Annotated in this window: 45 protein-coding genes and 4 pseudogenes (1 of these 49 running past the window's edge); 27 read left to right on the plus strand and 22 right to left on the minus strand. The window is 67.4% G+C overall.

Annotated features, from left to right (window positions below; all coding sequences use genetic code 11):
- From FOY91_RS21550 to FOY91_RS04790, 3 genes and pseudogenes are all read left to right on the plus strand, one after another.
- Positions 1–272: pseudogene (locus FOY91_RS21550) on the plus strand (hypothetical protein); the annotation flags it as partial.
- A gap of 198 nt (positions 273–470) precedes the next feature.
- The gene (locus tag FOY91_RS04785) at positions 471–1,925 is read left to right on the plus strand and encodes a beta strand repeat-containing protein (protein WP_145148686.1); all 1,455 of its coding nucleotides are present in this window, start codon (positions 471–473) and stop codon (positions 1,923–1,925) included.
- Between the two features lie 104 nt (positions 1,926–2,029).
- Positions 2,030–2,611: a hypothetical protein gene (locus tag FOY91_RS04790; protein WP_145148688.1), complete on the plus strand. Its 582-nt coding sequence runs from the start codon at positions 2,030–2,032 to the stop codon at positions 2,609–2,611.
- Between the two features lie 188 nt (positions 2,612–2,799).
- Here FOY91_RS04790 and FOY91_RS04795 read toward each other — a convergent pair whose 3' ends face one another.
- The 4 genes from FOY91_RS04795 to FOY91_RS04810 form a co-directional block, all read right to left on the minus strand.
- The gene (locus tag FOY91_RS04795) at positions 2,800–3,921 is read right to left on the minus strand and encodes a PepSY-associated TM helix domain-containing protein (protein WP_145148690.1); all 1,122 of its coding nucleotides are present in this window, start codon (positions 3,919–3,921) and stop codon (positions 2,800–2,802) included.
- Between the two features lie 2 nt (positions 3,922–3,923).
- Entirely contained in the window at positions 3,924–6,140 is a 2,217-nt protein-coding gene (locus FOY91_RS04800; protein ID WP_145148692.1) for a TonB-dependent receptor, read from the minus strand.
- An 84-nt stretch (positions 6,141–6,224) separates the two neighbouring features.
- Complete coding sequence (locus tag FOY91_RS04805) at positions 6,225–6,635, minus strand: DUF2946 family protein (protein WP_145148694.1); 411 nt, start codon at positions 6,633–6,635, stop codon at positions 6,225–6,227.
- Positions 6,636–6,709: 74 nt separating this feature from the next.
- Positions 6,710–7,300 (minus strand): cysteine hydrolase family protein, encoded by a 591-nt coding sequence (locus FOY91_RS04810; protein WP_145148696.1) that lies wholly within the window; start codon positions 7,298–7,300, stop codon positions 6,710–6,712.
- Between the two features lie 85 nt (positions 7,301–7,385).
- Between FOY91_RS04810 and FOY91_RS04815 the strand changes: the two genes are divergently transcribed.
- The 13 genes from FOY91_RS04815 (at position 7,386) to FOY91_RS04875 (ending at position 21,657) form a co-directional block, all read left to right on the plus strand.
- Positions 7,386–8,111, plus strand: coding sequence for an NUDIX hydrolase (locus tag FOY91_RS04815; RefSeq protein ID WP_145148698.1), 726 nt, complete (start codon positions 7,386–7,388; stop codon positions 8,109–8,111).
- A 24-nt stretch (positions 8,112–8,135) separates the two neighbouring features.
- Positions 8,136–9,119, plus strand: coding sequence for an SPFH domain-containing protein (locus tag FOY91_RS04820; RefSeq protein ID WP_145148700.1), 984 nt, complete (start codon positions 8,136–8,138; stop codon positions 9,117–9,119).
- A gap of 8 nt (positions 9,120–9,127) precedes the next feature.
- Complete coding sequence (locus tag FOY91_RS04825) at positions 9,128–10,021, plus strand: NAD(+)/NADH kinase (protein WP_145148702.1); 894 nt, start codon at positions 9,128–9,130, stop codon at positions 10,019–10,021.
- Between the two features lie 12 nt (positions 10,022–10,033).
- Positions 10,034–11,338 (plus strand): nicotinate phosphoribosyltransferase, encoded by a 1,305-nt coding sequence (pncB, locus tag FOY91_RS04830; protein ID WP_145148704.1) that lies wholly within the window; start codon positions 10,034–10,036, stop codon positions 11,336–11,338.
- 35 nt (positions 11,339–11,373) lie between these two features.
- The gene (locus FOY91_RS04835; RefSeq protein WP_145148706.1) at positions 11,374–11,739 is read left to right on the plus strand and encodes a hypothetical protein; all 366 of its coding nucleotides are present in this window, start codon (positions 11,374–11,376) and stop codon (positions 11,737–11,739) included.
- A 26-nt stretch (positions 11,740–11,765) separates the two neighbouring features.
- Positions 11,766–12,104, plus strand: a complete 339-nt coding sequence (locus FOY91_RS04840; RefSeq protein WP_145148708.1) for a hypothetical protein — start codon at positions 11,766–11,768, stop codon at positions 12,102–12,104.
- A 715-nt stretch (positions 12,105–12,819) separates the two neighbouring features.
- Positions 12,820–13,698, plus strand: a complete 879-nt coding sequence (locus FOY91_RS04845; protein ID WP_145148779.1) for a TorF family putative porin — start codon at positions 12,820–12,822, stop codon at positions 13,696–13,698.
- A 112-nt stretch (positions 13,699–13,810) separates the two neighbouring features.
- Entirely contained in the window at positions 13,811–13,900 is a 90-nt protein-coding gene (gene kdpF / locus FOY91_RS04850) for a K(+)-transporting ATPase subunit F (protein WP_037531783.1), read from the plus strand.
- A gap of 13 nt (positions 13,901–13,913) precedes the next feature.
- Positions 13,914–15,617 carry a potassium-transporting ATPase subunit KdpA gene (gene kdpA / locus FOY91_RS04855; RefSeq protein WP_145148710.1) on the plus strand — a complete coding sequence of 568 codons (1,704 nt, stop codon included), beginning with the start codon at positions 13,914–13,916 and terminating at the stop codon, positions 15,615–15,617.
- Positions 15,618–15,630: 13 nt separating this feature from the next.
- Positions 15,631–17,682, plus strand: coding sequence for a potassium-transporting ATPase subunit KdpB (gene kdpB, locus FOY91_RS04860; protein WP_145148712.1), 2,052 nt, complete (start codon positions 15,631–15,633; stop codon positions 17,680–17,682).
- A gap of 12 nt (positions 17,683–17,694) precedes the next feature.
- On the plus strand, positions 17,695–18,294 hold the full coding sequence (kdpC, locus tag FOY91_RS04865) for a potassium-transporting ATPase subunit KdpC (RefSeq protein ID WP_145148714.1): 600 nt from the start codon (positions 17,695–17,697) through the stop codon (positions 18,292–18,294).
- Positions 18,294–20,969: a sensor histidine kinase gene (locus FOY91_RS04870; RefSeq protein ID WP_145148716.1), complete on the plus strand. Its 2,676-nt coding sequence runs from the start codon at positions 18,294–18,296 to the stop codon at positions 20,967–20,969. Before kdpC ends, FOY91_RS04870 begins: the two co-directional genes overlap by 1 nt.
- 1 nt (position 20,970) lies before the next feature.
- The gene (locus FOY91_RS04875; protein WP_145148718.1) at positions 20,971–21,657 is read left to right on the plus strand and encodes a response regulator transcription factor; all 687 of its coding nucleotides are present in this window, start codon (positions 20,971–20,973) and stop codon (positions 21,655–21,657) included.
- 148 nt (positions 21,658–21,805) lie between these two features.
- Here FOY91_RS04875 and FOY91_RS04880 read toward each other — a convergent pair whose 3' ends face one another.
- From FOY91_RS04880 to FOY91_RS04895, 4 genes are read right to left on the minus strand one after another with little or no spacing between them, the layout of a single operon-like run.
- Complete coding sequence (locus FOY91_RS04880; protein WP_145148720.1) at positions 21,806–22,015, minus strand: hypothetical protein; 210 nt, start codon at positions 22,013–22,015, stop codon at positions 21,806–21,808.
- Positions 22,012–22,443: a hypothetical protein gene (locus FOY91_RS04885; RefSeq protein WP_145148722.1), complete on the minus strand. Its 432-nt coding sequence runs from the start codon at positions 22,441–22,443 to the stop codon at positions 22,012–22,014. The genes FOY91_RS04880 and FOY91_RS04885 overlap by 4 nt, the downstream gene beginning before the upstream one ends.
- A 24-nt stretch (positions 22,444–22,467) precedes the next feature.
- The gene (locus FOY91_RS04890) at positions 22,468–22,650 is read right to left on the minus strand and encodes a YbdD/YjiX family protein (protein ID WP_145148724.1); all 183 of its coding nucleotides are present in this window, start codon (positions 22,648–22,650) and stop codon (positions 22,468–22,470) included.
- On the minus strand, positions 22,647–24,701 hold the full coding sequence (locus FOY91_RS04895; protein WP_145148726.1) for a carbon starvation CstA family protein: 2,055 nt from the start codon (positions 24,699–24,701) through the stop codon (positions 22,647–22,649). Before FOY91_RS04895 ends, FOY91_RS04890 begins: the two co-directional genes overlap by 4 nt.
- Positions 24,702–24,928: 227 nt before the next feature.
- Between FOY91_RS04895 and FOY91_RS22265 the strand changes: the two are divergent.
- A pseudogene (locus FOY91_RS22265) lies at positions 24,929–25,091 on the plus strand (IS3 family transposase); the annotation flags it as partial.
- 262 nt (positions 25,092–25,353) lie between these two features.
- Here the strand turns inward: FOY91_RS22265 and FOY91_RS04900 are convergent.
- The 3 genes and pseudogenes from FOY91_RS04900 to FOY91_RS22765 form a co-directional block, all read right to left on the minus strand.
- The gene (locus tag FOY91_RS04900) at positions 25,354–25,701 is read right to left on the minus strand and encodes a hypothetical protein (RefSeq protein WP_145148728.1); all 348 of its coding nucleotides are present in this window, start codon (positions 25,699–25,701) and stop codon (positions 25,354–25,356) included.
- Between the two features lie 162 nt (positions 25,702–25,863).
- A complete protein-coding gene (locus tag FOY91_RS04905; RefSeq protein ID WP_162527134.1) occupies positions 25,864–27,063 on the minus strand; it encodes a family 16 glycosylhydrolase in 1,200 nt (399 codons plus the stop codon).
- A gap of 317 nt (positions 27,064–27,380) precedes the next feature.
- Positions 27,381–27,852 (minus strand): annotated as a pseudogene (locus FOY91_RS22765) (transposase family protein); the annotation flags it as partial.
- A 49-nt stretch (positions 27,853–27,901) separates the two neighbouring features.
- On the opposite strand from FOY91_RS22765, the gene FOY91_RS04915 reads away from it, so the two are divergent.
- Entirely contained in the window at positions 27,902–28,258 is a 357-nt protein-coding gene (locus tag FOY91_RS04915; protein ID WP_162527135.1) for a recombinase family protein, read from the plus strand.
- Positions 28,259–28,286: 28 nt separating this feature from the next.
- Positions 28,287–28,628 (plus strand): annotated as a pseudogene (locus tag FOY91_RS22770) (recombinase family protein); the annotation flags it as partial.
- Positions 28,629–28,662: 34 nt separating this feature from the next.
- Here FOY91_RS22770 and FOY91_RS04925 read toward each other — a convergent pair.
- Entirely contained in the window at positions 28,663–30,411 is a 1,749-nt protein-coding gene (locus FOY91_RS04925) for a MobA/MobL family protein (RefSeq protein WP_145148738.1), read from the minus strand.
- Positions 30,412–32,705: 2,294 nt separating this feature from the next.
- Here FOY91_RS04925 and FOY91_RS04930 point away from each other — a divergent pair.
- Complete coding sequence (locus tag FOY91_RS04930; protein WP_238995256.1) at positions 32,706–33,590, plus strand: SAM-dependent methyltransferase; 885 nt, start codon at positions 32,706–32,708, stop codon at positions 33,588–33,590.
- Positions 33,587–33,988: a hypothetical protein gene (locus tag FOY91_RS04935; RefSeq protein WP_145148740.1), complete on the plus strand. Its 402-nt coding sequence runs from the start codon at positions 33,587–33,589 to the stop codon at positions 33,986–33,988. Before FOY91_RS04930 ends, FOY91_RS04935 begins: the two co-directional genes overlap by 4 nt.
- A gap of 279 nt (positions 33,989–34,267) precedes the next feature.
- Here the strand turns inward: FOY91_RS04935 and FOY91_RS04940 are convergent, their stop codons facing one another.
- Together FOY91_RS04940 and FOY91_RS04945 are read right to left on the minus strand one after the other, a co-directional pair.
- On the minus strand, positions 34,268–35,149 hold the full coding sequence (locus FOY91_RS04940) for an LLM class F420-dependent oxidoreductase (RefSeq protein ID WP_145148743.1): 882 nt from the start codon (positions 35,147–35,149) through the stop codon (positions 34,268–34,270).
- Between the two features lie 283 nt (positions 35,150–35,432).
- Positions 35,433–36,296, minus strand: coding sequence for a coniferyl-alcohol dehydrogenase (locus FOY91_RS04945; RefSeq protein ID WP_145148745.1), 864 nt, complete (start codon positions 36,294–36,296; stop codon positions 35,433–35,435).
- 75 nt (positions 36,297–36,371) lie between these two features.
- Between FOY91_RS04945 and FOY91_RS04950 the strand changes: the two genes are divergently transcribed.
- From FOY91_RS04950 to FOY91_RS04965, 4 genes are all read left to right on the plus strand, one after another.
- On the plus strand, positions 36,372–37,610 hold the full coding sequence (locus tag FOY91_RS04950) for an MFS transporter (RefSeq protein ID WP_162527136.1): 1,239 nt from the start codon (positions 36,372–36,374) through the stop codon (positions 37,608–37,610).
- Between the two features lie 175 nt (positions 37,611–37,785).
- Entirely contained in the window at positions 37,786–39,027 is a 1,242-nt protein-coding gene (locus FOY91_RS04955; RefSeq protein ID WP_145148749.1) for a cytochrome P450, read from the plus strand.
- A 29-nt stretch (positions 39,028–39,056) separates the two neighbouring features.
- The gene (locus tag FOY91_RS04960; RefSeq protein WP_145148751.1) at positions 39,057–39,431 is read left to right on the plus strand and encodes a VOC family protein; all 375 of its coding nucleotides are present in this window, start codon (positions 39,057–39,059) and stop codon (positions 39,429–39,431) included.
- 32 nt (positions 39,432–39,463) lie between these two features.
- A complete protein-coding gene (locus FOY91_RS04965; RefSeq protein WP_162527137.1) occupies positions 39,464–40,219 on the plus strand; it encodes a tyrosine-protein phosphatase in 756 nt (251 codons plus the stop codon).
- Positions 40,220–40,329: 110 nt separating this feature from the next.
- On the opposite strand, the gene FOY91_RS04970 is transcribed toward FOY91_RS04965, so the two are convergent.
- Positions 40,330–42,657 (minus strand): TonB-dependent receptor, encoded by a 2,328-nt coding sequence (locus FOY91_RS04970; RefSeq protein WP_145148755.1) that lies wholly within the window; start codon positions 42,655–42,657, stop codon positions 40,330–40,332.
- A gap of 246 nt (positions 42,658–42,903) precedes the next feature.
- On the opposite strand from FOY91_RS04970, the gene FOY91_RS21555 reads away from it, so the two are divergent.
- On the plus strand, positions 42,904–44,934 hold the full coding sequence (locus FOY91_RS21555) for an alpha/beta hydrolase domain-containing protein (protein WP_162527138.1): 2,031 nt from the start codon (positions 42,904–42,906) through the stop codon (positions 44,932–44,934).
- A gap of 54 nt (positions 44,935–44,988) precedes the next feature.
- Here FOY91_RS21555 and FOY91_RS04980 read toward each other — a convergent pair whose 3' ends face one another.
- The 3 genes from FOY91_RS04980 to FOY91_RS04990 form a co-directional block, all read right to left on the minus strand.
- Positions 44,989–46,413, minus strand: coding sequence for a carbohydrate porin (locus FOY91_RS04980; RefSeq protein WP_145148757.1), 1,425 nt, complete (start codon positions 46,411–46,413; stop codon positions 44,989–44,991).
- A 548-nt stretch (positions 46,414–46,961) separates the two neighbouring features.
- Positions 46,962–49,130 (minus strand): molybdopterin-containing oxidoreductase family protein, encoded by a 2,169-nt coding sequence (locus FOY91_RS04985; protein ID WP_162527139.1) that lies wholly within the window; start codon positions 49,128–49,130, stop codon positions 46,962–46,964.
- Positions 49,131–49,165: 35 nt separating this feature from the next.
- Positions 49,166–50,293: an LLM class flavin-dependent oxidoreductase gene (locus FOY91_RS04990; RefSeq protein ID WP_145148761.1), complete on the minus strand. Its 1,128-nt coding sequence runs from the start codon at positions 50,291–50,293 to the stop codon at positions 49,166–49,168.
- Positions 50,294–50,466: 173 nt separating this feature from the next.
- On the opposite strand from FOY91_RS04990, the gene FOY91_RS04995 reads away from it, so the two are divergent.
- Complete coding sequence (locus FOY91_RS04995) at positions 50,467–51,387, plus strand: alpha/beta hydrolase fold domain-containing protein (protein WP_162527140.1); 921 nt, start codon at positions 50,467–50,469, stop codon at positions 51,385–51,387.
- A 33-nt stretch (positions 51,388–51,420) separates the two neighbouring features.
- On the opposite strand, the gene FOY91_RS05000 is transcribed toward FOY91_RS04995, so the two are convergent.
- From FOY91_RS05000 to FOY91_RS05015, 4 genes are all read right to left on the minus strand, one after another.
- Positions 51,421–53,100: an AMP-binding protein gene (locus FOY91_RS05000; protein ID WP_145148765.1), complete on the minus strand. Its 1,680-nt coding sequence runs from the start codon at positions 53,098–53,100 to the stop codon at positions 51,421–51,423.
- Between the two features lie 37 nt (positions 53,101–53,137).
- Positions 53,138–54,076: an SDR family NAD(P)-dependent oxidoreductase gene (locus FOY91_RS05005; protein WP_162527141.1), complete on the minus strand. Its 939-nt coding sequence runs from the start codon at positions 54,074–54,076 to the stop codon at positions 53,138–53,140.
- 37 nt (positions 54,077–54,113) lie between these two features.
- A complete protein-coding gene (locus FOY91_RS05010; RefSeq protein ID WP_275265934.1) occupies positions 54,114–55,949 on the minus strand; it encodes an N-acyl-D-amino-acid deacylase family protein in 1,836 nt (611 codons plus the stop codon).
- Positions 55,950–56,132: 183 nt separating this feature from the next.
- Positions 56,133–57,671 carry the 3' portion of a TonB-dependent receptor gene (locus FOY91_RS05015; RefSeq protein WP_145148771.1) on the minus strand. 987 nt of this gene lie beyond the right edge of the window, so only the last 1,539 of its 2,526 coding nucleotides appear in the window; the start codon falls outside the window, past its right edge; its stop codon occupies positions 56,133–56,135.

The following is a 57,671-nucleotide window of genomic DNA, read 5'->3' on the forward strand; positions in this document are numbered from 1 at the left end:
CCATCGCCCTGCAGCAGGCGATCGAGAAGGCGGTGTACGGCCTCGTGATGGAGGGCGTGGAGCTCAAGCTGTGGGATTTCGCCGACAGCGCGGCGGGCGCGCCCTTCCTGCTCAAATACCGCGACGAACGCGACGGCAAATACCCGCAGGAGCGGATCGCGGCCGCGCTGAAACGGTCGCAACTGGCCCCGAAGGTGCGCCAGGTTCGCAAGGACGACGAGGAACGCACCAGCGACCGCGCGCCCCTCCCGGCACGGCGGAGCGGGGGCTGACGAGATCAGGCGGCCCTTCGCAGAGGCCGCCGCATCATTCCGTCGGGAAGCGTTGCCGCGCTCCCCGACAGAACCCACGCCTCCGCAGAGAGGCGCAGCACGGGGCGGGTCGCCCCGAACGACGAGCAGGACGTGACCGAACCACTCTTGCCTGGAAACCGTCCGTAAACGGCACAGGCGATCACAGAGGACCAAGCCATGAAACGCACTATTCTCGCATCGGTTTCTTTCGCCGCAATGATTCTGTCGGCCGGCCCGGCGATGGCCGCCGGCAGCAATTCGACGGTGAACCAGAACGGCACGCTCCAGGCCGCCGTCATCCGTCAGGAAACCGCGACGAACGCCAAATCCACCGTCACCCAGTCGGGGACGGACAACGCGTTCAACATCCTGCAGGAAGGCACGGGCAACACCTCCACGGCGACGCAGGCGGGCGCCGACGTGAGGCCAGGCAACGTCAACTCCAACGCGCCGAAGACCTCGGGTGGGTACATCGCCAATAACGAGCAGAAGAGCAATTTCGGCAATGTGATCCAGCGCGGCACCGGCGGCACGTCCACGCTGAACCAGACCAACAACAATCGCGCGCTGATCGAGCAGACGTCCACCAGCACGGATGCGGTGTCGGATGTGACGCAGAACCAGCCCGCCGTCGGCGACTCGTTCAATCCCCGCGACTATCAGAACTCCGCCGACGTGACCCAGGCGGGCAACGGCCGCGTGACGGTCAATCAGAACGGCAATCCGGCCGGGGCCGCCAACGGCAACACGGCCTTCGCGACGCAGGATGCCAGCACCCTCGGCGCCACCTCGGAAATCACGCAATATGGCCGCAACCTCGCCACGACCCGGCAGAGCGGCGCGAGCAGCTATTCGTCGGTCGCCCAGGGGAGGGCCGGCCTTTCATCGGGCGACAACGTCGCCGACGTCACGCAGGACGGCGACAGCGACTCGTTCATCACCCAGTCGGACGGCGACAACAGCAGCGCGTTCGTGAACCAGAGCGGCGGGTCGTTCAATCTCTCGGTCGTCAACCAGAGCAAGGGGACCGGTGCGATCCTCAGCACCGTCGACGTACGTCAGATCGGGTCGGACAACCGGTCGGGTGCCACCCAGACCGGCCAGGGCGCCAACGCCACCGTGCGCCAGACGCAGACGCTCGGCGCCAGCAACGGCGATCGTTCCAACCTGTCGTCGATCGAGCAGGTGGCGTTCTCCACCGCCACCGTGACCCAGACCGGCGACGAGAACGACAGCTACCTCACGCAGTCCTCGTCCAACGGCGCGACCGGATCGACCGCCACCGTCACGCAGGACGGCCAGCGCAATGCGTCGGGGATCAACCAGTCCGCGTCGGGCACGTCGAATACGGCGACCGTTGCCCAGACCGGCACCGATCAGGGATCGAGCCTGACCCAGAACTCGACGGACTCGGCGGCGACGATCACCCAGAGCGCGTCGTTCAACCAGTCGTTCGCGGTACAGAGCGGCACGCAGCAGACGCTGTTCGTCTCGCAGACCGGGAGCGACAACATGTCCGGTGTCGATCAGTCCGGCAGCAACAACTATGCCTCGGTCAGCCAGACGACCAACAACAATGTCAACAGCCTGACGCAGGGCGGTTCGTTCAACACCGCGTTCGTCACGCAATAAGTGAAACGGAGGCCGGCGGTTCCCAGCGAACCGCCGGCCTTGTCCGGGGCGTCCGCGCGCGGCCATGCCCCCCCCCCACACACACGGGACCAAGGATGAACCGCATGCGTACCTGCCTTGTCCTGCTTGCCGTCGCGTTCGGTGGATCGGCATCGGCCGCCGTTCCCGGCAGCACCGCTTATGTCGCGCAGATCGGCGACGGGCAGATCGCCACGATCACCCGGCCCGGGGCGCGTGGCACATATGCCGACATCCGCCAGCAGGGCACCCGCAACGAGGGCCGGATCTCCCAGACCGGCGACGGCGCCATGCGGGCGCTGGTCAGCCAGACGGGCGACACCAACATCGTCGCCGCCCGCCAGAGCGGCGCGGGCGCCAACGACCTCATGCTCTTCCAGAATGGCGCCGCCAACGCGGCCGCGGTCGAGCAATCGGCCAGCGCGGCGACCAACTATGCAGCGCTGATCCAGACCGGCGCGAACAACGTGATGACGCTGGCGCAGAGCGGCAGCGACAATCGCGCCACGCTGAGCCAGACCGGCGACGGCAACGCCATGACCGCGACGCAATATGGCGCCGGCAACCGGCTCGACTGGGCGCAGATCGGCTCCGGCCTCGCGGATCTCGGCATCATCCAGAACGGCGGGCAGGCGATGACGATCACGCAGGTGGGGGCGGGAAGGTAATCCGCGCGGCGGTCCAGATCGCCCCCCGCACGCAGGCCCGCAGGTCATCCGGTGCAGATCCCGCCGTCGCGGCGCGATGCCAAGCCGCCCGCCCTTTCCACCCCGCCGCAGGGCCGCATCGCGGTGATGGCGCGGGTGGCGGGCCGGGACCGCTGCGATACCGTCGGCGGGACCGAGGCCCGCCGCGCTCAGCCAGCCCCCGCCATCCGACGACGCCGCCACCAATGAAGAACGCCGGTCGCGAACAGCAGCGCGGGAACGAAGCCGAGCACGACCGCCAATATGCGCGTCGCCATCCCGCCGATCGTGCCGTCGTGCAGGGTGCGTATCCAGCGCGCCACCGCCGCTCCGGGGCCGGCCTGTCGAACGTCGTGCACCGCCAGCACCCGGCCCGAGGACCGATCGATGAAGACATAGCTGGCGGGAAAGCGCCGGTGGGGATCGCCGGGCACCTGAACCCGCACCCGGATCGCCCCCTCGCGTGCCATCGGCACATCGACGAACACGATCCGGCCCTCCGGCAAGGCCCGCTGCGCTACGACCAGCGCGCGGGCGATCGTGATCCGCCCGGCACCGTCGTCCACCGACTTCGGAGCCGGTACGGGCGCCGGCGCCAGCAGGGCCTGCGTGACGGCGGGCAGCGCCAGCAGCCCGCCGGTCGCGACCAGCACGAACAACAGCAGCATGCTCCACAGGCCGGACAGCTTGTGCAGGTCGCGCAGGCGGCGGAGAGGCGCCGCGTCCCGCTTGAAGGCGAGCGCCTTGCGCCAGCGCCCGCGCGGCCACCACGCCGCCATGCCACTGACGAGCAGCACCAGCATCGCCATGCCCGACCAGCCGACCACCTGACCGCCGACCTCGCCGGCGAGCAGTTGCATGTGCAGCTGGTAGAGCCAGCTCATGAGATAGCCGCCCCACGGCTCGGCCCGGATGATGCGCGTGCCGTCGGCCGAGAACCACACCATCTCGCGGTCGCCGTGATGCCCTGGCGCCGGGTAATAGCGCGCCGGGATGGCACCGCCCTCGCCCGTGATCTCGAACGTCCACCTGCCGTCCGGATCATGCCAGCGGGTGCGCCCGGTCGCCAGTGCGCGATCCCGCGCGGGTGCGGTCAGGCCGGGCGCGAGGTCGCCCTGCCCTGCCCGGATCGCAGGGTGCAGCGCGGCGTCGATACCGGTGTAGAACACCAGCGCCGACCCGGTAAGGCCGAACACCGCGAACAGCAGCCCCAGGCTCAGCCCCAGCCAGAGATGGACGCGCCGCACCAGGATGCGCGCACGCGATGCCGACGATCGGCGATGCCCGGCCATCGTCAGAACCGCGTCGCCAGCGCGATCTCGAACGATCGCGGCGCGCCGATATAGACGTTGGTGGTCGGATAGCCGGAATATTCGCCGTAGAAGGCGTCCGTCAGGTTACGGCCGCGCAGCGTCACGGTTGCCTGTGGTGCGATCGGGAGCGACAGGCTGGCATCCAGCACGACATGGCCGGCGACCCGGATGGTGTTGGCGGTGTCCGTATGGAAGGCGCTGGCGTGGCGGAGGAACCCGCCCAGCGTCACGGTGTCGGCGATGGTGTAGAGCGCCGAGGCGTTGACCGTGGTCGAGGGGATGTTGATCGGGCGGTTGCCGCGCCGGTCGATCCGTGTGCCCCCCACCACCTCGAACAGCTCGTCATATTGCGCGTCGGTATAGGAGACGCCGCCCGACAGGCGCAGCGCCTTTACCGGCGACACGACCGCCGACAGCTCGACACCCTGCGATGACTGGCGACCACCCTGTACCGTCAGCGCCAGGTTGTTCGGGTCGCGGGTCAGGATGTCCTTCTGCTCGATCCGGTAGGCAGCGCCGGTCACGCTCGCTCGTCCGCCCCACCCGCTCGCCTTGAACCCGGCCTCGTAGGCGCGGCCCTTGGTCAAACGGAAGCGGCTGTTGGCGATCGAGGCCAGCAGGATCGAGGACACCGGCGATACGGCGGTCGTATACTGGGCATAGAGCGTCAGGCCACCGGCCGCGTCCCAGGTCGTTCCCGCCCGCCACGATATCGGATCGAAGGTCGGGCTGTTGCGATCGACCGCGCCGGTCGCGTTCTGGATCGTCGCCCGGTCGAGCGCCATGTGATCCCGGCGCACCCCGCCCACCAGCAGCCATCTGGGCGTCAGGTTCAGCGCGTCCTCCGCGAATACGGAAGTCTGCCTCAGCCTGGAATCGAAGGTGACGTTGGTCGTGGTGAAGATCGCGGTGGTGGTCGGCACCGGGACGGCCGCCGGGTTGCGCACGTCCACCGCTGGCAGGGCCGTGACCGGCGCCTGTTGCCGCAGACTGGTGAAATCGGTGTCGTTATGCTCGACGCCGAGGCTCAAGCGGTTGCGAAGGCCGGCGATATGGCTGTCGTTGCCGATCACGCCGCGCGCGTTCCAGAACTGGTGATCGTGGCGGAAGTCCTGATAGCTCTGGCGGAAGCTGCCGTTCGGAAACGCCGGCGTCGGCGCGACGAAGGTCTGGCTGTCCGCCAGCAGGAACGCGCGCCTGGCGGCATAGCCGGTCAGGTCGAGCGCGAAGGTCCACCCGTTGCCGATCGCCCAGTCGAGCCGCGAACGCACCGTCGTCTCGTCGGCGCCGGAATAGGCCCCCCGGGGATTGTAGTTGCGGCGCCTCAGCGCGCGATCGGCGACCAGGCCGTTCGCGCTCGTCACAGCGTCGGTCGAGCGCAGCGCATATCGGCCGGGGATCAGGGGCAGACCCTGATAGGTGGCATCGTAGCGATCCTCGAAATGATCGATCGCGACGAGCAGCGACAGGCGATCGCTCGGCCGCCACAGCGCGCTCGCGGTCAGCCCGGTCGAGAAAGTGTCGTTGTCGTCGACATCGTAGAGGCTGTCCGACCGCTGGTAACTGGCGTCGGCCCGCACCGCGATCGTGGACGATACCGGCAGGTTGACCCCGCCGGCCGCGAACACCGTGTCGAAGCTGCCGGCCGACAGCAACGTGTCGAGGTGGCGTTCGCCCAGCACCAGTTTGCGCGTCACCTTGTTGATGACGCCGGCCAGCGCGCCCTCGCCGTAGAGCACCGAAGCCGGTCCTTTCAGCACCTCGACCCGGTCATAGTGCCAGTTGTTGCCGTCGCGCTGGACGACGGTGGAGGCGGACACCCGCACCCCGTCCTGCAGGATGGACACGGTGTTGCCGGCGAAGCCCCGCAGGCTGACGACGGCCGGGTTGCCCGGCACGTTGCCGGCGATGGCGCCCACCACGTCGTTGAACGTCTCGCGCGCGGTGCGCAGGCCGCGGACCTGCATTTCGTCCTGCGTCAGGACCTCGACGCTTGCAGGAGTCTCGCGGATCGTCAGGCCGAGGCGGCTGCCCGCCTGCGCCTGATCGTTCAGCCTGAGCGGATCGCGCTGGCCGGTGACGACGATCGTCGCCTCGGCGCGCTCCTCGGTGGCGATGTCGCGGGTTCGGGCGCCGGCGGGAACGGCCGGCAGCAGGGCGGACGCGGCAGCGCCCGCCAGCAGACAGGTTCGGATCATGGGAATACCTTCGACCGGCCCGACGCCGAGGGGCGCGGGCCGCGGTTCACGGACGCCGCCCGGTGGGCGACGCGGGATGACGGGTCAGAGGTAGGCGGGTGGTCCGCGCAACGGCGGCCGCAGATAGGCACGCCGCGACGGCGCCGGCGGATGGATGGCGGCCACGCCGACGGCCAGCACGAAGGCGATCAGCGCCGCCAGCTGGATCGGATCGATCGCCCCCAGCAACGCCGCCGACAGGCCGGCGAAGGCGCAGGGCATTTCTGCCTTGCCGTGATCCTTCGACTGGCCGTGGTCGGTCATGTCGCCGTGCATCCCCGGCATGTCCATGGTCATGGTGCGGGGTGCGGTGCCCGAACAGATGGTGATGGTGAGGCGACCGTGATCGTTGTCGATCATGTAGCCGGTCGGCACCAGCAGCTTAAGCAGCAGCGTCACCGCGCAGAACAACACGGCCAGTCGGCGTTGCGCCAGAAGATGCCGGATGGCCTGCACGCCCGCCGCCTACCGGCGCCGGCGGAAGCTGTCACCTGGACATTTCGCCCCGCCGACACCGGCGCCCGGCGGGGTCAGACGATCGCGACGGGCGCTGCCGCCCATTCCTCCGCCGCGACGGCATCGATCTGCCGGACGATCCCCCGGGTGAGCGCCGCCGGGACGACGACCCGGAAGCCGCGATCGATCAGCCCCTCCACCGCCCAGCGGACGCAGAAATCGGCGGCGACGCCCACCACCACGATCTCGTCCACACCCTGCGCCCGCAGGCGATCGAAGAAGCGGTCGCGCGGCACCGCAGCGGCCGCCGGATCGCGGGCGTCGCGGATCGTCACGTCGGCTTCCTCCCACATCGCGAACACGCCCTTCTCGAGGGTGTGGAGCGCGATCGCCGGATCGACCGCGGCGACGTCGAGCACGGTCTGCCAGCCGGCACTTCCCCGCACGCAATGCGGTGCGAACTGCCGGGCTTCGGCCGAGCGCGCGTAGCGATCCGGCTCGTGCGTATCGAAGGTCAGGAGTACGCCTGCCGTCTCGTCGGGGTCGAGCGATGCCAGCATGATGTTCATCGGCGCGACGAGATCCTCCGCACCGGCGACGTAAAGCGCGCCCTCCGGCAGCATGAAGTCCCGCTGTGCGTCCACCACGATCACGAACCTGCCCATCGCCTCTGCTCCCTCGCCATCCTGGCTGTTGACATATGTCCGATACGCACATAAGTAAAGCGCAGGTTGAATATATGGGTGCCCCATGAGCGAAGCCGAGTTCCTCGAAACCTACGATCCCGCGCGATACGAACGCCCGTCCGTCGCGGTCGACCTGGTTCTGATGAGCGTCGTCGAGGGGGCGACGGCTGCCCTGCTCCTGCGCCGCGACGACCATCCGCATCTCGGGGCCTGGGCGCTGCCCGGCGGGTTCGTCGGCATCGACGAGAGCCTCGACAACGCCGCGCGCCGGCTGCTCGCGAGCAAGGCGCGGATGGACCACGCCTATGTCGAGCAGCTCTATACGTTCGGCGCGGTCGATCGCGATCCCCGCGCGCGGATCATCAGCGTCGCCTATTTCGCGCTGCTGCCCCCGCTGCGCTTCGCCGCCGCGCTGCGGGCGTCACCCGAACTGGCGCTGGCCGGGCTGGCAGTGTCGTGGCCGGGCGAAACCGGCGGGCCGGTGGAGGCGCGCACGGCCGACGGCGAGGCGCTGCCGCTGGCGTTCGATCATGCCGACATGCTCGGGCTGGCGGTGCTACGCCTGCGCGGCAAGCTCGATTATTCCGACGTCGCCTTCGCCCTGCTGCCCGATCGCTTCACGCTGCGCGCGTTGCAGGACGTGCACGAGGCCATCCTGGGGACGCGCCTCAACAAGCCCGCCTTCCGTCGCCGCATGCTGGACGGCGGACGGTTGCAGGCGACCGGCGAGCGCGAGACCGGCGCGTCCTTCCGCCCCGCCGAACTCTACCGCCGCCGCGCGGACGACTGACCAGAACAGGGAAAGGACGGCATCATGGCTTCCATCAAGAACCTCGGCTTCGTCGCGCAGCTTCGCAGCGACGCCAGCAACCACGTCATCCGCTACCGCAGCGGCAAGGTCCGGCAGAGCGGCCGGGGCCTCGTCTTCTGGTTCCGCCCGGAGACGGCGAGCATCGCCGAGCTGCCGATGGACGACCGCGAGATGGCGGTGTTCGTGAAGGGCCGCAGCCAGGATTTCCAGGCGGTCGCGGTCCAGGGCACGCTGACGTGGCACGTCGTCGATCCGGAACGGCTGGCCCAGCGCGTCGACTTCAGCCTCGGCCTCGTGACCGGCGCCTACCAGAGCGAACCGATCCAGCGGATCGAGACGCGACTGGCCGGCCTCGTCAACCAGGCGGCGCTGCAATATCTGGCGCAGGCGCCGGTGCGCGCGCTGCTCGATGCCGGGCCGGAGCCGCTGCGCCACCAGCTCGACGCCGCGCTCGCCGCCGATCCGACGCTGGGCGAGATCGGCATCGCCGTCACCGCCGTCCGGCTGACCAACCTCGCGCCGTCGAGCGAACTGGAACGCGCGTTGCAGACCCCGACGTTCGAGGCGCTGCAACAGAAGGCGGACCAGGCCACCTTCGAGCGCCGCGCGCTGGCGGTGGAGAAGGAACGCGCGATCGCCGAGAACGAGCTTGGCAACCGGACCGAGCTTGCCCGGCGCGAGATGCTGCTCATCACGCAGGAGGCGGAGAACGCCCGCAGCCGTGCGACCGGCCATGCCGAGGCCCAGCAGGTGGAGGCGGCGGCCGAGGCGGAACGCATCCGCACCGTCGAAAGCGCGAAGGCGGAGGCGGAGCAGGCGCGGATGGGGATCTACCGCGACCTGCCGCCGGCGGTGATGCTGGGTCTCGCCGCGCGCGAGCTGGCCGGCAAGCTGGACACGATCGAACACCTCAACGTGACGCCCGACCTGCTGGCCACCGTGCTCGGCGAGTTCCGCCGCGGCACGCCGCCGCTGCCGCCGCGCTGAGCCGCGCCATGGCGACCCTCACCCCGCGCGCGGTGTTCGTGACCCGCGAGACGGATTACGACCTGCTGCTCGCCCGCCACGCCACGCGCGGACAGGCGCAGTTCTTTCTGGAATCGCGCGGCCAGGACATCCGCGCGCTGGAGGACCGCCACCGCCGGCTGCACGCCACGCTTCATGCCGGCCGCGCCGCCGTGCCGGCAGACTGGCGGCAGGCGGCGGTGACACGCGCCGATCTCGACCGCTTCCTGTTCGGGCCGGAGGACGTGATCGTCGTCGTCGGGCAGGACGGGCTGGTCGCCAACGTCGCCAAATATCTCGACGGCCAGCCGGTGCTGGGGCTGAACCCCGCGCCCGACCTGTATGACGGCGTGCTGGTGCGCGTACCGCTCGCGCATCTCGCCGGGCTGCTCCCCGCGAGCGTCGCGGGCGCCGCGGCGACGGAGCGGCGGACGATGGTGGAGGCCCGGCTCGACAGCGGCGAGCGACTGCTGGCGCTCAACGAGGTGTTCGTCGGCCACCACAGCCACCAGTCGGCGCGCTACCGCATCGCCTGCGGCGACGTGGCCGAGGATCATTCGTCGAGCGGCCTGATCGTCGCATCCGGCACGGGCGCCACCGGCTGGGCGCGCTCGATCATGGCGGCGACGCACGCGCCGCTGCCGCTCGGTGCCGAAGAGCGCGCCGTGGCCTTCTTCGTGCGTGAGCCGTTCCCCAGCGTCGCCACCGGCACCAGCCTGTGCGCCGGCAAGCTGGCCGATGCCTCGCTTGCGGTCACGTCGCGGATGAACGACGGCGGCGTGATCTTCGCCGACGGGATCGAACAGGATTTCCTCGCCTTCGACTGGGGCCGCGGCGTCACGCTCGGCCCCGCCGCCCGGACGCTCCACCTGATTACCGGCTGAGAAAGACAGCATATGGCCACCACCGACATCGCGACGCGCACCTACGATCATGGCTTCCGCCTCGATCCGATCGTGCGCAGCCTGCTCGACACCGATTTCTACAAGCTGTTGATGCTGCAGATGATCCGGCACCTGTACCCGGACGTGCAGGCGACGTTCTCGCTGATCAACCGGACGAGGACGGTGCGGCTGGCCGATACGATCGACGAGGGCGAGCTGCGCGCCCAGCTCGACCATGCCCGCACCGTGCGTTTCACCAGGAAGGAGCTGATCTGGCTCGCCGGCAACAGCTTTGCCGGACAGGACCGGATCTTCGCGCCGGATTTCATCGCCTGGCTCGCCGATTTCCGCCTGCCCGACTATGAGCTGCGGGCGGTCGACGGCCAGTTCGAGCTGCGCTTCGAGGGGCCGTGGACGCATACGACGATGTGGGAGATCCCGGCGCTCGCCATCGTCAACGAGCTTCGCGCGCGCACCGCGATGAAGGGCATGGGCCGCTTCGCGCTCGACATCCTGTACGCACGCGCCAAGGCGAGGCTCTGGTCCAAGGTGGAGCGGCTGCGCGCGCTGCCGGACCTCGCGCTTTCCGATTTCGGCACGCGGCGGCGGCACGGCTTCCTGTGGCAGCGCTGGTGCGTGGAGGCGTTGAAGGAGGGGCTGGGCGACCGCTTCATCGGCACCTCCAACGTGCTGCTGGCGATGGACAACGACCTCGAGGCGATCGGCACCAACGCGCACGAACTGCCGATGGTGCTCGCCGCCCTCGCCGACAGCGACGCGGCGGTGGCCACCGCGCCCTATCGCGTGCTGGAGGACTGGCGGCGGCACTATGCCGGCAACCTGCTGGTCGTGCTGCCCGATGCCTTCGGCACCACCGCCTTCCTGGCGAACGCGCCCGACTGGGTGGCGGACTGGACCGGCTTCCGCCCGGACAGCGCGCCGCCGATCGCCGGCGGCGAGGAGATCATCGCTTGGTGGCGGGCGCACGGCCGCGATCCGCGCACGAAGCTGCTGATCTTCTCGGACGGGATGGACGTCGACACGATCGAGCAGACTTATCGCCATTTCGCCGGCCGGGTACGGATGAGCTTCGGCTGGGGCACCAACCTGACGAACGACTTCCGTGGCTGCGCACCCGATGGCGCCAGCGGGCTGGAACCGATCTCGCTCGTCGCCAAGGTGACGAGTGCCAACGGCCGCCCCGCGGTCAAGCTGTCGGACAATCCCGCCAAGGCCACCGGCGATCCGGCGGAGATCGCCCGCTACCTCCGGATCTTTGGCGCGGCCGGCCGGGTGACGGCAGATGTTTCGGTCTAGGGTCGCCCGGCGCGGGCAGTGCGGGAGTGGAGAGCATGACGGACGGTGCGTCGAAAGCGTGGGATGGCGACCTCGTCCGCAAATGGCTGGAAAGCCGTTGCGCGGCGGCCCGGCTCGACCAGACGGCGGCGGACAGACGGGGGTACGAGGCCCGCGACGACTACGACAAGGCGGCCGCCGAGGAATGGGTCTGCCGGACCCTGAAGACGACCGCGCGCATGGACGAACAATCCGCGTTCGCCGGCCAGATCAAGGAACTGCTCGCGCGGGACGAGTATCGCGCGACCGGCATCCATGACGACGTGCGCTTCGACCGGCACGTCCGGGCCGCCCTCAGAAAAATCGCCAGGATGGCAAAGGCGAATGATGGGTTCGCGAACATGTTACGCTATCAGGGCTGACGCTTTCAGGAAGATCAGACAGTCGCATGGCCCGAAAACATTCCAGGTACGATCCCGACGCAGGCCTGCAGCGGGAGGACGAGACGCCGCCGGTCGCGGTAGCCTGCTGGCTCTGCACCCGACCGACCGGCAAGACGATCGTCTGGCATCACCCCGTGCCCAAGAGCCGGGGCGGGCGCGATGTCGTCCCCATGCATTCCATCTGCCAGCAGACGCTGGTCGCCAATTTCACCAATTCCGAATTGCAGCGGCACGGGATGGACGTGGAGATGCTGCTGGCCAACCCCAACGTGCGCAAGTTCGTCGACTGGGTGGCGAAAAAGGATCCCGACTTCACCGCGACCATCACGAAGAAGCAACGCTGACCGCGCCTCGGTCCGGACGCGCCGGACGCCCCCCCGGATGATCGGCGGCGACATCCACGCCTTCGTCGTCAGCTGAGGTCCGCCGCGGGTGAGCAAGGGTGGCGATCACCAGCTGGTGAAATGCTTGGGACCGAGCATTCCCCACCGTGCCTCGTCCTGCGAGATGAAGGTCCTCTCGCCATGCGCTGATGCCCACCAAATTCGTAGCGAGCGGAAAACCCGCATCGCCTACCCATATCTCGCAGCCGGATCCATGATCTGCGAGCTTCACAGGTCCTGCCGTTCCGGACGGCAAAGTCTCGTGCCCGGCCAAGGCCAGCCACAGCGCGACTGCCGCCAGATACATCGCCCTGACCTGCTATAGCCTGAACGTCTTTGTCTCGTTGTGCAGGCTCAACCTATCGATAAGCCCTCTCCAATCCCCTAAAGATACCTCCACCCTGAATTTTGCCCTATACAAGGCATTAGATACTTCCCGATCGAAACGGCCCGCTTCGCGAACTAATCGCAGCTATTAACAAGGCCTCGACGTAGCGAAGACGAGTTTTTCATGTCGTATCGCCAAATCGGCTTTCCGGCAGCGAAAAATGCGCCAGCTATATGCGCGCTATATGCCTTTTCCCGGAATCGATCTCGAATTGCTACGCCGGATGCGCCTAATCGCACATCCCTGAAGGCATCGTCGTGTGACGAGCGCCGCTCAAGGGGTGCAACAATGAGGTTCCGTCATGCGGCCGTGGTCGTCGCAATCCTGGCTTTCCCGATCACCGCGCACGCGCAGTCGACACCGGCCGAAAAGGCCGAAGCTGCCAGCGATACCACCCCGCCATCAACGCTGACCGTCAGCGGTTCCGCTTCGATCGCCTCCGACTACCGGTTTCGTGGTGTATCGCAATCCGATCAGGAGATGGCGGTGCAGGGCGGCATGACCATCGCGCACGAGAGCGGCCTCTACGTCGGCACATGGGCATCGAACCTTGCCGGATGGGGTACGTTCGGCGGTGCCAATATGGAGCTCGACCTGATTGGCGGGTACAAGGCGAAGTTCGCCGGTAACGCGACGCTCGATGTCGGCCTCACCTGGTACATGTACCCGGGCGGCGCCGATAAGACCGACTTTGCCGAGCCGTATGTGAAACTGACCGGCACGGCGGGTCCGGCGACGCTGACCGCAGGTGCTGCCTATGCCCCCAGGCAGCAGGCGATCGGCAAATGGTACGACACCGGTCAGGACGCTGCGAACGGCCTCTATAACAATCCCGGCGCCAAGGACGACAATCTGTATCTCTGGGGCGATGGCGCGCTGGCGCTTGCCGGCACGCCGATCACCACCAAGGCCCATGTCGGGCACAGTTGGGGGCAGGACGGGCTGGGGCCGAATGCGACCGCCATCGCGCCGACCGGCGCCTATTGGGATTGGTCGCTGGGGGCCGATGCCACCTGCGGGAACCTGACGTTCAACGTCAGCTACATCGACACCGACATCGCGAACCGGGAGGCGGATTACCTCCGCCCCAGCTTCAGCAAAGGTCAGGACGGCACCGGCAGTATCGCCGGCAGCACCGTCGTGGTTTCGCTGACGGCCGCCTTCTGACCTTTGGAAAGGACACCCGATGCAGGACTTGCTCTGGATCGCAATCATGGTCGGACTGGTGGCGCTCACGCTCGCCTATGCCCGCCTGTGCGACAACGCCTGAGGTGATGCGATGACCCTCGACCTCTGGCTGGCGGCGCTCACCGCGCTTGGCCTCCTCGTCTACCTGGTGGCGGTTCTCATCCGCCCCGAACGCTTTTGACGGAGGCGGACCGATGACACTCCAGGGCTGGTTCCTGATACTGGGCTTCGTTGCCCTGTTGCTCGCGCTGACCAAGCCGGTCGGCATATGGCTTTTCACGCTGTACGAAGGACGGCGCACGCCGCTTCACGTCGTGCTCGGCCCGGTCGAGCGCGGCTTCTACAAGCTTGCCGGGATCGATCCGACGGTCGAACAGGGCTGGCGGCGCTATGCGCTGCACATGTTGCTGTTCAACGCGACTCTGATGGCATTCACCTATGCGGTGCTGCGTCTGCAGGGCGTTCTCCCGGGCAATCCGCAGGGATTGGCCGGACTTTCGCCGAACCTCGCGTTCAACACCGCGATCAGCTTCACCACCAACACCAACTGGCAGAGCTATGGGGGTGAGAGCACCATGTCGAACCTCAGCCAGATGCTGGGGCTGACGATCCACAACTTCCTGTCCGCGGCAACCGGCATCGCCCTCGCCTTCGCGTTGTTCAGGGGCTTCGCGCGGCGAGAATCCAAGGCGATCGGCAATTTCTGGGCCGACGTAACGCGCGTCACGCTCTACGTCCTGCTGCCGATCTCGATCGTCTACGCGCTGTTCCTGATCGCCAGCGGCGTGCCGCAGACGATGGCCGGCGTGGTCGAGGTCCAGACGCTGGAGGGCGCGAAACAGTCGCTGCTGCTCGGCCCGGTCGCCAGCCAGGAGGCGATCAAGATGCTCGGCACCAACGGTGGCGGCTTCTTCAACGCGAACTCCGCACACCCGTTCGAGAACCCGACCGCGCTGACCAACCTCATGCAGATGCTGTCGATCTTCCTGATCGGCTTCGGGCTGACGTGGACGTTCGGCAAGGCGGTCGGCAACCCCCGGCAGGGCTGGGCGATCCTGTCGGCGATGGTGATCCTGTTTCTCGCCGGCGTGACCATCACCTATGCCCAAGAGGCCGCGGGCAGCCCGGTGCTGCACCATCTCGGCGTCACAGGCGGCAACATGGAGGGCAAGGAGGTCCGCTTCGGGATCGCCGCATCCGCACTGTTCTCGGTCGTCACCACCGCTGCGTCGTGCGGCGCCGTCAACAGCATGCACGACAGCTTCACCGCGCTTGGCGGGCTGGTTCCGCTGTTCAACATGCAACTGGGCGAGGTCGTCATCGGCGGCGTCGGCGCCGGGATCTACGGCTTCCTGCTGTTCGCGATCCTTGCAGTGTTCGTCGCCGGGCTGATGGTCGGTCGCACGCCGGAATATGTCGGCAAGAAGATCGAGGCGCGCGAGGTGAAGCTGGCGGTGCTCGCGATCGCAGTGCTGCCGTTGATGATCCTGGGGCTGACGGCGCTGTCATCCGTGCTGGCGCAGGGGCTGGCCGGGCCGCTCAACAGGGGGCCGCACGGGTTCAGCGAGATCCTCTACGCCTTCACCAGCGCGGTCGGCAACAACGGCTCCGCGTTCGCGGGCCTCACCGCCAACACGCCCTATTACAACGGGTTGCTCGGCGTCGCGATGTGGGTCGGGCGCTTCTTCATCATCGTGCCGATGCTGGCGATCGCGGGTGGCCTGGCGGCAAAGAAATACACGCCGGAGAGCGCCGGGTCCTTCCCGACCACGGGCGGGCTGTGGATCGGACTGCTGGTCGGTATCGTGCTGATCCTCGGCGGTCTGACCTTCCTGCCGAGCCTCGCGCTCGGCCCCATCGCCGATCATCTCGCGATGATCAGCGGCAAACTGTCCTGAAGGGGCGCCTGACATGGCCCAGACAACACAATCACGCTCCCGGACCAGGAGCCTGTTCACGGCCGACCTCGTCGTGCCCGCGATCAAGGCGTCGTTTCTGAAGCTCGACCCCAGGGAACTCGTTCGCAACCCGGTCATGTTCGTCACCGCCGCGGTCGCGGCGCTGATGACCGTCCTGCTCGTGATCGGGCAGGACGATCTGTCCGTCGGCTTCAAGCTCCAGCTCGTCGTCTGGCTGTGGCTGACCGTATTGTTCGGCACCTTCGCCGAAGCCCTCGCCGAGAGGCGCGGCAAGGCGCAGGCGGCCAGCCTGCGCGCGACTAAGGCGGAACTGACCGCCAAGCGGCTGAACGGCGACGGACGTCAGTTCGACAACGTCCCCGCAAGCCAGCTCAAGGTGGGCGACATCGTGCTGGTCGAGACCAACGACCTGATCCCGTCGGACGGCGATGTCGTCTCGGGTGTCGCCTCGGTCAACGAGGCGGCGATCACCGGCGAGAGCGCGCCCGTGATCCGCGAGGCGGGGGGTGACCGCTCGGCGGTTACGGCCGGTACACGCGTCATCTCCGACGAGATTCGCGTCAAGGTCACCGTCGAACCCGGCAAGGGCTTCCTCGACCGCATGATCGCGCTGGTCGAAGGGGCCGAGCGTCAGAAGACCCCCAACGAGATCGCGTTGACCCTGCTGCTCGTCGGCCTGACGATCATCTTCCTCATCGCGGTCGGCACCATTCCGGGCTTCGCCTCCTATGCCGGCGGGTCGATCCCGGTGGCGATCCTGGCGGCACTGCTCATCACGCTGATCCCCACGACGATCGCGGCGTTGCTGTCGGCGATCGGAATCGCCGGCATGGACCGTCTGGTCCGCTTCAACGTGCTCGCCAAGTCGGGCCGCGCGGTCGAGGCAGCGGGTGACATCGACGTCTTGCTGCTCGACAAGACCGGCACGATCACGATCGGCGATCGTCAGGCGAGCGAATTCCGGGCGGTTTCCGGGACCAGCCCTCGGGAACTCGCCGACGCCGCCCTGATGGCAAGCCTTGCTGACGAAACGCCGGAAGGCCGCTCGATCGTGCTTCTCGCGCGCGAAAGATTCCACGTCGCGACCGCGGGACTCCCGGCCGACGCCGAGATCATTCCGTTTACGGCGCAAACGCGCATTTCGGGTGTGAAGGTCGGTGGATCGCTGATCCAGAAGGGCGCGGTGGATTCGATCCTGCGTGCGAATGCCGGATCGGGCGAGACGGCAGCAGCGACCGAACTGCGCCGCATCACCGACGAGATCGCACGTGCAGGCGGTACTCCGCTCGCGGTCGCGCTGGACGGGCGTCTGCTGGGCGCCATCTTCCTCAAGGACGTGGTCAAGGCGGGGATTCGAGAGCGGTTCGGCGAGCTCCGCGCCATGGGCATCCGCACGGTGATGATCACCGGCGACAATCCGCTCACCGCCGCGGCGATCGCGGCGGAGGCCGGGGTGGACGATTTCCTCGCCCAGGCGACGCCGGAGGACAAGCTGGAACTGATCCGCAAGGAGCAGACCGGCGGGCGACTCGTGGCGATGTGCGGCGACGGCACCAACGACGCGCCGGCGCTCGCGCAGGCCGATGTCGGCGTCGCCATGAACACCGGGACCCAGGCCGCACGTGAAGCCGGCAACATGGTGGATCTCGACAGCGATCCGACCAAGCTGATCGAGGTAGTCGGCCTCGGCAAGCAGTTGCTGATGACGCGTGGGGCGCTGACCACTTTCTCGGTGGCGAACGACGTGGCGAAATATTTCGCCATCATCCCGGCGATGTTCGTCGTGCTCTATCCGGGCCTCGGCGTGCTCAACGTGATGCGGCTGGGCAGCCCTGAAAGCGCGATCCTGTCGGCGATCATCTTCAACGCCGTCATCATCCCCTGCCTGGTGCCGCTGGCGCTCCGCGGCGTCGCCTACAAACCGATGGCAGCCGGACCGCTGCTCGCCCGCAACCTCGCGGTCTACGGCCTCGGTGGCCTGGTCGCACCGTTCATCGGCATCAAGATCATCGACCTCGTGGTCGGTGGCCTCGGTCTCGCGTAAGGAAAGACAGACATGGGCAAGGATTTCTCTTCCGCGCTGCGGCCTGCGATCGTCATGACGATCCTGTTCACGGTCCTTCTCGGGCTCGTCTACCCGCTTGCCATGACCGGCATCGGCCAGGCGATCTTCCCCTCTCAGGCGAACGGCAGTCTTGTGCGCGATGCCCGTGGCACCGTTGTCGGCTCCACCGTGGTCGGCCAGGCGTTCACGGCAGACCGCTACTTCCAGACCCGGCCTTCGGCAGCGGGCAAGGGCTATGATGGCCTGGCGTCGTCGGGCTCGAACCTCGGTCCGGCCGCCCGGGCCTTGGTCGACCGCTTGAAGCCCGATATTGCAAGGCGCCGTGCCGAGGGTGTCTCCGGTCCCATCCCGGCCGATCTGGTCACCGCCAGCGGTTCTGGGCTTGATCCCGATCTGTCCCCCGCCGCTGCATTGGCGCAAACGTCGCGTATCGCGCGCGTTCGCGGCGTGCCGGACGAGCGCGTTCGCAAGCTGGTCGTCGATGCGACCGACGCGTCCATCCTGGGTGAGCCGCACGTCAACGTGCTGGCGCTCAACCGTGCGCTCGACGCCCTGCCCGGCACCGGCCCCTCCGGCGCACGCCTGCGCTGATGCATGTGTCGGGCGATGGACGACCTGACCCGGACGCCCTCCTGCGCGCCGCCGCGCAGGAAGGCAGGGGGCGCTTCAAGGTTTTCCTCGGCGCGGCGCCCGGAGTCGGCAAGACCTTCGAGATGCTGTCCGAGGGCGCAGCGCGCAAACGGGACGGCGTCGACGTCGTCGTCGGCGTAGTCGAAACCCACGGGCGTGCGGAAACCGAGGCACTCACCCGTGGTCACGAGATCATGTCCAGGCGGGCGATCGCCTACGAGGGGCGAACGCTTCGGGAAATGGATCTGGATGCGATCCTTGAGCGCGCGCCTCGCCTCGTCCTCGTCGATGAACTCGCGCATACCAACGCGCCCGGCAGCCGGCATCCCAAACGCTATCAGGATGTCGAGGAACTGCTGTCCGCCGGGATCGACGTCTATTCCACCGTCAACATCCAGCACGTCGAGAGCCTGAACGACGTGGTCGCCAGCTTCACGCGCGTCCGGGTCCGCGAGACAGTGCCGGACAGCGTGCTGGAGATGGCCGAGATCGAGGTCGTCGATATCCCGCCGGACGAACTGATCGAGCGCTTGCGCGCCGGGAAAGTCTACCTCCCCCACGAGGCGACCCGGGCGCTGTCGCACTTCTTCTCCAAATCCAATCTGTCCGCCTTGCGCGAACTGGCGCTGCGTCGCGCGGCGCAGGCGGTCGATGCGCGGATGCTCGACGACGTGCGTGCACTCGGACTTGGCGGCACCTGGGCGGGCACGGACCGGATCGTCGTCGCGATCAACGAACTGCCCGGGGCGGACGCGCTGGTTCGTGCGGCCAAGCGGGTCGCGGACGGACTGCGTGGTCCGTGGACCGCGGTCTTTATCGAAACCCCGCGTGCCGCGCATTTCTCCGACATGCAGCACCAGCGTGTCGCCGCAGCCATGACGCTCGCAACCCAGCTTGGCGCAGCGGTCGCGACGGTTCCTGCGACCGACGTGGTGGAAGGCATCCAGAACTTTCTGGTCGACGCGCGCGCGACCCAGTTGGTCATGGGCAAATCGCGCCGCTCGCGGTGGTTCGAATTCCTCCACGGCTCGGTCGTCGATCGCCTGATCCGCGATACGCCGGGTGTCACCGTCCACGTTCTGCCGGTCTATACGGAGCAGGCCGACCGCGAGCGTGGGCGGCGCCGGCCGGCCCATTGGGGCACGCCTGCCGGCTACGCGATCACCACGGCGCTCGTCGCGGGCGTCACCGTCATCGCCAGTGCGCTGTTTCACGTGCTCAACCTAGGCAATGTCGGCCTGCTGTACCTCCTGCCGGTGATGGCGGCCGCAAGCCTTTACGGCCTGCGCACCGGACTTTTCGCGGGCATCGCTTCCAGCCTCGCCTACAATTTCTTCTTTCTGCCACCGGTCGGGACGCTGAGCATCAGCAATCCCGAGAACGTGATCTCGGTCGTCGTCCTGCTGGGGATCGCCGTTGCCACCAGCCAGTTGACCTCGCGTGTCCGTGCACAGGCCGATCTCGCCGCGGCCAGTGCGCGGACCAATGCGACACTGGCGGGCTTCCTCCGCCAGATTGCCGGCGTCAACGATATCGACGTGGCAGCGCAGATGATCTGCGACGACGTCCGCGGCTTGCTCGACGTGCAGGTGGTTCTGCTCGTACCCGGCGTCGGAACGAGCCTCGAGATCCTTGCTGCGAGCGATGCTTCCTATCATCTCGGGACGATGGACACGGCTGCCGCCACATGGGCGCTGGACACCGGCATGGCGGCCGGAAAAGGCTCGGGCACGCTTGCGGCTTCGGAATGGCTGTTCCAGCCGCTGAAGGCCGGGGGCCGTGTGCTGGGCGTGCTTGGCGTGGCCAAGGATTCGACAGCCAACCCGGTCCGCGCCGATCAGCTTCCCCTGCTCAGCAGCCTGCTCGATCAATCGGCGCTCGTGCTCGAACGCTTGCGGCTCGAAGTCGAGATGCGCGATGTCGAGACGGTGCGAACCCGCGATCGCCTGCGCGCCGCGCTCCTGTCGTCGGTCAGCCACGATCTCCGGACCCCGCTCACCGCCGTCATCGCGGCCGCTGCTCAGTTGCATCACGGTGCCCCCCCCGAACTGATCGGCACGATCGAAAGCGAGGCCGCCCGCCTCAACCGTTTCGTCGCCAACCTGCTCGACATGGCCCGGGTGGAGGCAGGGGCGCTGAAGCTGAAGATCGAGGCGACCGACCTCGAAGAAGCGGTGACGGGTGCGGCCCATGATGCGCGGCGCGCGCTGGAAGGCCATGCTCTACGGCTCGACGTTCCACCCGGGCTTCCCCTGGTCCGGGCCGATCCCCAACTCCTTCACCACTGCCTCCTCAACCTGCTCGACAATGCCGGCCGCTATGGGGATCCGGGAACCGAGATTGTCATCGAAGGTCGCAATCGCTTCGGTGAGCTTCGCCTGGCGGTCATGGATCACGGGCCGGGCTTGCCGACCGGCCGCGAGAAGGAAGTATTCGAGACGTTCCGCCGCCTCGAGGGCTCCGATCGGGCCATCGGTGGCACGGGCCTTGGTCTTGCGATCGTCAAGGCGTTCGCCGAAGCGATGGGAATGGCGGTCGAGGCGGCGAACCGGGACGACGGTGTCGGTGCCACCTTCACGCTGGTCTTCCCCTCCGGCCTGATCGTCCGCGATCCCGCACCAGAAGGTCTGACCTGAAATGCCCGCCAAAGTTCTCGTGGTGGACGATGAACCCGCCATTCGCCGTCTGCTGCGCAACACCCTCATCCGGGCCGGCTATACCGTGATCGAGGCCGGGGACGGCCGGCAGGCCCTTCATCAGGCTGCGACCGAGCATCCCACCGCGGTTCTGCTCGATCTCGGCCTGCCGGATCGCGACGGGTTGACGCTTATTCCATTGCTTCGGACACATGGTGACGCCGTCATCCTGGTGGTGTCCGCGCGCGATGCGGTGGATGAGAAGGTGACCGCACTCGATCTCGGCGCGGACGATTTCGTCAGCAAGCCGTTCGATACCGACGAGTTGCTCGCGCGGCTGCGGGTGGCGCTTCGCCATCACGGATCGTCGGAGACCACGAAGAAGATCGTGCGGCACGGCGACATCAGCATCGATCTCGATCGTCGGGTCGTCTGCCGTGGTGACGAGGAACTGCACCTGACCCGGAAGGAACATGATGTGCTCGCCGTCCTCGCCAGGCATATCGGCCGGGTCGTCACGCACGAACGCGTGCTCGCCGCAGCCTGGGGCGGCGAGGAGGAGCCGCGCGTCGAATATCTCCGGATCGTCATCCGCAATCTGCGTCAGAAGCTCGAGCACCCGGGACCGGTTGGAAGCGTGATCGCCAACGAACTCGGCGTCGGCTATCGCCTTCGCTCCGACGCATGACGGATGTCATCCCGTCGGCAGAATCATGACCGTGCTGGCCCAGAACCGGACCTTCACAGGCTTCCTGCTCTCCTCACGTTTGGACATTCATCCACGGGCGTCGCCGCTTCGGCAGTGCGGGCCAGTTAGCGGGGAGCGCCATCACAGGCTATCGCGCACCGAAACCCTCAGCTGGCGGATCGACCGGATGGATATGCCGATCCTCCCCGCTCCCGGCCAGTTCGCCTTGCATCCGGGACGCGTCGAAACAGGTGATATCGGCGTCGCGCGTGTTGAGCGGGTTCGGCACGTCCGCGCCGATCCTGATCCGCCCGGCTGTACGATGGGTGCCCAGATTGACGAGCGTGGTGGGATTCAAGCGTACGCTCCCCCCTCGATCAGCGGCGCTGCACCGAAAGGGCGAACCCGCAGCGAGCCGCTGATGCCGTGGCCGGGAGCGAGCACGGCCCCGGCCGAAAGTACCTCGTCGACCGAATTGGGGATCCGCGCCTGGCCTGGCGCCACATCGTGGAGGCGCGCATGGGTGACGGCGCCGGATGCATCGAGCGTCAGCCAGTCGGTCGGGCGCCAGAACAGGGTCGCCTCCGCACCACAGCGGCGGGCGGCGTCGTTCGGTTCGGTCGTGCCGCCGTCGCCGACGAAGAGGAGTTCGGAGCCGAGGCCCGGATGACAGCCGACCAGCGATACGGTGAATTGGCGGAACCAAACGGGCGCGCCCGGTTCGTAGCCGCGCGCCTTACAGGGCGTTACCTCCCATAGCCGCGCGTCACGGTCTTGCACGATCACCAGGGCGGCAGCGGTTGCAGCCCGTCAACAGCAATGGCCGCCGCCCTTCGCGCCGTAGCGGGCTTCCTGCCGATCGCGGAAGAACTGCGTGCGATCCATGACGGGGCGATCCGGATGGTGGCTGTCCATGTGGGCGCGGTAGGCGTCATAGTCCGGCATCCCCACCATCGCCCGCGCCATGCGTCGCAGCAGCCCTGCCAGCTTCATGCGGCAGACGCCGGTACGCCGATCTCGCGCGTTACCGGCGCAGTGCTGCGCCGGGCCGCCAGCGAGGTACGGATCGCGAAGAACAGCACCGCCAGCACCACGACCAGAAACAACGCGACCAGTGCCGCATCCACCCGGTCGTTGAACACGATGCGCTCCATCTCTCCCAGCGATTTGGCCGGCGCCAGAACGGCCCCCTCGCCGAGCGCGGTGGAAAAGCGCGCGCCATGGGCCAGGAAGCCCACCTTCGGATCGGCCGAGAACAGCTTGAGCCAGCCGGCCGAGAGCGTGCAGATCAACAGCCACGCCGTCGGCAGCATCGTCACCCAAGCATAGCGTTCGCGTTTCATGCGGAACAGCACGGTCGTCGCCAGCATCAGCGCGATCGCCGCCAGCATCTGGTTGGAGATCCCGAACACCGGCCACAGCGTGTTCACGCCACCCAGCGGATCGGTGACGCCCTGATAGAGGAAGAAGCCCCACGCCGCGACGGTGAAGCCGGTCGCGACGAAGCCCGGCCACTGGCGGCGCCCGTCACCGAACCCCGGCCAGCCGAGCGCGATCAGATCCTGCAGCATGAAGCGCCCGGCGCGGGTGCCGGCATCCACCGCGGTCAGGATGAACAACGCCTCGAACAGGATGGCGAAGTGATACCAGAACGCCTTCATCGCCGGCCCGCCGACGATGTGGCTGAAGATTTCCGCCATCGCCACCGCCAGCGTCGGCGCGCCGCCCGTGCGCGAGATGATGCTGTGCTCGCCCCCCTCGCGCGCGGTCTGCGCGATGGCGTCGGCGGAAATGGGGAAGCCCATCGCCGTCACCGCCGCTGCCGCGCTGGCCGGATCGGTGCCGACGATCGCGGCCGGGCTGTTCATCGTGAAGTACAGCCCCGGATCGAGGATCGAAGCCGCGACCAGCGCCATGATCGCGACGAACGCCTCCATCAGCATCGCGCCGTAGCCGATGATCGGGGCGTGCGCCTCGCTGGCGATCAACTTGGGCGTGGTGCCGCTGGCAATCAGCGCGTGGAAGCCGGATACCGCGCCGCAGGCGATGGTGATGAACAGGAAGGGAAACAGCCCGCCCGACCACACCGGCCCGCCGCCGTCAACGAAGCGGGTGAGCGGCGGCATCCGCAGATCCGGCGCCATCACCACCAGCCCGATCGCCAGCGCGGCGATCGCGCCGATCTTCAGAAAGGTGGAGAGGTAATCGCGTGGCGCCAGCAGCAGCCATACCGGCAGCACCGAGGCGGTGGCGCCATACCCGATCAGGATCCAGCAGAGCTGCACCGGCGTGAAGGTGAAGGCCGGCCCCCATACCGGCGACGCCGCCACCGCCTGCCCGTAGAAGATCGCAGCGATCAGCCCGATCAGCCCCAGCACGGAAACCTCGCCGATCCGCCCCGGCCTGATCCACCGGGTGTAGATGCCCATCAGCAGCGCCAGCGGTACGGTGGCGGCAACGGTGAACATCCCCCACGGGCTTTCCGCCAGCGCCTTCACCACGATGAGCGCCAGCACCGCCAGGATGATGACCATGATCGCGAACACGCCCACCAGCGCGATGGTGCCCGCCGCCTGCCCCATTTCCATGCGGACGAGTTCGCCGAGCGAGCGCCCGTCGCGCCGCATCGAGAGGAACAGCACCATGAAGTCCTGCACCGCGCCCGCCAGCACGACGCCCGCGATGATCCATAGCGTGCCGGGCAGATACCCCATCTGCGCCGCCAGCACCGGCCCCACCAGCGGCCCCGCGCCGGCGATGGCGGCGAAATGGTGGCCGAACAGCACACTCGGCTCCGTCGCGACGTAATCCAGCCCGTCCGCCCGCCGCACCGCCGGCGTCGGCCGCGCGGGATCCAGCCGCATGACGTGGCGGGCGATGAACTGCGCGTAGAAGCGATAGGCGATGACGAAGCTGCCGATCGCGGCGGCGACCACCCACAGCGCGTTGATCGGCTCCCCGCGCGAGATCGCCACCACCGCCAGCGAAAACGCGCTCGCCAGCGCCAACGCGACCCATCCGATGTATCGCCCGACCAATGCCATTCCGTCTCTCCGTCGCCCTGCCCCACGGGCGGTGGACCGTCACCCTGCCGGGAAGGTTTGCCCTTCCTCGTCGCTTTCTCCACCACAGTGGCAGCCGGCGGTCGAAAGGCAATGCATTCGACGGCACGACTTCGCGCGAAAACCTTGTGGCCAGCAGGCGACCCGGACGCGGACGGCTCCGCGCTGCCGATGCGGGGTTGGACATCTCATAGGTCTGGACGCGCGAAGGGGTCATTCATCGCTCCGACCACGGCAGCCGGTATTGTTCTGTGGGCTCCCAAACCGCCGCCACCGCACCCGTATCTCGATGTCAGGAAAGGAAACCGGTTCGATAACGCGATGGTCGGGACGTTCTTCAAGACGATCATGTCCGAACTCGTCTGGCGAACCGTATCTATACCCACGCCGAGGCCGGACAGCCGCCGCTCGGCATCGGTTGAATCACTCACCGAGCGATGCGCCCGTCGGCGATGATGCCGACGGCCAGTCGGGTCCATATGCATATTCCAGTGAGGTCGCAGCGACCCTCCGAGATCAGCCAACCGCCGGCCACTCAACCCTTTTCGACACAGCCTCTGACACACGGTGGGACGCCCAGCTATATATAGGCTTAGGATCCCGGCCGGAGACAATCTCCGGCCGGGGTGACGTGTCAGTCCTTGGTCTTCAGCGCATAGACGTTCTTGATGTGCTGCTGGTATTCGGCATTTGCAGCCCGCTGACGCTCTCTCTGCTGGTCGTTTTCCTGGGCCTGCTTCTGCAGTTCGGCATAGCGGGTATTGTCGCCCGAAGCGCGAGCTTCCTTCAACTGCTGCTGAAGCCGCTGCTGGCTTGCGTAGAATGTCTTCTCGCGCTCGGCCAGGGCGCGGTTGTGCTCCTGCGCTTCGGCGATCAGTCGCTGCTTTTCAGCGCTCGTCACGGTCCGGGGCTCCTGCGCGGATGCGAGGGTCGGCGTCACGAGCACGGCGAGTGCCATGGCGGCGGTGAGATAGGTCTTCATCAAGTGGTCCTCCTGTGTCGGTTGCGCCGAGACGCGCGTTCCGAACACCCGACCCTCACATATGTTACATGAACCGAAGCGATTATTTACGTTCATGTGGCCATAAGGAAGCCCGTCGCGAACGGTGGAGAGGCCGGCTTACGGGAGATCGCGACCAGCACATCACCGCCACACCTTCAGATAATCGAGCGCCAGTTCGCTCTTCCACCCCGGGCCTGGGTCGACCGGATCGGGGCCGAGGCCGCCTACCGACACATCGAAGATGATCTTCATCGGTTCGTTGAAGAGGTTGGGCCGGCGCGAAACCTCGACGCCGTCGATGAAGGTCACCTGCCAGTCGCGCGTCCAGTCGAAGCCGATCACGTGCCATCGTCCATCCTCTACCCCAGGCAGCACCATGGCGCTGTCTGCGGTGCCGTAGCTGTCTTTCGCGAACCGGATGGAGCTGGCGAAGGCCGGGCGGTCGCCCAGACCGGTTTCGAAGATGTCGATCTCCGGCGGCCATTTGCCGCTGGCCGGGAGCAGCCAGAAGGCAGCGACGGTCCCCTGCGCACGGGCGAACTTCACCCGGGCCTCGACGTAGCCGTACTGGAACGTGAACAGACTGGCGCTGTCGATCAGCGACGCCGAGAAGGCGTACTCCTTGCCGTCGTCCTTCGTCGCCACGTGCTCGGCGCGCAGCACGCGCTTGCCGTCGACGATCGGGTGCGGGGTGACGCCGGGGTCGGTGGTCGCGTCGGTGTAGGGGGCGATCTCCTTGTTGCCCGTCTGCACCCGACCCCAGCCGAAGCGCGACCGCCACGTACCCGGCCGCACATCCGGCACGATCGGCTCCATGAAGGTTGAGGAGAAGGCCAGCTTGCGGCCTTTCTCGCGCGCCACCGCCGGATAGCTCGGCTTCGGTATCGCCGGCAGCGGGGCGCGGGTCCTAGCGCCCCGGATTACCCCCACGGTGTCGCTCGGCACCGGCGGATGAACGAGCGTCCACGGGCAGGAGAGTTTGAAGTCCTTGCCGGTCAGGTCGCGGAGAATGGGAACGTCGATGACCTGCACCGTCTCGCCAGGCTGGAAAATCACCGTCGTGACCGTCTGCGAGTAGAAAGCCGGCGCGTAGGCCGAACCGTTGGTGGTGGTGCAGCGCCACGTCAGGGGCCGCCGGGCAGGCTTCGACAACTGCACGCGCACGTGGGCGATCCGCTCTCCGGGCAGCACGACGGTATCCGGGATCACGAGCGTCGGTTTCACCGCCAGCGGCGAAATGTCGGGGCGGGCGGCGGGCGGCGGCGTCGCGGGGCTGCCGCCCAGAAAGGCGACCAGGAGGGCGGTAGCGGCTTTCGCCTCGGCGGGGTTCGGGATCACCATATCGTAAATATTGCCCGAACGGCGGCACGAAGGATATAGACGCCGCCGCATGCGGGGCTGCTCCGCGCACGCCTTGTCGAGATAACCCGCGGTGGCATCGCTGTTTTCTGCCGGATCGGCGTTGTCGGCGTCTGAATGAGTGCTGCCGCAACCGCCACGAACGCCTTCGTCACCGGCATGCCGCAGAAGCCGGCCGGCTCCACCCCCACCGGGCTGTCCCGCGACGTCACGCTGAGAGGGCGTATCGGTTATCGTGCCGTTTCTCGTTTCATGCACTCGGTCGAGAAGTCAGCGAGTCTCAAAAGCTGTGTCGGAATTCATCCTGAGCGTGCCAGCCGCCGTTTGAGGAGCGTGGCGGAGGCGGCGTAAAGCAAGGCCGTCGCCGAGGTGATCGTCGCCACGAAGTTCCTGGCGGGCCGGCGGTTTGGGCCAAGCCAGGCAAAGGTGCGCTCGCGCTCGCCCCCTTCCCGCACCCGCCTTCCACGTGCTGCGCACGCGGAACCGTCTTGGCAGGCTCCGCCCGGCGACGCGGGTGGACGACGAAACCGGACTGGCCAGCATCTTGCGGCCGATCTGGATGTCTATACTGGTGGTGTTGGCGACGAACGGGTGGCGCGAACGCGACGCCTTGAGCAGCGGCACGGCGCCGTCACGATCCTGCACACCGGCGGGGCGGATGAGCAGGCCAAGCGCCCGATCATCCGTGCCTATCATGACGTGCCGCTTAAAGCCGAGGATCTTCTTGGTGAAACCGAAGCCGAGTGGACCGCCGCTGTCCGTTGTTTTCACCTAGCTGTTGGCCGCCGCCATGTCGGGCCACCATTCGAGATCGTCGCGCATGGCAACTGTGCGGCTTCATTTCGCTCCGGTCGATGCCTCCGACGTGCCTCTGCCGATCTTCCGGGGCTCGCACCGTCCTGCCCGTATCGCCGAAAGCAACGGAGAGATCGAGACTCTCGTATATTCAGATGTCGTCACGGGATCGAACGCCTTCGCGCGTGAGGGCTTCAACGCGATGATGAAGGAATGCCTTGAAGGACAGGTCGCCTATATCGTCTGCGCCTCCCTCAATCGGCTCTCGCGCTCCCCGGCTGATTTTCCCACGATCGATCGTCTTGTATCTCACCGGCAGATCGCGCTCGTCGCGCTCGATCGGGCCGTCATCATGAAGGAAGGGCCAGGTTCGAAAGTCTGAACGGAACGGACAGATTGGAGGAAACAGGATGCGGTGCGTTCTTTATGCGCGGTACTCGACGGACAAGCAGGACGAACTCTCGATCGAAGTTCAGCTCGACGAGTGCCGCCGGAAGCTCGCCCGCCGTGGCTGGAGCGAGGTCGCCGTCTACACGGACTCGGCGCAGTCGGGCACGACGATGCACCGTCCCGGGATGCAGGCATTGCTCCAACGCATCAAGGCGGGCGATGTCGATGTCGTGTTCGCCGATGCGATGGACCGCCTGTCGCGCGGCCAGGCCGACATCGCCGCCCTGCACGAGCGCCTGCGGTTTCGCGGAATCCGCATCATCACGCGCAACGAGGGCGAAATCAGCACGATGCTCATCGGCATGAAGGGGACGATGAACGCGGAAGCAGTCACCATCACGTCGGTGAAAACGCGCGATGACGTTCGGACTCCTCGACGTGACGCCGGTAATTCTCGATATCGGTCAAAAGCCAGTCGCGCTGCTGCGCGAGCGCCGCTGCGGGCTGGGCGCAGACGGCCAGATGATGTGCGGCGAATGCGTTATGTACCGATCGCCTCGCGGCAGATTCCCGCTCCAGCTCGGCGAGCCGTTCGGCCCAGCCTTTCAGTGCGTTCTCGATGTCGGCATCCACCATGACACCTGCACGAACCAGCCGCATCTTCGCAGATCCGAGATGCTCTGCCGGCGCCCGCCTGATCCCCATTTCCGCGTAGCTGCGTGGGTCCAGCCTGCGCTCCGTCAGCTGCTCGTTGCACATGCCGAAGAACCACGAACGCAACGCCATCATGTCGTCGGCGGCCCGCTGATCGAAGAACGGTTTGGCACTATAATCTTCACCGGCCTCCTTCGCGAGGGACGCTGCAATGTCTCCCGGCCGGAGCTTCGGCGCCAGCTTCACGCCCTGCTCGCGCCGCTCTTTCGCGCTGAGCGCTATATCCCATGTTTCCGTCTCGCCGACGCGGGCACAGCGCCGCTCATAATAAAGGACATGGATGTGGTAGTTGCGCCTGTCCGACAGTGGATCGGGCTCGTGGATCACGGCCGTGTACATCACCCCGAGACGGTCGAACTCGGCTGCCACCTTACGCAGGGCGCGATGCCGTTTCGCTGCATCGAACTCGGCCGGCAGCTCGAGGACCAGACGCTGCTGGGCACGTCCGGCGCGTGGTTCGACATGGTGGACCATGCGCTCATTCCGCGTCTTGCCAAAACGCTGCTTCAGCGTCGCTGCCCATGCTCGATCCCGGTCTGTTTCGAGCGTGAAGACCAGCGGCTTCTGACGCTTCGTGGCCGATGCCGCTTTGCTCGTGGCGGCACGGCGTTCAGCTATCTCGGCAGCGGCTTCCGCAATCGTCTTCGGGATGTTCTCTTCAAGCGACAATGCCCGCCAGTCAGCCGGGTCGCCGCGCTCGGGGAACAACTCGATCCGGTCGAGACCGGGCGTCCGCTCATGTGCCCAGACGGCCTTCCAGAAGACATCCCGCTCGGCCGCCACCAGCGATATCGAAGACGCCAGGCAATGGGTGGAGGACAGCCTGCCGAGTTGCTCGTCGGTGCCTTCCGCACCGACGACATAGCGATCGAAGTCCGCCGCTTCCACCTGCTCCATCGACGCTTCATTCGATGCGTATCGATCGAAATCGGTGGCGCGATCGGCGCCCTTGGACGCTGGATTGCCCGGTGCGCCGACGCCATTGCCGGAGCGCGGCGCGGCGGCGTTACCGGGTGCGCCGCCGGTGCTGCCGTTGCGTCGCGAGGGGGCGCCGCCCGATGCCTTGCGGCCGTTACCCCGGGTCTTCGGGACGTTGGTTACCTGACAGTGGGCGCTGGTCGCGCCGGAACCGGAAACCTGACGGCCTGGTGGGGGTGCCGGCACTCGCAGGTCGATCCGGCGGGGATGACGGCCCTGCCCCCCCTTTCCCTCCGTCGCGAGATCCCGCTCCTTTTTCCTGCGCCCGTATCCGGCCATGCCGACCAGTTCTTCGAGCTCTTTCCGGTCGATCATCTCGCGAATTGCCGACGATAGCTGGGTGATGGACAGAGAGATCGACACGCTATGCCTCGGGATCTTGGGTTCGCGGGTAGTGTGATCGAGACGAACCCTTCCGAGAAGATAGCGACGGTCGATTTTGCCCTTGTCCACCAACTATTCCTCGCCTTCCGGAGGCAAAGCCGGAGGACCCCGCAGCACCAGCGCGGCCCATGATCGTCGATAGGGCAAAAACAGGCCCGACGATCACCTTCGTGGCCGGGTCGACGACCGGCCCTCTGCGCCGCAAACCGACCTGATCGATCATTTCCTGTTCGAAAGTGATCGGCGGAGGGTGCCCGGCGCACTCCGTGCAGGCCTGTTGCGACATCCGGCGGCGACGTGTTGAGGAACGTCTAGCAACCAGCAATGACTTGCGCGAACTCGTCGGGATTCTCACTACCGCACGGCGGGGATCGTTACTCGCTGGGCCATCCGGATGACGGCCACGAGGTATGGCGATCCTCCACACGAGGTGGCCCGGCAGCGAACTCCGCAGGGTGCGCTGGCGATCATGACGATGGGCCATAACGCAGCCGTCCAGACGCTTCCCCGGCATCTATACACCCTTGCGTTTGTTCAGTCTGGCACGGCAGGATTCCCGTTCTGCGGTCGCAGTTCAACCGCCACAGAAGGTGGCCGTCAACCACTCACGCGCCTGCGGCGACTTGGCGTAGAGGGCGAGCGTTGGTTGATCCTCGAGGGGGCCACTATCCCGATGATCCACTGCTGGCGCGAAGGCCGAGTTCACCGCCCACATCGTGGCGTGGCGCCCGTCCGGCTCAGGCCTTCGTCGGCAAGCCGGGCACGCCAGCAGAGCGTCTATTCATCGAACGCATCAAGACCGATGAACAGCGATCGGAAAGGTGCGTGTCCGCCGATCTCGGCCATCTACAGCCGGCGACAAGAGCAAGCGAATCCACCTTGCCGGCGATCATCGGCAACGCGGTCGCGTCGGTGAACTCGACATCTTCGGCGCGTCTCTCGGCCGAGCCAAGCCCGTGCCGAAAACCGTCATTTTCAGCCTCCTGGAAGAGCGATCAGAGCGCGGCCAGAGCTTCTCATGCCTCTCCGGTAGCGGCGTCCTCATCCTCGTTCGACAGTGGCAGCAATGTCTTGTAAAATGGCGTCGGACTCCACCGAGCAACCGTTGACTGCCGTCATAGAAATACCGCCCGCCCCGGTAGATTACGCTGGACCCCATCGCGGGTTCGGAGGCACCGATGAGGCTCACGGATCATGCCCAGTCGTCTCTCCGGATGCTGCCACATCGTCGATGTTTCCAACTCATGGATGAAGCCGGCGAGCAGGCGACGGGCAACCGCCTCGACTACGCAGCGACCACGGTATCAAGCAGCGCGCCAGGGGCCCCGCAATGCTCGATACCGCATCTGGGCAGGGTCGAGAGATCACTTATCGGCGGGCATGCGGACGGCACCGCTCGTGGGGAAGAAATGGAAGGTGCCGACCCGGATCCGGCAAAGGTGACACGCATGATCGCCGCAGCGGGGCGAACGGTATTGGAGATCACTGGCTAACCCATGACGGTGACGAACGATGCGACGTCGAAATGCCGAGCCCCCCTCGCCTCGCTCAACGGATTTCCGCGCAGCATCGGGGCGAGTGCCGCACCCCGTCCAGATCGCGCGCAGAGGAGATTTCCCTGGCCGCTTTCAGCCGCAGGTTCCGCCAATGTCCGTCGCGATCAAGCACCTCGCCAGCGGGATCGCCCGGCACCCGCCGGGCCGCGGCGAGAAGCCGCCGAACCGATGAGTGGCACATGCGAGCGCGCGCCCACCCAAGCCCGGCACGATAGCTTGACGCAACAGAAGGCCGACGTCTGTCGGACATCAAGCTCGGGATCGAGGTCGTTACATCGACCCGTGAAAACCCCGGATCCCCGATCTTTCAAGACGACGAGCGCGCCACTCACGGCAACTGCTCGGGCCTCGTGCCGCTCAATTGGGCTACGCCGTGTTCGTGATCCACGATGCCGATGGATTCGGCGGCGATGTCCAACGGCATTGCGCCCGCCCCGGCGAACTTGGGCTATGTCGCGGTGCCACCCACCCGAGCACGCCGCGCGCTGTACAGCTTCACGACAAAAACGGTCGGCACTTTCGGCGGTCTGTGCAGGGCATCTTATGGGACCGCGCATCGCCTGGCGTGGACGACGCTGATCAGTTTCTCCGAGGCCTCCTCGGCCGTTAGCACAGCGATGCCTCCGTAGTCGCAGATCATCGAGAAAGGCTCAATCCGTAGCGGCTGTGCGCGCCCGCTCCTGGTCGCGGCTACAACTATCCTTGAACGCGACCGATAAAATTCTGGGTTACCCAATCCAACAGATCGGAGCCTTCTCAAAAGTCCGGCTGAGTGCCGGCGTCCCGCCGGCCTCGCCGGAGTGTGAGATGAGTAACCATAAGAACAGCAAGCGCGCCCCTAATAGCCGCGCAAACGGAAGCAAGCAGACTCTCGGCAGTAAGCGCGGGGCTAAACGCGCACCCACCCCCATCCCAAGCTCCAACCTCGACCAGTATTACACGAAAGATGAGGTAGCCGCATATTTTTATCGTAAGTTCCAGCAGCACTTCAACGACGGTCTGTATCTCATGGTCGAACCGAGCGCAGGAACGGGATCGTTCCTGAAACTGCTGCCTCATGGGAGCATCGGGTACGATCTCGATCCCAAATACGCCGGGATTATCCCCGCTGACTTCCTCAAGGTCGAAATAGAAAGTGGTGGCCGGCCGGTCGCCATCATCGGTAATCCACCCTTCGGCAAGAATGCGAGCATGGCCGTGCGCTTCTTCAACCATGGAGCTCGTCAATCGGACGTGGTTGCCCTGATCGTGCCCCGTTCGTTCCGGAAAGCCTCGATCGAGAACCGCCTCGATCCCGCATTCCAAAAAGTCTTCGAAGAGGCAGTGCCCGATAACGCCTTCCTGTCAGACGGTAAGGCATTCCACGTGCCCGCCATGTTCCAGATTTGGGTGCGTGGCGACGAGCCTCGCCGCTTACGCCTCGTGGAGACAAAGCACCCGGACTTCGAGTTCACTACCTTCGACAAGGCCGATTTCGCCATCCAGCGTGTCGGCGCACAAGCCGGGCGAGTGCATCACGATCTCAGCCGCAGTCCGTCCTCCACCTATTTCATTCGTGGTAAAGTCGAGAGGGTGATGGCGCGGCTCGATTTCCGCCGTTTCACTGGCGACGTCGCAGGCAATCCCAGCCTTGCCAAGTCGGAGATCGTTTTGCTGTACCGTGAGTGGATCGATCTGCGAGCAGCGGAATGAGGAAAGCCGCCTTCGAGACGGAGGCCTTCCGGATCGATGCCGCCCCCGACGCGGCGTTCCCGCTCTGCGATCCGCTGGAGGACGACAGCCCCGACGACGCGCTCCTGATCACGTCGGCGAGGCGCCTCCAGCGCCTCGCGATCATCGCTGCGGAAACCGGCGCACGGTTCGCGCGGGACGGCATCGCACACGACGCCGCCGCCTGGATGCTCGCTCCGCGCAGGCTCTTCGGCGGCCGCCCGGCGATCACCGCCTGCATGGAGCGTCCCCACTTCGGACGGGCCCTCCTCCTCCACGGCCTGTCGCTCGGCCTCGACGCCGAACCCGCCGACGTCGACGATCTTCTCGCGGACGCCTCAATCCGCATCTGGTTGCGTAATACCAAATCCGTGGCCTAGGGCGAGAGCCGAACCAAGGCGACTCAGCCGCACGATATCGAGCGGATCGCCGATTGGCTGGCGGGCGGCAGGTTCAGACGTGAAATCGGTGCCGTCTTTTCCCTTCGAGCGCGATGCAGACGCGCTCAAGCCGTCGCCGCGCGTCAGATCGTCGGAAAGCATTATCATGCTGCGCGAAGACGCCCGAGTGGGGGAAAAGCGGCCCGCCGGCGGGGGTGATATCGACGGGTGCCCTAGCAGGGTCACGAGGGCCATCGCCAAAACACCCGCCGGCCATCGTCAGATATCGAGTGCGCCGAGGCCTTCGAGCTGCTCCATATAATGGCTGGTCGAGGTTGCGGTGAAACTCAGCGTCAGCTTAGTCGCGCCCACCGCGAAAAGTCCGCGGATGACCTCGGTCGCTTCTTCCGGCCGTCCGACCGGATCGACCCGGCCCCTGGGCGGCAGGACGATATCGAGCGGCCGTTCCCGCTCCTGCCAAGCCGCTGTTTGCTTTGCGGCTGCGATCATCGCCCCCATTTCCTCGGTGGTGAGGCCGAACGGCATCCAGCCGTCGCCCAGTTCCACGGCGCGCCGTATCGATCGCGTCGTGCGGCCGCCGATCCACAGCGGCACATGGCTCTGCACCGCGCAGGGATCGATGGTGAGGCCGCTAAAGTCGTAATAAGGGCCGTGATACTCCGGATCCCGCTTGCCGAGCGACGCACGCAGTGCGCGCAGTGCATCGTCCCCGCGCGCGCCGCGCTCGGTGAACTCCGCGCCGCCGAGGCCGAGCAGATCGAACTCCTCCTTCAGCGTACCGACGCCAAGGCCAAGGACAACCCGGCCGCCGCTGACTGTGTCAAGCGTGCCGTAGCGCTTGGCGATCTCAAGCGGATGATGGTAGCCGAGCACCAGCACCGCCGTCGTGAAGCGGATGCTGGTCGTGATCGCGGCGAAATAGCCGAAGGTCGCGAGCGGATCGTAATACCGAACGCCGCGCCGCTGCGCTTCGCCGGCCGGTACGCCGATATGCTCGGCGCAGGCGACATGGTCGTACCCCAGTCGGTCAGCGGCCTTGACGATTTCGCCGACTTCCTTGAACGGAAGATTATAAGCCCATTCAGTTTCCGCCGACGGGGTGATTGAAAGGCTGGGGGCATTGATTCCGAATTTCGACATATCGACTGGCATGGTCTAATCCTAAGTTGTCAGGAGATGATGAATATCTGTCAATCCCTACCGGATCGCCTACGTGCTTGCGGCCCGACCGATCACAATGCAGGCGACGGAGATAAAGCTGGCGCGATCCGACACCAGATAGACGATCTGGTCTGCCGCCTTGTCGGGGCGGCCGGGGCGGCGCTGGTACGTGTCCGCTAGCGCCGCAATTGACATGTCCCATGCGAGGATCCTGTTCGGTCTGCACTGGTCAAGGAGAAGCGCGCTACCGACGTACCTAACCTTATTCACGTAATGCGACGATGGCCGAATAACCGCCATCGACCGAAAGATCGACGCCGTTCACATAGGATGCAGCGTCACTGCCAAGGAATAACAGAGGCCCGACCTGCTCCTCGGCCTCGGAGCGGCGACCGATTGGGTCCGTCGCGCCGTCGATTGCGGCAGCGGGTATCTTCTCCTCAATCTCGCTTAGCATCGGCGTCTGCACCGCGCCGGGGCTAGTGCAGTTGAGGCGGATACCACGCTTGATGAACCGGGCCGATTCATGCAGCGTCCACACCGTCAGCGCCTCCTTGGCGAAGGCGTAGCCATTGACGATCTCGCCCTCATGTCGCTTCAACCAGCTCATCCCATCAGCGAAACTCGCTTGCGCCACGAGATCGAGCAGCGTTGCCCGACGCGTACGCCAGCGCAACCCGCCATTGGACGAGACGCTAACGATCGCGCCGCCCGCCCCCATCAGCGCGGCGATCCGTTCGGCAAGATGCCGGGTACCAAGATAGTTGACCTTGAGAATCGCCATCTTGGCCTGTGTCGGCGCCATGCCCGCGCAGTTGAACAGCACGTCCACCCGGCCGCCGATCGCCTCGGCAACGGCGTCGACCGCCACCGGGTCGCCGAGGTCCACCTCGAAGAAACCTGCGGTCGCCTCCTCTCCCCGCCGCTGGTCCAGCCCGATGACATGCGCGCCCTGCGCAGCGAGCACCCGCGCCGTCTGCGCGCCGATGCCCGAGGCGCACCCCGTCACCACTACCCGCTTGCCGCGATAGAACTCAGTCATGCCAGCAATTCCGTCCCATCTATCAAAATTCGGTCTTGTCCCGTCCGCCGTTAAACCGGGACTAACGAAATGAAAATGTGGCAATCTCGCCTCACACGACGTCTATTTCTGGCGAGCCGGGCCGGCTTTCGGTAACCGATGGTCATGACGACGCATAGGATGACCACGGCAGCGGCAGGCGAATGGCGAGCGCATTGGCCATCGGCCCTTAGCGCTGCCGTCGGCATGTCCTTTTCCACTCTTTACGTTTATTCGGCCGGCGGCCTTACCGAGCCGCTGGAACAGGAGTTTGGCTGGTCGCGTGCCGCGATCGGATCGGGTATTTCGGTGCTGACGATCACCGGATCACTGCTCGGACCGATCATGGGAGCGGCGGTGGATCGATTCGGATCTAGGCGGATCGCGGTGCCCGGCGTCATTGGCTTCTGCCTCGCCTTCGCACTGCTGTCGTTGGCCACGGAATCGCTGTGGACCTGGTGGCTGCTGTGGTTCCTGCTCGCCCTGCTGGGGGTCGGCGTCAAGCCGGCGGTGTGGACCACCGCCGTCGCCAGCCTGTTTCAGAAAAGCCGGGGGCTGGCGCTTGCGGTAACACTGAGCGGGGCGAGCCTCGGATCAATCTTTACCCCGTTGCTCACCAACTGGCTGGTCGATCACCACGGCTGGCGGGGCGCCTTTGTCGGCCTGCCGCTGATCTGGGGAGCGATCGGTGTTCCCTTGATCTTCTTCGGTTTCCGAGGCGCATCGGACAAGGAGCGTCGGAACTTGAGCCGGGGTGTCGTCACCGCGCCGATCCCGGGCGGCGGATTGCGCGTACGCGACGCGATCCTCTCCCGTCGCTTCACCTCGCTGCTGATTGCGGCCATGGCCTTCTCACTGCTTGCGGTCTCTCTTATCGTATCGCTGATCCCGATCCTCTCCTCGCACGGCATCCCGCGCGGCACGGGTGCCGGGATCGCCGCGACCATCGGCATCACCGCGGTAATCGGCCGCATCGCCACGGGCTATCTCCTCGACCACTTCGACCCGCGCCTCGTCTCCGCCGTTACCATGGCACTGCCAATCGTGACGTTGACGTTGCTGCTGGCGATGCCCGGCTCTGTGCCGCTCGCTTTTCTGGCGGTGCTGGTGATGGGTCTGTCGCTGGGTGCCGAGGTCGATGCCGTGGCCTTCCTTACCGGCTATTATTTTGGGGTCCGCCATTATGGCCTGCTGTTCGGGACGATCATGAGCGGGCTTTCGATTGCGGCCGGATCGGCGCCGCTGATCGCGGGTACGATCTTCGATCGCACTGGCTCGTACGACCTGATGCTTATGGGAGCGATTCCGCTCTGTCTGCTGGCCGCGGGTCTTATTGCCAGCCTAGGACTTCCGCCGAAGGCGGCAAGCAGGCGCGAGTAGTGGCCGTTCGGCTGCGATACCGGCGAGTATAACCCGCACTCGCGCCGGGGTCTTCAGTCAGCACCAAACCGCCTCGCCTTTTCTTGACACCAACGGGGCGACTGGGTGCAATGGACGGCGATAACGCGCAGGCAGCATTGCATTCCTGCCACTGGCCAAGCCTCGAGGACGACCCGTGACCGATCCCCAGTTGAAGCCCGCCTTTCGCTACGATCCGTATTCGGACGAGGCACGGCGCGATCCGCAGAGCCTGTACCCCGTGCTGCGCGAGGAGCATCGCGCCTACTTCATGCCCGAGTACGACGCCTACGCCATCAGTCGCTACGACGATGTGCGGAACGCCTTCATGGACGCGAAGAACTTCACCGAGTCCGAGGGGCAGGTATTCTCGCGCAGCCAGATGCTGGTGCACCATCGCGGCGATCCGCCCAAGCCGAAGCTCGATCCCAAGTCGATGTTCCTCTTCCTCGATCCGCCGGTCCATTCGCAGTTCCGCATGGCGCTCGCCAGCCCGTTCATGAAGGGCAACGTCGGCAAGCTGACGCCGCAGATCACCACGCTGATCCGCGATCAGCTGGACAAGTGCATCGCCAGGGGCCGCTTCGACCTCAACGGCGATTTCGCCAGCTACATCTCGGTCGGCGCGACGGCGATCCTGATGGGGCTGCCGGTGGAGGACAGCGGCGCCATCATCGATCTGGTCAACCGCATGGTCGCGCGCGATCCGGTCAACCCCGGCCCCACGGCGGACGGGATCGTCGCGCGCGGCGAGATCATCGAATTCCTCAAGGGAGCGGTGCAGCGCCGCCGGCGCGAGGAAGGCGATGCCAGCCGGGTGATCGATCCGCTGATTCACGGCAACATGATCGGCCGCCCGCAGACGGACGACGAGATCGCCAGCGACATCCTGGCCATCCTGGTGGGCGGGACGGAGACGGTGCCCAAGGTCTTCTCCGGCGGGCTGCTGGAACTGCAGAAGCGGCCCGACCAGCTCGCCGCGATCCGCGCCGATATCGACACCAACGCGCCGATCGCGTTCGAGGAGATGCTGCGCTACAACGCCCCGGCGCAGTGGTTCGGGCGGACGGCGAAGAACCCGGTCGAGGTGGCGGGCGTCACCGTGGAACCCGGGCAGCGCGTGATCCTGCTGATCGCGGCGGCCAACCGTGATCCGCGCGAGTTCGAGAACCCGGACGAGTTCATCTGGAACCGCAAGGCCAAGCGGATGCTCAGCTTCGGCGTCGGCCCGCATTTCTGCATCGGCATCCACCTCGCCCGGCTGGAAGGGCAGATCATGCTCAAGGAGTTCCTGAAGGCCACCCGCGATTTCCGGATCGAACCGGAAGCGGGCGACTGGGCCGTCTCGGAATTTCAGATCGGCTGGACGAAACTGCCGGTCACCGTGCAGCCCGCCTGAGAACAGACACACAGCCGGAGAGGCCGACCATGCTGACCCACGTGACGCTGGGCACCGACGATATCGCCGGAGCACGCCGTTTCTACGATGCGACGATGGGCGCACTGGGCCTCGGGCGGATCATGGATGGCGACATCTTCTCGATCTGGGGTGGTGAAAAGCCGGCGGTGGTCGTCCGCACGCCGCTGAACGGCGAGCCGGCGACATACGCCAACGGCGGGACCGTCGGCTTCTCCGCCCCCGGCCGGGCCGCCGTCGATGCGTTCCATGCCGCCGCACTGGCGAACGGCGGATCGTGCGAAGGACCGCCGGGGCCGCGCGAAATGGCGGGTGGCCTGTACGGGGCATACGTCCGCGACCCCGCCGGCAACAAGATGTGCGCCTTCAGCTACGAACAGGAATGAGCACGTCCATCGACAGGGATATATGCCGCCCCATGCCCGATGATCTGATCCGCTCCGTCAACCTGCGCGACCTCGGCGGCTATCGCACCGCCGACGGCGCTACGGTGCGCCACGGCCTGGTCTTCCGGTCGGCGGCCCTGTCCGCCCTGGAGGGGGAGGCGCTGGCCGCCGTTCGCGCGCTGGGCATCCGCATGATCATCGACCTGCGCCACAATGCCGAGCGCGCGGCCTATCCGACGCCGTGGGAGGCGATGGGCTGTGCGGACTACTGGTGCCGCGACCATAGCGACTCCGGCGCGGACCTCGCCCCTTTGCTGCGCGATCCGGCGATGACCGCCGACGACTGCCGCGGTTTGATGACCGGCCTGTACCGGACCCTGCCCTACGCCCTGAGCGAGGCCTACCGGCGTCTGTTCCGCGGCCTTGTCGAAGGCGGCACGCCGCTGCTGTTCCATTGCGCGGCCGGCAAGGATCGCACCGGCGTCGCGGCGGCGCTGATCCTCGGCGCGCTCGGCGTCCCCCGCGACGTCATCACCGAGGAATATGGGCTGACCGCCGCGTACGACCTGTTCGCCTCTCCCTCTATCCGCGACCGGCCGCCACTGTCGCCGGCACGCCTCGCGACGGTCACGCCGCTGCTGATGGCCGAGACCGGCTATCTCGATGCGATGTTCGAGACATTGATCGAACGCGACGGCTCCGTGCGCGGCTATCTGCTGAACACGCTGGGGCTGGCCCCGGACGACATCACCACCCTGCGGGACAACCTGCTGCATACGCCCGGATAGCGCAGGCCGTGCCCCGATCCACCCGGATCGGCCACCGCCGCCGTTCCTGTACGCTCATCGCCTAGTCTGAACCGCCCCCGGCCGGCGGCCGGAGGCGGTGGGTTAGAGCGTCAGAAGGCGAATTCGGCCCTGACGCCGTAGGTCCGCGGATCGTTGTACGAGCCGCCAAGCACGAACTGGCTTTCCAGCACGCTCGACAGATAATCACGGTTCGTCAGGTTCTTGCCCCACGCGACGAGGCGCAGGCCCTTGATCGACTCCGGCGCGAACGACAACTCCGCATCGAGCAGCGCATAGCGACGCTGGCGGACCGTGCCGGCGGCATCGTAGCTGATGCCGGAATTATACGTCCCATTGACGAAGGCCGCGATCCGCCCGGCGTTCGTATCGACGCCATAGTTGATCGCCGCATTCCCCGAGAACTTCGGCGCACGCGGCAGCCGGTTGCCGCTCGCGTCCGCCGCCGTCACGTCATAGCCGAACCCGAAGGCGTTCGGCCGATAGGCGACCGCGCTTTCGAACTTGCGGTACTTCGCATCCAGATAGGCGGCACCGGCCGACAGCGTCAGATCGGGTGTGATCGTGAAGGTGATGTCGCCGTCGATGCCCCTGATGCGCGCCGAGGCCGCATTCTGATAGAACTCCACCGGTGGCGCATAGGTGTAGACCTGCAGGTCCTTGTAATCATAGTAGAAAGCCGCGACGTTGATCGCCACGGCGCGGGTCGGCCGCCCCTTGTAGCCCACCTCGTAGGCGAACACCTTTTCCGGCTGCACCGGTTTTGTCAGCGGCGGGATCGGGGAATCGCCTGCGTTCACGTAGCCGCTCTTGAAGCCCTGCGAGTAGCTCGCATAGACGTTCTGGTCCTGATCGATCTCGTAGCGGAGCGTGGCGCGCGGGGTGAACCGCTTGAACGCCACCTTGCCGCGCGGATCGGCGAGCAGGGTGCGGTTGGGGCCGAACAGCGCCGGATGGTTGTTGGCCGTCTGCTGCGTCTCGTAGCTGTAGCGGCCACCCACCGTCAGGTTCAGCGTATCGGTTAGGTCGTAGCCCAGCTCGACATAGCCGGCATAGCTGCGCTTCCGGTTGAAGCCATATTGCGCCAGCGAATAGGCGGGCGTCGCGACGGTCGGGAACGCGGTGATCGCGGTGGTCGAGTAGCCGTCGAACGTGTTGGGGTCGTACCGCTCCTTCAGCGCGAGATAGAAGACGCCGAACGACACCGTCGCGCGGCCCAGCTTGCGGGAGGTGAAGTTGACCTCCTGGACGAAATTCTTGTTCTTGATCGTCAGGTCGCTCACCGTGCCGAGGTTGACGGCGGTATAGTCGGCGTCGGCGATGTCCTTCACGTCCACCTTGCTGAAGGCGGTGACGGTGCTGATCGTGCCGATATCCAGATCCAGCTTGCCGAGCAGGTTGGCGCCGTAGGTGGTGATCCGGGTCAACGGCTCGTCGCTGAGGGCGAACTGGTGCGGCTTGGTCGTCCTGGGAATGCTCACGCCGGACGCATCGGCCAGCGCATAGCCGAGGGGCTGGCCGGGGCCGAGCGGCTGGCCGGCATAGATGCCGTTATCCCGGCGACGGCTGTAATAGCCGCCGACGGTGAACGAGAGCGTCTCGGTCGGCTTCACCAGCAGGCGGGCGCGCAGCAGCTTGGAATTCAGGCCGCCATCGTGCCCGCCGCGCAGCAGATCCCGGTTGTAGCCGTCGCGGTCGCGGAAGGCGCCGGCGACCGAAATCGCCACCTTGTCGTCCACCAGCGGCCCGGTGATGTAGCCGCGTACCGACTTGTCGTCGTAGTTGCCGTAGCTCACGCTGCCCCGCCCCGTGAGGTTGAACGAGGGCGTGACGGTGTTGACGATGATGGCGCCACCGGCCGCGTTCTGGCCGTAGAGCGTGCCCTGCGGCCCCTTCAGGATCTCGATCTGCTGCACGTCCGGCAGGTCGATCAGCTGGCCCGACTGCGAGGGCTGGTAGATACCGTCGACATACACCGCCACGTTGCTGCTGTCGCCGAGACCGGCGCCGGCCGACGAGATGCCGCGGATCGCGGGCTGGAGGAAGCCGCCGTAGAACGGCAGCTGCACGCCCGGGGTGACGCGCTGGATATCGACCGTGCTGTTGATGCCCGCCGCCACCAGCGTGGCCTGCGGGATCGCGGTGATCGAGATGGGCACGTCGCGCAGCCGCTCGGAACGGCGCTGCGCCGTCACCACGATCTCGCTGCTGTCCACGGTGGCGACGCCCGTTGCCGGGGCGGGGGCGACCACGGTCGCTGCCGGCTCGGCGGCGGCCTGCGCGGCATCCACGCCCTGCGTCGATCCGGCCGTGCCATCGGGGCCGGCGACGTTGGCGGCGCTCTGCGCCAGCACGGGGGCGGGCGCGAAGGCGGCGCCGAGAAGGGCGAGCTGCAGCAGCCGGTGACGGGACTCTCTCATACTATCCTCCCAGAAGGCATATTTCTATTCTGTTGCCCCGTTGCGCGCCGGCCCGGCGAAACGCAACGGCGCTGATGCATTGCAGACGTGGCGGCACGACTTTGCCGGGGAGTGTGGCCGCCACGCAGCAGCCTGGCCTGCCGGCAAGCCCGCCGCCGCGGAGCCATCGCCCGCGCGGACGGCATTCCCGTTGACCGCCCGCGCCGCACCCCGCAAGCTGCCGCCATAAAGAGGGAGAGGGCGGTGATGAGGAAGCGCGCGACGATCGCGGCCGGGCTCGCGTTCGGGCTGACGGGCATGGCGGGATCGGCCGGGGCGAGGCCCGCCGCCGTCATGGAACGGCTGGAGGTCGTCGAGGACCGCATCGCCTTCGACGGGCGCAGTTTCGGTACGGTCGGCCCCTACCGGCTGATCCGCGCCCGGGCGCATATGCGGGTGGCCCCGGAGGCGACCGCCAACCGCCGGATCGTCGATCTCGACAAGGCGCCGCGAACCCCGGCCGGCGACGTGCGCTATTGGGCGGACGTGGTGATCTTCCGTCCGGTGAGCCCGGCCCACGCCCGCCGGGTGATGATCGCCGAGGTGCCCAATCGCGGCATCCGGCTGGCCGACAGCATGCTAAACACCGCCCCCGTCTGGGTGATGCCGCCCGGTTTCGGCGGCGGGGCGGATGCACGCAAGCCCGCCTCCGCGCCGGCCGATGCCGGCAGCGGCTTCGCCTTCCGGCGCGGCTATACGCTGGTCGCGGTAGGCTGGCAGGGCGATCTGCCCGCGCAGCCCGCCGTGCTGCTGCGCGCGCACCTGCCCGTCGCCACCGATGGCGGCCGGCCGATCACCGGCCGGGTGCAGGCGGTCACGGTGTTCGACACGCCAGAGACGCAATCGACGATGGCGCTGGCCTATCCGGTGGCGCCCGGCACCGAAGGCGACGGCGTGCTGACGGTACGCGCGCTGGCCGGCACGCCGCCCCGCACCCTCGACCGGACCGCGTGGCGGCTGCTCGATGCGACGCATGTCCGCATCGACCGCCCCGCCGGCATGGACGCGGGCGCGATCTACGAGTTCGTCTATACCGCGCAGGATCCGGTCGTCGCCGGCCTCGGCTTCGCCGCCACGCGCGACGTGGTGAGCTTCCTGCGCCACGACGCCGCCGACGAGGCAGGCGGCGCCAATCCGCTGATCGACCTGCGCGACGCCCCCTGCGCGCTTGCGAAGGGTTGCGCCGCCACCCGCACCGACACCGTCGATACGGTCCTCGGCTTCGGCGTGTCGCAATCAGGCCGCTACCTGCGCGACATGATCGGGCAGGGGTTCAACGCCGACACGGCGGGCCGGCCGGTGCTGGACGGCGCGTTCGTGCTGATCGCGGGATCGCGCAAGACCTTCACCAACCGCCGCTGGGCCGAGCCGGGCCGCTTCTCCCGCCAGCATGAGGACCCGCTGGTTCCGGGCAACCAGTTCCCCTTCGCCTATGGCAGCGCCACCGACCCGCTGACCGGGCGGAAGGACGGCATCCTCTCCGGCTGCGCGGGGCAGGCATGCCCGAAGATCGTCCACGTCGACGGCAGTTCGGAATTCTGGAACGCCGGTGGCGTGCTGGTCGGCAGCGACGGGGCGGGCCACGACGTCGCCTTTCCCGCCAACGTGCGCGGCTACATGATCGCAAGCGCGCCGCACGCGCCGTTCATCACGATGGGCGCCGCCGCGCTGCCGCCCAGCCCGCTCACGACCGGCGGCGTCGTGCGCGCGTTGCTGGTGGCGCTGGACGACTGGGTGGCCGGCGCCGCCGAACCGCCGCCGAGCCGCTGGCCTTCGATCGCGAAGGGCGACCTCGCCGATCCGGCGTCGCGCACGGCGGTCGGCTTTCCCGACTACAGCGGCCTGCCCTATTACGGCCGCGCCAACCCGGTCGCGCCCACCAATTACGATACCGTCCCGCCCACGGTCGATCCACGCCGCGCCTGGACGATCATGGTGCCCGTCACGGATGCCGACGGCAACGACCGCGTCGGCATCCGCATGCCCGACGTCGCCGTGCCACGCGGCACCTATCTCGGCTGGAACCCCCGCAAGCCGGGCTATGCCGAAGGCGACATCGCGCTCGTGTTCGGCAGTTTCGTGCCGTTCGCCGCCACAGCCGAGGCCGCCCGGGCAGCGGGCGACCCACGCCGCCCGCTGGCCGAACGCTACCGGGACGAGGCGGACTACAAGGCGCGCCTCGCCGCCGCGACGGCGGCGCTCAAGCGCGAACGCCTGTGGCTGGCGGACAGCGACTGATCCGCGCATCCGCTCGGCGGGCGATCAGGCCATGCCGCACCGGCCGCTCCACCCTCAGAGCAGGAAGCTCAGGCTGAGCGACAGGTTCACCGCCGGATCGAAGTCGCCGGTGAAGGAGGGGTGGCGGATATAGGCCACCGACGGCGCGACGTAGATGCCCGACGACGCGCGATAGGCGTAGAGCGCGCTGACCGAGGCCTGATACTTGTTCGTCGTCTCGCCCAGCGCGGCGATGGCGATCCCCGCCGGCCGGCTGAACTTGTTGTAGCCGAACGTCAGCGACATCTGGTCGGCCGGCCGGCCCGGCACCATGCCCAGCGCATAGGTCCGCGCCTCGAACGTGCGGGTATAGACGTTGACCTTGTCCGGCGCGAACATCGCCGATGCGCCGACATAGACGCCGCGATAGGCGAGCTTGGCGTCCGGCTGGTAGAGCTGATAGTCGGCCAGCGCGAACAGCATCCAGTTCTTCCTGGTGCCGGGCGCATCGAAGCGGGTGTAGCGCGTGGTGTTGTAGATGCCGCCTGCGCGCAGCCAGATCTGCCGGTCCGTCGCCGACGCCTTGCGTTGCAGGCCGAACTCCTGGATCAGCAGCGGCTTGGCGCCCCGGCGCGTCAGCTTCAGCCCGATGCCGTTGTCGAACCCCTCCTCGACCAGCCCGTCCGGCCCGATGCTGCGTTGCAGGCCGGTCTTGGAATAAAGCCCCGCCGGCCCCTGCAACCGCACGTTGAGCAGCGGCACGGGCGCGACGGAACCGCTCAGGCCCACCTGGATCGGGATGGTGCCGGCGAGCCCGTTCGCGAGGATCGGGTTGCCGCCGGCGAAGATGCCGATGTAGTTGAGGATGTTGGTGCCCAGGCCGCCGGTCACCTGCACCTTCTGGTCGAACAGCGAGGCCGACAGGTCGAGCCGCGTCAGGGTGAACTGGTTGCCGCCCAGCTGTCGCCATGTCGAGGCGTTGTACAGCCCGCCGACGTTCAGCTGGGTGAGGTCGGTGCCGTCGTCCGCCAGCCGGAAAGACACGCGCAGGTTGTTCGACGATCCGTAGGTGAACTTCTGCCCCGAGAAACGCTGCGGGCTGGTCGGCGAGCGGCCGCCGTTCACATCCTGGGTGAACCCGTGGATCGTGGTCGCGTCGAAGAAGATCCCCTTCTCGAACAAAGCGGAGCGGATGCCACCCTGATCGCGCACGATCGAATCGGTCACGCCGGCGAAGTCGGTCGACTGGCCCATCGGACGCAGGCGGTTGATCTCGGTGAGGCGGGCGAGCGTCGCCTGCGCCGCGTCACCCGGGCTGGCGGGGGCCGCGGTGGCGGAACTGCCAAGCGCCGCTGCGGGCGCCGCCTCCCCCGCGCCGGTACTGGCGGCGCCGGGGGATGGCGGGGCGGAGTCGGGGGAGGACTGCGCGAGGGCAGGCTGGGCAAACAGAGCGCACAGGCCGGCGAACAGGCCGGCCCCGATCATAGGCTGGTAATGCAACGCAACTCTCACATTAGGTAAGCGGTGAGAAAGCCTTAGCGGCGCGTGCCGGGTTTGGCGACATCGCACGGCGACATGATCCGCGTTGTGCGACGAATTGCACGTATCGCATGCGTCGTGCGCAGAGCCTTAACCGTATCGCGAGGGGCGCTTGCCGGCCTGAGACAGTGCGATGTCATAAGGGGCTGACACAGACTCCGCGCCTCCCAGATCACAATATCGTATTTTCGATCCTTGGTGGATCTTCTTCCTTGTCACTACTACCATCTTCTCGGGACTATCGATCACCGTACATGCATCACACGATCTTCCGGATATATGTTCATCTTGACTTCGCTGACCAGGCTCCAGAGCGAACCGAACCCCCAACGCCCGATGGCCTGCCGCCGGACGCTCCGCTACCGCCGGGTCAGGCGGGCGTGCGTCGACGGCCGGGCCCACGCCGCGCCCCGCGTCACACCGTCACGCACGCAGTCCATCGTCTGACAAGCGCCAGATGCCCAACCATAGCGGTGGCTGTTCCGAACAGCGGCCGCCCGTCACCCTGACTAGGCTGAAACGCGCCGGTCGCTCGTCGCGTCCTGTGGCGTCACGGCATCATCGCTGTCGCGCGCCGCGTCGGCGACCCGGACGATGGTGACCAGCGTCCCGTTCAGCCGGGGGGCGGCGCTCAGCGGATCGATGTCCGTGTCGCTGACCAGCTTGTTGCGTGCATTGCCCCGGCGGAAGACCTCGGCGGAGGTCGTCGGATCGAACAAGGGCGAGCCCCACCCCTGCGCCAGTACGATCGTCCCGCGCCGGATCGCGTCGGTCAGCACGGCGCGCACCCGAATCGTCGCCGTAGCGGACACCAGATCGAGCCGGTCGCCGACCGCGACCCCCATCGCCGCCGCGTCGTGCGCGTTCAGTTCCACCGTCTCGGCCGTCTCGTCATGGCCGACGCTGCCGGCGGTTTCGGCCAGCGAGGCGTTCATCATGCCGTTGCGGCGGCGCGAAATGATGCGGTACTGACCTGTCGGCACCGCCGTCACGCCCTCCGCGACGGCCTGCTCCAGCGCCTCGGCGAAGCGTGCCGGGCACAGCTCGATCGCCCGCCCCCGATCCTGCATGAAGCTGCGGAAATGGCCCATCGTGCGCTCGCCGAAGACGAGACCGTGCGGCTGCGCGCGCACCTGCTCCAGCGTCACCTGGCCGCTGCCGGCCAGCATGGCGGCGGCCAGATCATCTGGCGCCCTGGCCTGCCCGCCGAACAGCTCCAGCCCCATCGCCGCCGCCAGATCGCGGTAGAAGGTCCATTCCGGGCGCACCCCCTCCGGCGGCGGCAGCACCTGCCGGGTGGACTGGATGAACGGCTGGTCGTTGTAGGTATGGAGGCCGACGTGCACCTCCTCGCGCTCGAGGAAATGCACCGCCGGGATCAGCCAGTGCGCCTCGCGGTGGCTCTCGCGCTGGAACAGGTCGACGCTGACGAGCAGGTCGAGCGTGCCCAGCGCCCGCGCCAGATGATCGCCGCCGGCCCCGGTCGAGACCGGATTGCCACCGCCCAGAATCAGCGCGCGCACCTGCCCGTCACCCGGCGTCAGGATCTCGTCGGCCAGTTCGGACAGGCTGTGCTGGCCGACGACCGTCTCGATGCCCCTCACCCGGCTGTGGCGCTTCGGCTCGCCGCCGCCCTTGGCCAGCGCCATGTTGTACGGCCAGTTCGGCGCGAAGCGGCCGCCCGGCCGGTCGAGCCGGTCGGTCAGCACGTTGAGCGCCAGCGTGAGCCAGTGGGTGAGCACGCCGTGCCGGCCGAGCGCGGGGCCGGTGCCGGCGAAGGCGAACGCACGCGGCGCCGCGGCGAAACCGCGCGCGACGGTGGTGATATCCTCGACCGGCACGTCGCAGCTCGCGGCCAGCCGGTCGAGCGTCACCGTGGCGCACAGCCCGCGCAGGCCGGCCAGTCCGGTCACGCCGATATCGGGCGGCAACCGCTCCAGCCCCTCGTCCAGCATCACCTTGACGACGCCGAGCAGGAAGGCCCAGTCCGTCTCCGGCACGGGGGCGATGTGGCGGGTCGCGCCGGCGGCCGTCTCCGTCCGGCGCGGATCGAGGACGACGATGGTGGCACCGTCGCGGGTGCGGTCCTTCAGGCGGCGCCAGCCGTTGGGCACCTTGCCGCCCCAGTTGAACTTGCTGACGGCGGGGTTGGTGCCGATCAGCAGGGCGTAATCGGTGGCGTCGATGTCGGGCAGCAGCGCCAGCGTCTCCAGCCCGAACATCGCATCGCACGCGACATGCTTGGCGTTGCTGTCGATCGACTGGACGCCGTATTTCTGGTTCGTGCCGATCGCACCCAGAAAGCCGAAATGCCATGCCGATCCGCTGAAGCTGAACCCCATCGGATTGCCCAGGTAACCGGCCACCGCATCGCGGCCGTGGCGGGCGATGATCGCCTGCAGGCGGTCGGCGATGTCGTCCCCCGCCTCGTCGTAGCTGGTCGCGACGAAGCGGTCGCCGACGCGCTTCATGGGTGCGTTGACCCGCCACGGGCTGGCCGCCACCTCGTGCGCCTGCTGGCCCTTCACGCAGAAATCGCGCCACGTGTAGGGGTTCTGCTTGTCCGGGCGGATCGAACTGATCCGCCCGTCCGCCACGGCCACTTCCAGGCCGCACAGTTGCTCGCAGATCAGGCAGTGGGTGAAGACCGTGCGCTGTGCGGCGGGATCGGTGTGCAAGGCTACGTCTCCGGTCGATCGTGCGGAAATGCCGGTCATGCCGCCTGCGCGAGGACCGGCTGGCCGATATCGAGACCGGCCTCGTACGCCTTCAGGCGCGGCAGCACCTTCTGCGCGAACAGCGACTGGTTGCGGGTCGCCTCCGCCTCGCCCATGCCGGCATAGTTGAATACCGCCAGATACGCGCAGGCCCCGAGCTTCTGCTGGATGTCGATCGCCTTCGCGACACATTCGTCGGGCGTGCCATAGACGTGATTGCCCGTCCATTTGCGCGCGGACTGTTCCGGCGTGATCCCCGCCTTGCGCTGCGCCTCGGCACCGGCGGCGTAGTTCTCGTAGCCCTTCAGCCCCTTCATGTGCGCGCCGGTCGTCGCATAATGGTTCATCGCGGTCATCGAGTAGCGCGTGATGTAGTCCGGCCCCAGTTCGTGCGCGCGGTCGCGGTCCTCGTCGACGAAGGTCCACGCCACGAAGATCGGCCGGGGCGCCTCGCGGTGGTGGATCTCGCGGAACAGCCGGCGGTAATCGTCCAGCTGCGGGCCGCTCGCGTCGTAGGCGTGGTTGCCGGGGATGAACAGCAGCCCCGCGCCCAGCCGCGCCATGATCGGAAACGTCTCGGCCGACTGCGCCGACAGATAGAGCCGGTTCTGGAAGGAATGCTGCGGCATCGGGCGGATCAGCACGCGCGGCTGCTTCACCACCTCGCCCTCATACTCGATGTAGCCCTGTTCCAGCCCCATCATCGCCGCCTCGGTATTCTCGATCAGCTGCTGGCGGCTGAGGTTCATGTCGAGGCCGAAGCCGTCGAACTCGGTCTTCGCCACGCCCCGGCCCATGCCCAGCACGACCCGCCCGCCGGAGATCTGGTCGAGCACGGCCACGTCCTCGGCCACACGGATCGGATGGTGCCAGGGGGCGACGACCACCATCGTGCCCAGCTTCACGCGCGTGGTGCGCGCCGCGAAGTAGCTCAGGAACTTCAGCGGATCGGGGCACATCGCATAGCCGTTGAAATGATGCTCGACGCCCCAGATCGAGTCGAACCCCAGCCCCTCCACGCGGTCGGCCAGGCGATATTCGGTCTGATAGACGTCCGCATCGCGGGACTGGTCACCGTCCAGCCCGTCCGGATGGGCGAAGATGAAGCTGTTGCCGACATGCATGCCGCTGAGTCCTCTCGATTGTATTTTGGGGGATGGTAAGTCGGCATATTAAACTAGGCAAGTATCGGAGACAGTCGCCACGACGCCGCCCCGCCGGCGCTATCCGCTTGCCGGCGGGCCGTGGCCGCGCCATCGGCGATGGCAACGTCGGTCAGTCGAATAGGGAGAGGCACATGGAAGCGAACGATCAGGATCTGGGTATCGCCGGCATTCGCGCGCAGCTTGCCCAGCGCGCGTCGCTGGCCAAGGGCATCGCGATGTCCTGGCCGGAGATCCGCGCCGGCATGGATGCGGCCACCGCGCTGATCCCGCCCGCCGCCGGGTGCAGCTCCACCCCGCGCGACGTCGGCGGCGTGCCGGGCGAGGAGGTGGTGTTCGGGGATGCCGCGCCCGCCGGCACGATCCTGTTCCTCCACGGCGGCGGCTATGTGATGGGCGGGCCGCAAACGCACCGCACGCTCTCGTCGCGGTTCGCCAAGGCCACCCGGGCCGCCGTGGTCGTGATCGATTACAGGCTGGCGCCCGAACACCCCTTCCCCGCCGCGCTCGACGATGCGGAGGCCGCCTACCGCGCGCTGCTGGCCGAGGGGCGGACGGCGGATCGCATCGTGATTGCCGGGGATTCCGCCGGTGGCGGACTGGCGCTCGCCCTCGCGCTCCGCCTGAAGGCGCTCGGCCTGCCGCAGCCGGCGGGGCTGTTCGTCATCAGCCCGTGGACCGACCTGCTGCAATCGTCGGACACCTGCGTCAGCAAGGCGGCGAGCGATCCGATCATCTCGAAGGAGGGGCTGGATGCGATGGCCGGCGCCTATCTGGGGGGTGCCGCCGGGGACGATCCGCTGGCCTCGCCGGTGCGCGGGGACTTCGCCGGGATCGCGCCGATGCTGATCCATGTCGGCGCGGAAGAGGTGCTGCTCGGCGACTCGATCGCTCTCGCAGGTGCGGCCGGTGCGGCAGGCGCCGGCGTGCGGCTGGAGATATGGCCCGAGATGATCCATGTCTGGCATGCCTTCGCCGACCGGCTCGCCCCCGCGCGCGACGCGATCGCCGTCGCTGCGACGTGGATCAACGAGCGGCTCGCCGCCGCGCGGTAATCGCGATCGGGGCCGATGTCCGGCCCCGATCGCCTACGTCGTCCGCAATTCGGGGAAGTCCTCCTCGCGGTGCTCACCCTCCGCGCGCGTGCCCGTGCGGGCATGCTCGATCTCGCGGCGGCGCAGTTCGATCCGCCTGATCTTGCCCGAGATCGTCTTCGGCAGCTCGAAGAACTCGATCCGCCGCACCCGTTTGTAGGGCGCCAGCGCCACGCGCACATGCGCGAGGATCGCCCGCGCCGTCTCCCGGTCCGGCGCGTGGCCGGGGGCGAGCGCGATATACGCCTTGGGCACGGCCAGCCGCACCGGATCGGGCGCGGGCACCACGGCGGCCTCGGCCACGGCGGCATGCTCGATCAGCGCGCTCTCCAGCTCGAACGGGCTGATCCGGTAGTCCGCCGCCTTGAACACGTCGTCGGCGCGGCCGACATAGGTCATCCAGCCATCTGCATCGCGAGTCGCCACGTCGCCGGTACGATAATAGTCCCCCTCCAGTCGGCGCAGGCCGCCCTCGTCCTGATAGCCGATCATCAGCCCGGCCGGCCGCGGCTCCAGCCGGATCGCGATCTCGCCCTCATCCGTCTCGTTGCCGTCATCGTCCAGCAGCGCGATGTCGTAGCCGGGCAGCGGCCGCCCCATCGAGCCGGGGCGCACCGGCTGGCCCGGGCTGTTGGCGATCTGCGCCGTCGTCTCGGTCTGGCCGAAGCCGTCGCGGATGGTGAGGCCCCACGCGCGCTGCACGGTGGCGATCACTTCCGGGTTGAGCGGCTCGCCCGCGCCGCACACGCTCGCCAGCAGCGTCCGCCACTGCGTCAGATCTTCCTGGATCATCATCCTCCACGCGGTCGGCGGCGCGCAGAGCGAGGTAACGCCATTGTCGGCGATGGCGTCCAGCAGCGCGGGCGCATCGAACCGGCCGAGGTTGGCGACGAACACGGTCGCGCCCGCGTTCCACGGCGCGAACAGGCAGCTCCATGCGTGCTTGGCCCAGCCCGGCGACGATACGTTGAGGTGCACGTCGCCCGGCCGCAGCCCCAGCCAGTACATCGTCGAGAGGCTACCGACGCCGTAGCTGTAGTGGCTGTGCATCACGAGCTTGGGTTTCGCCGTGGTGCCGGAGGTGAAATAGAGCAGCGCCGGATCGGATGCGCGGCCGGGCGCGGCGGGGGTGAACGATGCCGCGCCCGCCAGCAGATCGTCGAAACGCGACCAGCCGGGCGGCGCCTCGTCCACCGCGATCTTCAGCAGGCCGACGCCGGGGACGGCCAGCGTGGCCGCAAGGTCCGCCTCGGCGATCCATGCGCGCACGCCCGCCTGCTCGATCCGCGCTGCGATGTCCCCCGCGGTCAGCAGGGTGGAGGCCGGGATGGTCACCACCCCCAGCTTCATCGCCGCCAGCATCGTCTCCCACAGCTCGGCGCGGTTGCCGAGCATCAGCAGCAGCCGGTCACCGGGTCGCAGGCCGAGCGCGCGCAGCCCGTTGGCCACCCGGTTCGACCGTTCCGACAGGTCGGCGAAGGTGCGGGTCGCGGCATGCTCGCCCACGATGCGCAGCGCCGTCGCGCCTGCCGTATCGCCCTGCGCCAGTTCACCGTCGAACCAGTCGATCGCCCAGTTGAACGCATCGAGATCGGGCCAGCGGAAGGCGGCGCGGGCGGCGGCGTAATCGTCCCGCAGCGCCAGCAGGAGATCGCGGGACCGGCGCAGACTCATCGCCGCCCGCGCCCCGCCGGGGCCGACGTGCCGCCGCTCACGCCTCGAACCGCTTCAGATCGGGGAAGGCATCGAGCGTGAAGGGGTTGCGCAGGTCGCCGGTCAGCTCGGCGGGGGCGGCCGCGTCGAGTTCGTCGAGCGTCCAGCCGCCCGCCCGGCTGGCGATCCGCTCCGCCACCGGCTCCGACAGCAGGCCCACGTCGTCGCCGCGCACCTCGAAGGTGCGGCCGTTCACGTTCCGCGCGGCATCGGTGCACAGCCAGACGACGAACGGGGCGATCTTGCGCGGTGGAAACTGGCTCGCGTCGAAGGTCATCGCGCGCTCGACACCCGGCTCCGGCCCCATCGTCAGCGTCATCAGCTTCATCCACCGCTGCGCCGCGACCTCGAAATGGTCGGTCGAATTGCCGACCGCAAACGGGCGGATGGCGTTGCAGCGGACGCCGAACCGGCCGATCTCCATCGCCACCGTGCGGGTCAGCCCGATCGCCGCCTCGCGCGCGGTGGCATGCGCGATCGAGCCGGGATGACCGAAGCCGGAGCCGGAACTGGTGTTGACGATGCTGCCCGAGCCCTGCCGGCACATGTGCGGCGCCGCCGCCCGGATCATCGCGAAATAGCCCTTGCACGCGACGTCGAAGGTAAGATCCCATGCCGCCTCGTCGAACCGCCAGAGATCGTCCATCGCGCCGGCGCCGGCGTTGTTGACGATGATGTCGATCCGGCCGTGCGCCGCCACGGCATCGGCCACGATCAGCCCCGCGCCGTCCCACGTCGCCGAATGGGTGCTGGCGCTGGCGATGCCGCCCGCCGCCTCGATCTCGGCCACCACCGATGCCGCATCCGCGCCGGCCCGCACGCCGATGTCGTTCACCACGACGGCGGCGCCTTCGCGCGCCAGCAGCAACGCGTGCTCGCGGCCGATGCCGCCCCCTGCCCCGGTGACGATCGCCACCTTGCCATCCAGCCTCGCCATGAACGTCTCTCCTTGTCGTCGGCTTGTCGTTTCCGGGTCAGGCCGGTTGCAGCCGCTTTCCATCCCGTATCGTCTCCGCCGCCCGCCCCGCGCGCAGCAGCCGGCCGGGCTTCGCCCCGGTCGCCGCATCGTCCCGCCGCGTGACGACGCCGTTGACCAGCGTCGCGCGATAACCCTGCGAGAATTGCAGCAGCCGCGGCCCGCCGGAGGGCAGATCGAACACCATCTCCGGCAAGGCGCTCGCCAGCCGGTCGAAATCGATCACGTTGATGTCGGCACGCTTGCCGACCGCGATGGTGCCGCGATCGTCCAGGTCGTAGAGCGCCGCCGGCTCGCCCGTCAGCTTGTTGACCATCTTCTCGATCGGGAACACCGGCCCGCGCGCCCGGTCGCGCGCCCAGAACGTCAGGTGGAAGGTGGGCGAGGCGCCGTCGCACACCAGCGGCAGGTGCGCGCCACCGTCGCTCAGGCCGCTCACGGTGTTGGGGTCGGCCAGCAGCGCATGGGCGGCATCGAGGCCGCCATCGACATAGTTCATCGCGAAGTCGATGAGGATCCCGCCGCCGTCGCCCTCGGCCAGCACGTCGTAGACGACCTCCGCCATCGTCCGCCCGGTTTCGGCGGCGATCGCATCGACCCGCCGCGAGGCATCCGGCTCGTAATCCAGCCGGTGGCCGATCGCATAGCAGCCGGGCAGGATGCGCCTCAGCAGCCCGATCATCCGGACGACGCGGGGATCCGCCACGGCCTCCGGCGTGTCCTCCTCCGCCAGGATGGCGGCGCGGCGGGCGGGATCGCGCATGGCGACGGCCCGTTCCCGCCGGGGCAGGCCCGCGATCGCCAGATACGAGGGGCGCGCGGCGAACAGGTGGTAGCCGTCCAGCGAGAAGATCCAGCCGAGGCCGCGCGAGGCGACCTGCGCGCGGATGTCCAGCCCGTCGGCATTGGCCGCCGCCGTGGCCGCCAGCATCTGCCGCCATTCGTCCGGCGCATGCTGCATGGCGTGGAGGATATAGGTGACCGGCCGCCCCGCCGCGCGCGCGATCCGCACGAACCGCTCATGCTCGTCCAGCCGTTCGTCGATCGTGTTGGGCGCGCCGCCGGTATCGCCCGCCGCGCCCAGCGGCACGAGCTGGAAGACGCCGTGGCCGCTCTCGCCCATCGCCCCGGCCAGCGCCGCCAGCTCGCGATCCTCGGCGAAGGTGCCCGGCACATGCGCGCCGGTGGCGGACCGATGCTCGATGATGCGCGCGGCGGAAAAGCCCACTGCGCCCGCCGCCATGCCCTCGCGCACCAGGCGCTGCATCTCGGCGAGATCCGCGTCGGTCGCCGCCTCGTGCCGCATCGCACGGTCGCCCATCACATACACGCGCAGCGGCGCATGGGTGACATGGGTGGCGACGTCCATGGTGAACTGCCGCGCCGCCAGCTTGTCGAGATAATCGGGGAAACTCTCCCAAGACCAGTCCAGTCCCTCGTCCAGCACGATGCCGGGGATGTCCTCCACCCCCTCCATGATGTCGATCAGGTCCTTGCGGTTGCCGGCCCGCACCGGTGCGAACCCCACGCCGCAATTGCCGGCGATGGCGGTGGTGACGCCGTTGGAGAAGCTGGGTTCCAGTTCCTGATCCCACAGGAACTGGCCGTCGTAATGGGTGTGGATATCGATGAAACCGGGCGTCACGATCGCGCCCGCCGCGTCGATGGTGTCCCGCGCGGGGCCGGTCGCGGTGCCGATCTCCACGATGCGCCCGTCGCGGATCGCGATGTCGGCGCGGAACGGCGGGCCACCCGTGCCGTCGAAGATCCGGCCGCCCGTAATCACGACGTCGAACATCATCCGCTCCATCTCATTCTTGTTCTTCTGGCGTATTCGCCTGTGCCGACCATACGCGTCCCGGCCGGATCGAAAAGGATCTTCTGCCTTTCATTCGTCGACAGGGTCTTCTTGCGCCGCCAGATGCCTCGTCATCGCGACGGGCGCATCGCGGCGGCCTCGTGCCCGGCATCATGGGCGACACGCTGGCACGGGATACGTTCCCGTGCCAGCGGGCGATCAGCGCGAGCCGAAGGCGTAGCGCAGGGTCGCGCCGATCTCGCGCGGGCGGTTGGTGCGGACCTGGTCGTAGCCATCCCCGGCCGCATAGAGCTGGTAGATCGTGTTGCTGACGTTCAGGCGCGTCAGCTCGACATTCTTGTCGAACACGTTCTTGGCATAGACGCCCAGATCCCAGCCGGCGCGATTGCCGGTGATGCCCGCGAACAGGTCGACGATCGTATAGGCACGCGTCTTCCTGTAGACGGCGACGCCTCCTGCGTTCTGGCTGCCGAAGTTGCCGAAGTTCGGGTTCTTGTTGCGGTAGTTGGCATTGAACCGGACATAGGCGGCGACGAGATCGGTGATCGGCAGGTCATAGCTGCCGTTGAGCGTGGCCTGGAATGGCGACTGGGTGTTGAGCACCTGCCCCTTCGGCGACGCGCACAGGTCGATCGGATTGGCCGCCGTCACCGGCCGGGCGGTATCGTTGCAGGGCACCTGCCCGCCGCGCGACTTGATCTTCGAGTAGCTGAGGTTGGCGGTAAGCGACAGGTTGTCGATCGGCTCCGCGGCGATCTCCACCTCCGCGCCCCGCACACGTGCGTCGATGTTGCTGTAGAAGGCGAGGCTGGTCAGCGCGGCCGACCGGCTGATCGTGTTGAAGTAGTTGATCCCCTCGAAGGTGGTCAGCTGGTTCTTGTAATCGAGCTGGAAGGCGGACGCATTGATCCGAAGCCGCCGGCCGATGCTGGACTTCACCCCGATCTCATAGGATTTCGCCGTTTCCGGCCGGGGCGTGATGAGGTTGTCCGGCAGGCCGGGATTGTTGACGGCGGGCAGGCCGGTGCGGAACGAGCTTCCGGTGGTGGCATAGACCAGCAGGTCGTCGGTGAAGCGGTGAGACAGCGAGAAATTGTAGATCGGCTTGCTGTACTTGTCGTTGTTGCTCTGGCTCGAATTGCCGCTTCCGGCCGGGATCTGCGCATCGCAGAAGCCGGGATAGACGCTGTTGACGAGACCCGTCACGAACACGCCGGGGATGCCGGCACAGGGCAGCCCGCCCAGCGCCGCCAACGGCGTCGCGATCGCGCGCGTGGCCGCCGTCGTGATGTCGAGCCCGAGCGGCACGCGATCCCGCAGGATCGCCAGCCCGCCGGTCAGCTCCGTCGCATCGTCCAGATGGAAGCGGACGTTGCCGTAGAACGAGTCGAAGACCTGGCCCAGACGGATATTGGTCGAGCTTTGCAGCACGTAGCGGCTGTCCGGCGTGGTGACGGTGCCAGGCGCGGCGGTCGGCGGGCCGAAGGCGCCGCCCAGCGTGCCGGGCAGGTAATAGACCGGCACGTCGAAGCGGGTGATGCCGCTGCTCCGCTTGGAGAACCAGCCGATGTCGTAGTCGAACGGGCGATCCGGGTCGGGAAGCGAGGAGATGCGGATCTCGTGCGTGCGGAACTTGGGCGTGCCGGGGATCGTGAGGACGGAATAGGCCTCGAATCCGGGCAGGCTGTTGACCTGATCGAGCGAGCTCAGCACCGTGCCGCTGCGATTGATCTGGCG

It is taken from the genome of Alterirhizorhabdus solaris (assembly GCF_007785815.1).
Classification (GTDB): domain Bacteria; phylum Pseudomonadota; class Alphaproteobacteria; order Sphingomonadales; family Sphingomonadaceae; genus Alterirhizorhabdus; species Alterirhizorhabdus solaris.

Bases quoted from the DNA above. Each gene is read 5' to 3' on its own strand.
- kdpC (WP_145148714.1), top strand. From the start codon at position 17,695: ATGGGCAAGGATTTCTCTTCCGCGCTGCGGCCTGCGATCGTCATGACG.
- FOY91_RS04960 (WP_145148751.1), top strand. From the start codon at position 39,057: ATGCTGACCCACGTGACGCTGGGCACCGACGATATCGCCGGAGCACGC.
- FOY91_RS21555 (WP_162527138.1), top strand. From the start codon at position 42,904: ATGAGGAAGCGCGCGACGATCGCGGCCGGGCTCGCGTTCGGGCTGACG.
- FOY91_RS04940 (WP_145148743.1), bottom strand. From the start codon at position 35,149: ATGTCGAAATTCGGAATCAATGCCCCCAGCCTTTCAATCACCCCGTCG.
- FOY91_RS04995 (WP_162527140.1), top strand. From the start codon at position 50,467: ATGGAAGCGAACGATCAGGATCTGGGTATCGCCGGCATTCGCGCGCAG.
- FOY91_RS04870 (WP_145148716.1), top strand. From the start codon at position 18,294: ATGCATGTGTCGGGCGATGGACGACCTGACCCGGACGCCCTCCTGCGC.
- FOY91_RS05000 (WP_145148765.1), bottom strand. From the start codon at position 53,100: ATGAGTCTGCGCCGGTCCCGCGATCTCCTGCTGGCGCTGCGGGACGAT.
- FOY91_RS04810 (WP_145148696.1), bottom strand. From the start codon at position 7,300: ATGGGCAGGTTCGTGATCGTGGTGGACGCACAGCGGGACTTCATGCTG.
- FOY91_RS04965 (WP_162527137.1), top strand. From the start codon at position 39,464: ATGCCCGATGATCTGATCCGCTCCGTCAACCTGCGCGACCTCGGCGGC.
- FOY91_RS04895 (WP_145148726.1), bottom strand. From the start codon at position 24,701: ATGGCATTGGTCGGGCGATACATCGGATGGGTCGCGTTGGCGCTGGCG.
- FOY91_RS04970 (WP_145148755.1), bottom strand. From the start codon at position 42,657: ATGAGAGAGTCCCGTCACCGGCTGCTGCAGCTCGCCCTTCTCGGCGCC.
- FOY91_RS04930 (WP_238995256.1), top strand. From the start codon at position 32,706: ATGAGTAACCATAAGAACAGCAAGCGCGCCCCTAATAGCCGCGCAAAC.
- FOY91_RS04845 (WP_145148779.1), top strand. From the start codon at position 12,820: ATGAGGTTCCGTCATGCGGCCGTGGTCGTCGCAATCCTGGCTTTCCCG.
- FOY91_RS04915 (WP_162527135.1), top strand. From the start codon at position 27,902: ATGGCAACTGTGCGGCTTCATTTCGCTCCGGTCGATGCCTCCGACGTG.
- FOY91_RS04905 (WP_162527134.1), bottom strand. From the start codon at position 27,063: ATGGTGATCCCGAACCCCGCCGAGGCGAAAGCCGCTACCGCCCTCCTG.
- FOY91_RS04785 (WP_145148686.1), top strand. From the start codon at position 471: ATGAAACGCACTATTCTCGCATCGGTTTCTTTCGCCGCAATGATTCTG.
- FOY91_RS04935 (WP_145148740.1), top strand. From the start codon at position 33,587: ATGAGGAAAGCCGCCTTCGAGACGGAGGCCTTCCGGATCGATGCCGCC.
- FOY91_RS04820 (WP_145148700.1), top strand. From the start codon at position 8,136: ATGGCTTCCATCAAGAACCTCGGCTTCGTCGCGCAGCTTCGCAGCGAC.
- FOY91_RS04825 (WP_145148702.1), top strand. From the start codon at position 9,128: ATGGCGACCCTCACCCCGCGCGCGGTGTTCGTGACCCGCGAGACGGAT.
- kdpB (WP_145148712.1), top strand. From the start codon at position 15,631: ATGGCCCAGACAACACAATCACGCTCCCGGACCAGGAGCCTGTTCACG.
- FOY91_RS04840 (WP_145148708.1), top strand. From the start codon at position 11,766: ATGGCCCGAAAACATTCCAGGTACGATCCCGACGCAGGCCTGCAGCGG.
- FOY91_RS04950 (WP_162527136.1), top strand. From the start codon at position 36,372: ATGACCACGGCAGCGGCAGGCGAATGGCGAGCGCATTGGCCATCGGCC.
- FOY91_RS04900 (WP_145148728.1), bottom strand. From the start codon at position 25,701: ATGAAGACCTATCTCACCGCCGCCATGGCACTCGCCGTGCTCGTGACG.
- kdpA (WP_145148710.1), top strand. From the start codon at position 13,914: ATGACACTCCAGGGCTGGTTCCTGATACTGGGCTTCGTTGCCCTGTTG.
- FOY91_RS04835 (WP_145148706.1), top strand. From the start codon at position 11,374: ATGACGGACGGTGCGTCGAAAGCGTGGGATGGCGACCTCGTCCGCAAA.
- FOY91_RS04815 (WP_145148698.1), top strand. From the start codon at position 7,386: ATGAGCGAAGCCGAGTTCCTCGAAACCTACGATCCCGCGCGATACGAA.
- FOY91_RS04800 (WP_145148692.1), bottom strand. From the start codon at position 6,140: ATGATCCGAACCTGTCTGCTGGCGGGCGCTGCCGCGTCCGCCCTGCTG.
- kdpF (WP_037531783.1), top strand. From the start codon at position 13,811: ATGACCCTCGACCTCTGGCTGGCGGCGCTCACCGCGCTTGGCCTCCTC.
- FOY91_RS04890 (WP_145148724.1), bottom strand. From the start codon at position 22,650: ATGAAGCTGGCAGGGCTGCTGCGACGCATGGCGCGGGCGATGGTGGGG.
- FOY91_RS05005 (WP_162527141.1), bottom strand. From the start codon at position 54,076: ATGGCGAGGCTGGATGGCAAGGTGGCGATCGTCACCGGGGCAGGGGGC.
- FOY91_RS04875 (WP_145148718.1), top strand. From the start codon at position 20,971: ATGCCCGCCAAAGTTCTCGTGGTGGACGATGAACCCGCCATTCGCCGT.
- FOY91_RS04795 (WP_145148690.1), bottom strand. From the start codon at position 3,921: ATGGCCGGGCATCGCCGATCGTCGGCATCGCGTGCGCGCATCCTGGTG.
- pncB (WP_145148704.1), top strand. From the start codon at position 10,034: ATGGCCACCACCGACATCGCGACGCGCACCTACGATCATGGCTTCCGC.
- FOY91_RS04790 (WP_145148688.1), top strand. From the start codon at position 2,030: ATGCGTACCTGCCTTGTCCTGCTTGCCGTCGCGTTCGGTGGATCGGCA.
- FOY91_RS04990 (WP_145148761.1), bottom strand. From the start codon at position 50,293: ATGCATGTCGGCAACAGCTTCATCTTCGCCCATCCGGACGGGCTGGAC.